Genomic DNA, 57671 nt, shown 5'->3' on the forward strand with positions numbered 1-57671 from the left:
TGAGCCGTATGAGTTGAAAGGCTCACGTACGGTTCTTAGGGGAGTCAGGGGCAGTGATGCCCCTCGCTTACCCGACTAAACTGATTTTGTATATTCTATTCACTTTTCATATTAGCATTCATTAGTAAAAAATAAGAAAGAACAACATAGCATTTTCTTCCTGTGATAGCATCAATTTAAGTAAATTCATAAATAAATTAGGGAGAGATCAGAATGACAGTTCGTTTAGTGAAAGGATCAGATTATTATGTAATATCTCCGTTAATCAACGACTGGTGGAATGGAAGGCAAATGTCTGACTTGTTGCCAAAGCTTTTTTTTGATCATTTTAAAAATACTAGCTTTATTGTTGAAGAAGAAGGTGAAATCATAGGCTTTTTAATTGGATTCTTATCTCAATCTTATTCGAATGAAGCATACATTCATTTTGTTGGAATCCATCCGGAGTACAGGGGAAAAGGTATTGGGAGACAACTATATAATCAATTTTTCGATGTAATTAAACAAAGTGGCCGCAATATTGTTCGCTGTGTGACTTCTCCTGTGAATAAAGCTTCAATTGCTTATCATACTAAAATGGGTTTTGAAATTGAACAGGGGAATAAAGACAATCAAGATAAGGTTCTATTTGTAAAGTACTTGAATTAATTCAAGTACTTTTCCTACCAATAAAAAACATTACGTTAACTAACTTCGTATATGGTATACACATTTCCCCCTCTTATTGTTAGAATAGTTAGACTACTAGGAAAGAAGTGTGATGATGATGAAAATAGGCGTTCTTCCAACTGATTCCTTTATTGATCCAAACGGCAAAAATGTTAAGGAAGTCAAGATACTTATTGATGCAGTAATAAATTTGGTAGTTGATTATGCAAGCAATTCAGGAGATCATCCCCCTCTTTCTCCTGAATGTAAGAAAAAACTCTTTAATGAATTTTCTTCAGATGGTATTTCCACAGAAGAGCTTCTTTTACAGTTAGAGACCATATTAAAGCACTCTATGAATCCTTTAACCCCAAGGTATATGGGACATATGGACTCCATTCCTACGTTAATTTCTTGTTTGAGTGAGTTTGTAACGACTACCCTTAATAACAATATGCTAAGCCTTGAAATGTCTCCTGTCTTTTCTAAAATGGAGGTTCAAGTACTTCAACAGCTTACTCAAATGTTTGGTTTAGGACCAAATGCTGGCGGAGTTATAACAAGTGGGGGTAGCCTTGCTAATCTTCAGGCTCTGGCAGTTGCAAGGAATTCTATCCTCCAAGTAAAAGAGAACGGACTAACTTCTTTAACAAAGCAACCTGTCATTTTGGTTTCAGAAGCAAGCCATACTTCTTTACATAAGGCTGCCATGCTACTAGGGCTAGGCACATCTAGTGTCATTCCTGTAAAAAGTAATCCTAATTCCCAAATGGATACGAAAGACTTAGAAACAAAGATTACTACTCTCATTCAAGAAGGAAAGCAACCTTTTGCGGTTGTAGCTACGGCAGGAACAACTGTTACAGGTAGTATTGATCCTCTACTGACTATCTCAGAAATAACAACGAAATACGGAATTTGGTTTCATGTAGATGCAGCCTATGGTGGAGCCCTTGTCTTTTCAAAAAAACATAGGGAACTTCTATCGGGGATTGAACAAGCAGATTCGATTACATTCAATCCACAAAAATGGATGTATGTCGCCAAAACATGCGCAATGGTTTTATTTAAAAACCATCATTTGTTGGAAACTGATTTTCGTATTTCAGCACCTTACATGAATGAAACGGACTTTACTAATTTGGGAGAAATAAGCGTTCAAGGTACTCGACATGCCGATATTCTGAAATTATATCTATCTCTTCAGCATATTGGTTTAAAAGGATATGAGGATTTAATAAATCAAGGTTTTACACTTATTGAAGAATTTACAAGAGAAGTAAAGAAACGATCTTATTTGGAGCTATCAGGTGAATCAGTTACCAATATATGTTGTTTTAGACTACTTTTAAACGAGTATGGTCAAAAACATCAAGATCAATTAAACCTTAAGTTGCAACAATATTTGTTAAAAGGTCAGCAGGTGTTTCTATCCTTACCTGCTTATAGAGGAAAACGTTGGTTGAGGGCAGTTTTATTAAATCCCTTTATTTCGTCTTCAACTATTCAACAAGTGTTTAAAAAGATTGATGACTTTTATATTGAGCATTGCAAGGAACACCCACTCTTAAAGTAGAAATTTTTTTAAAAATTACTGAGGAATTAATTAAACATAATTGGTACCTAGAATTGGTATTATGTTAACTACCTTTGTATATCTTATACAGCTTAAAAAGAGAAAAAGCTACTGAACAGGGATCAGTAGCTCTTTCTGTCCTCGTAAGGATTGAAGGATCATTCTATGATACCTCACGGCGTCTTGGGTAGTTTGCTCTTTATAAATAAATTTATTCATTGATTCACGAAAAATATTTTTTGGTTAAGAAGAGTTAGGTATGTACTGCTTTGAATGATTATCTTTTTATTTTTCATAGTTCACATAGTAAAAAATCGTATGATTAGCAAAGTGAGCTTAACTAATCATACGATTTTTAAGATTTATATTTGATGAACAGATTAGTTTTCTCTTTACAAAGTACATTATAAAAAAGAAAAGTGAAAATATGATGAAAGTATAATGAGTGAGATAGTTAATATAGCTTTCAATGAAATATACAGTCTAAAAAGAGAAAAAACTCCTGTGCCTATTCAGAAGTTTTTTCAAAGGTTATGCTAGGTGAGATGATGATATCCATCATCTAGAGTAGTTTGCTCAAAGTACTAAAAACTTATGTATAGAAAAAAATCCTACTACTTATTGACGTTAAACCAGCCTTTTCGTTTAAACCAAAGAATCATGCCAATTGTCATTAAAGCCATAATTCCTAAAACAATATAATATCCGTAGTGCCAGTGAAGTTCAGGCATATGATCAAAGTTCATCCCATATAACCCTACAACAAAGGTGAGAGGGATAAAAATAGACGAGATAATTGTTAATGTCATCATAATAGAGTTCATTCGGTTGGCGTTGAGTGAAAGGTAATTATCTCTCATATCTGATGTCATATCTCGATTGGCTTCCACCATGCTTGTTAATTTTATTAAATGATCGTAGATGTCATTAAAATAGGCTTTCTGCTCTGAAGGTATATGTAAACGCTCTGAATTAATAATTCGATATAGCAGATCACGCATAGGAAGAACGGTTTTTCTGAGCTTTAATAAATCACTTCGGATATCAAAAACATCATTCATTAGTAAAGCAATTGACTTTTTGGCATCTTTGCTTTCAATTTCATTTAATTTATCCTCAATTTCATACACAATTGGGAAGTAATCATCCACTAATTGGTCCAGAACCGCATAGGCAATATAGGACACTCCTTTATTAAATCCACTAGGATGTTGTAAAAGACGTTGTTGTACGGTTTCAATACTAAGTAATGGTTTAAAGTGAAAGGTCACTAAATAATTGTCTCCGATAAATACGTCTACTTCTTCAACATCTAATGTGTGGCTATTTAGATAATGAAGAACTAAAAAGCTGTATCCCTCATAATAATCAAGTTTAGGACGTTGTAATAAATGAAGACAATCTTCTATAGCTAAAGGGTGAAAGTGGAAAAACGTCTCTAAGACTTTTGCTTCCTCTTCAGATGGAGAGGCAAGATCTACCCAAAACCACTTAATTGAAGGGTCAGATAAGTGAGCAAGGGATACATCTTCTTTGACATGTAGGTCTTGTGTAATAGCTATTGTTCGAATCATGCTGCTGCTCCTCCATGTGATTAACGATTCTATACATTATAGTATGTTACATAAAATAAACGATTAATCCAACTGCTAACAAGGCAATGAAATCTTTCTGATACTTTCTTCTCTTTTCTTCACTTGTATCTTTATTTTTTCCAAAATATTTATCTATAAAAATAATAAAACAAAGCAGGAGGAAGCTAAGAATGATATCTAGTATTAAGAAATGAAAGAAATTATCTGTAGTAGTCAATGACATAGTAATTCTCCTTATTTCTCACGTTTAAGTGTGAGACTACTAAATAAGTCTCTCTTCATATTTTAATCAGGGACAAAAAGTTCTAAAATCAATGTAGCTATATAATAACGAATAGCATAAAAAAGAAAGGATTTGCTTTTTATTGTTTTCCTTATCCTAATGTTTATAATTAAAACATACAAAACAACTTATTATATACCAAAACATTCTATATGTCCTAACTTTTTGGAAGAAAGAGGATTATTAATCTTAAAAACAGGAACGTCTAAGAAGTGTATAAGTTAATAAGGTGAGACGGAGAGGAAAGAATAAAACGTAACGATATATAATAAAAGAGATAGTAGTGGGAGATTTTTATGAAATATGCATAAGTTTTTATTGATAATCGAATTCGAAATGCAACGTTGATTGTATTGCTTATTTGTATGAGTATAGCTTGGCTTTTTGATAGCGATTACTGGTACAATATAGCCGTTCTTATGGTTTCAGTATCTTTTCTCTTACATGGTATAAATGATTATATCGTCGGAAAGAACAAAGCACGAGGAACTGTTATTATACTATTGAGTGTTCTTTTTACTCTATATAATCTACTAAGAATTTTTGTTTTATGATAAAAATAAGATTCTTACACTTGCAAGGAACGAGGAGTTTTTATGTTTAAGAAAATAGTAAAATGTTATGATTACAAATTTATTGCAGCCTTAATTGTTCTAAGCCTCATCGGTTTAGTCATGGTTTACAGTGCTAGTATGGTTACGGCGGTTAGTCGTTACGGTGTTGAAGGGGATTATTTTTATCAAAAGCAAAAACTTGCTCTTATAGCAGGATTCTTCTTTTTCTGTGTTTCTGCCTTTATTCCCTATAAAATTTATCGAGAGAAAAAAGTATTAAAAATCTTATTAATAACAGTGATTACACTTCTTGCATTGGTCCTTATTTTTGGACATACCGCGGGAAATGCACAAAGTTGGCTTATACTGGGTCCGATTAGAATACAACCACTAGAATTTACGAAACTAACGATCATCGTATATTTATCGGCTGTTTTTGCGAATAAACAAGAGTATATCAATGATCTAAAGCGCGCTATTATTCCACCTATTCTTATCGTATTTTTTATTTGTTTCTTAATTGCTTTACAACCCGATTACGGTGGAATTCTCCTTATTTTAGGTACAGTTGCAGCTATTGTCTTATGTTCAGGTATCTCTAGGAAATCCATGCTAAAGATTGCTTTATTGGGAGTAATAGGTGTAATTATTATGCTAATCGTGTTATTAGTAACAGGACAGATGGCTACCGTTTTTTCTCCTGTTCGTTTAGCTCGTTTTACTGGTTTTCTCCATCCTTTTGCAAATCAGCAAGGAGACGGCTACCAATTGGTTAACTCCTACCTAGCTATAGGTACTGGGGGACTATCAGGCCAAGGATTAGGACAAGGCATTCAAAAGGCTGGTTATCTACCTGAGTCTCATACAGACTTTATTATGGCGGTTATTGCTGAGGAATTAGGTTTTTGGGGAGTACTGCTTGTGTTAGGATTGCTATTTTTTATTATTTTACAAGGCTTAAAAATAGCAAAAAGATGCAACGATCCTTTTGGTGCCTTATTAGCTATCGGTATTTCGGTTATGATTGGCATTCAAGCATTTGTTAACTTAGGAGCAGTAACGGGCCTTCTTCCTATCACAGGTGTAACGTTACCTTTTGTAAGTTATGGTGGCTCTTCTCTTACATTGCTTCTGTTTGCTGTAGGAGTACTAGCGAATATATCCATGTTTAATAAATTTGAAAAGAAATACAAAAACAAAGTAACAGATCCAAGGGAACTGAAAAGGGTCTAATGATTTATATAAACGACATTTCTATAAAATTTATTAAGCATAAAATAAAATTATAAACAAAAGACACTGGTTAAGAGCCAGTGTCTTTTGTTTATAGAAGGAGGTTAAGTTTGTAGTATTGTTAAAGGAATTCAAAGGTCTATTAGAAATTCTCTTATGTACTATTCATATACTTGCCTAAAAATCTTATTTAGAAGATAAAAATTATTTTCTTCGAAAAAACTGTAAGGCGCTATAAACGATCCATAGAAAACAGGCCACCATAACTTGTTTTTCTAAGCAGAGAATAATTGTCCATAGTATCACTAAAGTTAAAATAGGAATAGATAACTTTCTTATCATTCACACCTTCCCTTTCTTTATTATTCTCCTATCTATATTCATGAAAACGTAGTGAATTGCCTTTTTTGTGCAAAAAAAGACGCCTATTAGGGCGCCTATATCCAACGAAATAGTTTGGAAAAAGGAAAAGTGTTCACTTTAAGAATTAGCATGATCTTATTTGGTTCTCACCCTTTTCAAAAAGAAAATAACATACATTATAGGTAAAACAAATAAGCTACTTAGATTCTCTATTCCATTTATTGATCCTCTGGATCTACCTCGAGACTTTCAACTTCATCATTCTTCTTTACTTCTAATCGCACAACTTTATTTTTACTATCTCCAGGCATATTGTCGTCATCTTGCTCAAAGTCTTTAGATTTTTTATAAGTCTTTTTTCCACTAGACACTTCTATTGTTACATCATTATCGGTTTCATTGATTAATTTTCCAATTATACTGTAATCTCCATCAGCGTCTTTTTCGTATATACCATTTGAATCTGCTTTTGCCTGAGGAGTTAACTCTAAACTTTCTGCATTTTGATTTTTAGCATTAATCTCTATATTTACTTGTTTTCCATCAATATTCTTAGGTGTACCTTTTTCCTTTTTAAACACATTACTCTTAGGTACCTTTACCTTTTTATCATCAATAACAAGTGTTAACTCATCGTTCGTTTCTTTTTCTAAAGTTCCCACTAGATCAAAATCTTCATCTTGTTTACTATCAGCGTCTTTGGAATACCGTTGTAAATTTAATTTATTTTCTGCAGAGTTACTTTCTTTTTGTGGTGTGTTTGAGGATGAATCATTTTGATTAGAACAACCTGTAAGAGATCCTGTAGTTAAAGCTCCAGCTAATGAAATACAGAGTATTATCATTTTTTTATTCATATGGATTATTCCTCCTTCTTGTTCCTTGTTTGTATTGCCTATTTTTTACAGAACTAAACGAAATAACCATCTTAACGAGGAAGAAGTTTCAATATATGTTTACAGTATAGTAGTTCCTAGAATGCTGATTATGGTAATCAAAGATGTATTGACTATAGCTAAAAATAAAAAAACTACTGCTCCTGAACAGTAGTCCTTTCTACTTGCATGTAACTTTATACGGAGTGATGATTTACACCACCTGTAGTATGGCTCTATTGACTATATAGTATTCACAGAGAATGTTTGTCTAACACTCCAATCTCTTACGGTCATCTGCCTGAGGAGGTTTTTCCATCCACTGATTATCAATCATATCTTTTCCAATACGATTATATATCCATAAACTATTCAGGGCTGCCTTTTCACAATGTGCTGCAATATCAGCTCTCATACTCGCGATGAGGGCTGCATTGTAATAAGTTACGGCTACACCAAAAAAGAAACCTGTTTGAAGAAGCATGAGTCGATCTGAAAAGGGAGAAACAGTAGAATCTGTAACTTCTGTTTCGCACGATTTAGGTAAATGAAGGTTCTCTTTTGTTAATAGAGATGAAAATGTTTTAATATGTTTGTTTTTTACTTGTAGACTTTTTTCTAATAGCACTCGTACGTTTTGATTTTTTGAAACTTGCGAAAAGCCAAGAATTATCGCTTTCGCAATGAACGTTTTGTTTAAATTAAAATAAGTATGCCCACCTTCTATGGCATTCATCGGTCTCTTTTCACCAAAAACATCTGTTACATAGTGGTATTCTTCAATCATTTCCACCTTATTAGGTGTTATATAAGTAGGTGGTTGCTGATAAAGTTGTTTTGAAATAAGCAGGTCCTTCGATTTCTTATAAATCTCCATCGCATCAAGGTTGCATTGATAATAAAAATCTACAATATCTTCACGTATTGAAGTCGTAAAAGAAAGGCTCATTTCATTATGGCCATGTGTACTCATCATATAAAGGGATTGGAGACACAAAATGTCTGTAAATAGAGGCGGAGCTTCTAAGTTAAGATCCTCTTCTGTAAATCCGTTAGGAATAGGAAACTTCTCTTTTTCAAATAAGGCTTTTAAGGTATTTATATGATTAAGTGAATATTGAATGGCTGTCTGAAAAAGGCTATGTATTTCAGAATCTTGGATCGTATGAAGCATATATTTATTTACACATACAGATAATGTTTCACGGGTATAATGCGCCCATAGATTTGCAATTTCAGGAGATGTTAATTGATTCTTTTTTTGCAATGTTCTGTTCCTCCGTATAAAAATTAATTTTTCTTAGTTTCCCCTCTTTTTAAGCTTTCATACAAGTTAGCTTTTCTTCCAATATTTCCGATAAACGACATTATGGGAACTAAGGTTATATATGATACACATAGTGAAATAAGGTTAATTATTTGATAAAATGGAAATATATTGATTTAAAAAATAGGATAATGAATAGAGAGGAACATATCAATGCTTGGGGATACTTTTACACTTTTTAGACCGGTTTATTATTTAATAACTCTTCTTTTAGTATGTAACTTCGTGTATGTAGTTTTTTAAAATAATAAAATTAAAGAAACTAGCTATATATTATTCAATTCTTTATTCTTTGTAATAATTGCAGCAGTTTTATTGTTTCAAGAAGGTATAATTGTCGATGAAACAAACCTAGCAGGAGATCCATTAACTTTTGATTTAACGATATTTTTTGGGGTTTTACTTATAGCTAGCTTCATTTTTAGAAATAGAAAGAAGAGGAAAGCTTAAAATTTCCTCTTCTTTGTGTTATTACCAATAATACCGGTTATGTTAACTAAAGATATATATCATATACACCTAAAAAACAGAAAAAACTACCGGCTCATCAGGGACCAGTAGTTTTTTCTGTGACATAATTAGAAGTTAGTTTTGATGCTTTTGCACATCGTGAGTAGTTTGCTCAAATGATAAAAACATATTCAATTTTGAAAGCAAAAAAACCACTGGACCTAAACAGTGGTTTTTTGTTCGTTCAATGCAGAAAATGAACAAAACATATTGCATATACAATGTTTTGTCGTTATTCGATAGTATACCATGAGAATTAGCTTCTATAACAGTTGATACATTTATGTATAGAAAATGAAACATCTTGTAGCATTGTTGAAACATTGTTTATTAAAAAATAGGAGCAATTTTGTTTTAAGTTAAGGTTGTTACTTCTGATAAATGTTGATTATGTTAACTAACGTTGTATACGATATACAGGTTGAAAATATGCATTTTGCTGGCGGTACCCCTATCAGGATTAGACGTGGAGTTACAAGAGAAAGTACGCATGACCTTAGTAAAAATTGACTTCATGAATGGCGATGTGATGCACTTTCTAAACCAGTGTGCAACTGGCTATATCGAAGTAGTGTATCAATAAACGTAAACATAACGCGTATAGGGGTTTTTTACCAAGAAAATTATTTTAGGAATAAAAAGTTACATTACGAGCTTTACTTTTATCATTTGGAAATAAACGGGTTCGTACGTCACTTAGATGTGATACATTATTAAGCGTGTAAAAAATATATAAGACTAACTTCTCGAATTCAAAATAGAAAAAGTCGAGATATTCAAAAAAATTAGGGGGAACTACATCATGACAAAAATGAAAAAGGCAAAAAAACCATTCTACAAAAGAATTTGGGTATGGGCATTAGCAATTATCATCGTTGCGGCAATTGCAAGCGGTGGCGAGGAAGACACAGCAACCGAATCAACAGCAACCGAATCAACAGCAACCGAAGAAAAAGCCGTTACAGAAACGGCAGATACAAAAACAGAAGCAACGAAAGAAGAAGCACCGAAGGTAGAAGAAACGAAGGCAGAAGCAACGGAAGAAGAAGCACCAAAGGAAGAACCTAAACAAGAAGAAGCAGTGCGAGAAGAACCAGTACAAGAAGAACCAGTACAAGAAGAACCGGCTAAACCTGAAGTAAGTCTTTCACAGCAAAACGCAATTTCAAAAGCTGAACAATATCTTGACTATACAGCATTTTCTCATTCAGGACTTATCGAACAATTAACGTTTGACGGATTCAGTAATGAAGAAGCTACATTCGCAGTTGATAATATTACGGTTGATTGGAAAGAACAAGCAGTTAAAAAAGGTCAAGACTATCTTGACTACACATCATTTTCAAGAAGTGGATTAATTGAACAATTAACGTTTGACGGATTCAGTCGTGAAGAAGCTACACACGCAGTTGATACACTTGGATTGTAATAAATAAAGAGGGGGTTTTTCCCCTCCATTTTTATAGGAGGACTTAAAAATGAGTAAAGAAGCATATATGGTCTTATCTATTTTATTTGTACCAGTCATCATTGCGGCCTTCATTATTAAAGGAGTATCTTTCAAAAAATAAGCATACATATCCAATTTAACAAGGGAGCTTCGGCTCTCTTTAAAAATGGTTTGTATAAAGTACGTACGTCCATATTAGAATAGATAGGAGGTAATATAGATGGGAGTTGTTCGTGATATGGCAGAACCTAAAGTCCGAATCTTGGCTGATGTAGCAGTGGAGACTAGAGATAAATTACAAGAAGTAGTACAGGCATTAGATATTACGAAAAAAGAATTTTTTGATTTAGTGATAGAAGAATACCATAAAAAATATGTGCGTAACGAAAATTAATCGTTACGCCTTTTTTATAGGAGGACAACATGGTTTTTTTAATGGATTTAGAGCGTTCTATTTATTCGGGAATGGTTACCTATTGGAAAGCGAATCAAAATGGCTATACGACAAATAGACACTTTTTCTTCAAAATAAATAGTAGTTAAAAGGTTTTATCATTCAATTAATGATATAGATTCTCCATATGTTCTTCTTTTTGTTATCTATAAAATTACTCCATCTTTCTCCTTGGCTAATATAATCATTAAACGTAGCATTCTTCATTACAATATGACCTCCACATTCATCTGCCAATTGTTTAGCAGACTCTTCATCAATGGGAAATGCTAACGATTCATCATTAGTAAATTCGTAACTGGATACCTCTTTCTTTTTTACGTTCTTATACGAATGATATACGTAATATAATGTACCTAACTTTATAAAATAGTATGGATACTCTCTGTTAGGCAATTTACCTCCCTCCATTTCTGCATCCTTCAATTGCTTTATAAGTCACGATTATTATCTTACTTGGACTCAAAAAGGTAAAATCCTTCTACGCCAAAGATTTTCCTTTTTCATGTGTTCTGGAAAGCCGTTTTATGTTAATTAAACGTTTATAAGATATAAAGTTATAAAACAGAAAAAACCTATCTCTTCCCAGTCAAAAGAGGTAAGCTTTTTCTGTTAAAGAATTTAGTTGTATGTGTCAATGTTGGGCGACATCTTATGTAATTTGCTCATCATATTTAGTATTATTTGTAATAGAAAAGTTATATATAGTAAAAAATAGACAGAATATTTTATTAATTACTTTACTTTGTAAACGCTTTCAATTATACTGAGTGTAGGTTGGATGGCATGAGTGGCTGTATTTAGCGTAGGTGGGGCTGATACGAGGGAACAGGGCATAAAAGAAATGTCCTTTTTTGCTTAGAAAATATTATGGAATTCTTTCAAAGTTTTTATTTTTTCACTTAGCTGATTAATTAGAGAGGTGTTTTATATGAATGAAAATGAAGGTACTAACGTTTTTTTATTAATGTTTTCGGTGATCTCCATTTGTGGAGGATTGTTCTTAACAAATGTTTTTATTTATTCTCCTATTATTGGTTGGCTTGTAGCAGTATTTTGTTTAATAATGAATTTTATTTATAAAGAGGAACAATTGAAATATAGAAAAAGAGAAGATTAAGAATAGGATCTTCTCTTTTTTATGGATTCTTATAATACTTGTTATGTAAACTTTAAAATGGATTATTACTCAGTGACTTCTTTTTCCACAATACCTATTATTCTATACAAAGCTAAAGATGTAGTCTCCTCATCAGGAAAATGTTCAATATGGCCCGTTTCAATATTCTTTACTTGAAAATTCTTTAGTTTTTTAGAATAACTGAGAGAAAAGGTATGATTTTCACTACAAAAGGTATGAGTGATATCACTATTTTCATATCGTAATAACGTTTCTAACATTTCCTTAATTTTTATTATTGTCATGTATCAGCAAACCCCTTTCTCACTATTTTAAAAAATTTTACAAATTAAAGTTTAATACATTTTAACATAGGGTATATTCATAGGTTATTACCTTCAATAATTGAAATGAAGATTTTAAAATTGAAATAAATTTGTAAAAAAACAAAAAAATGTAATGTTACATTGGGATTAGGAGATATATGACAAATTCAACATAGTTGGGAATTACAGATAGATATGGTATAAAAGATGTAAATAAAATATATGTTTTAGGGGTGAAGATAAAAAGAATCTCATTTGAAAATGAGATTTTTGAGGAGGTAGGAGGTATCTGAAGTTGAGTAGTGCATCTAGATTCAAAATGCAAATATACAGTCCTCTGTTAGGGTATAAGGACCTTTATCATTTTAAAAAAACAAAAGATGGTTGGAAGTTTGAAAACTATAGATGCAAGGGTGAAGTAGATAAAGGCGGTAATCCTTTATTTTATAAAGCCCTTATTACTGAATCCATTTCCTGTCCTGATCATCTAGAGATTTATATTTCTAGTGCATGGGAGAATGCTGACACGTTAAATAAAGAACAAGTTCAGAAAATTTTTGATGAATTATCTGAATGGATAGCAGCCAATGGAAATAACCTCCATTGATCCTTTACCATGTTGAAAAAAGTGGGCACGACCATGGGTATATCCAGGCTTAAAGATTCATTATAAAAGTCTTATTGTTCTTTTATTTAAAACATATTTAGTGGAAGTAGTACAAGGCATGAAAATAAATAATAACTCATTTGGAGATATTGATTAATTAAGGATAACAATAATCAGTAAACAAATAAGGGGCGTATTCAAAATGGAGAATATTTATAATCAGAGAGAGAAAATGACCGACTTTATTAAAGATAACAAACAGAACTTCCAGGATAAACTCTTATCAGAGGCAGTTAACGTAGCCTCCAAGATTAATGACATTTTAGAAACGGGAAATATTGATCTTTTAAAAAATGCTCAAAAGTTATCTCTATATGTCGTGGAGCAAAAAGAAGAACAACTCATTGCTTTCGCTCAGCAAGAAGGGATAGCCTGGGCAGAGCACTCCTTAACTCTTGCCTTCAAGCTAGAATGGGTACAGGCCATTAGGCGAACATTATGGCATTTTCTCTATCAATATGATCGAATAAATGACTATTTTAATGGCCGTGAAGAATTTTTTGCCTTAGAGAAACGAACTAATGATAGGATTGATCAATTTCTTAACACTTTTCTCATTAGTTATTCCAAGTATAAAGATGAATTAATTGCCTCCCAAAGGGACTTAGTTGAAAATCTATCGGTGCCCATTATACCACTTAGCCAATCCGTAGCTGTACTGCCGTTGATCGGAATGATTGACCTCAATCGTATCCAAACAATTGAGGAGAAAGTATTGATGGGTATCTCAGATTTAAAGATTCAAACATTAATTATAGACTTGTCTGGAATTGCTAACATGGAAATGTATGTTATTGACCATTTTCAGAAAGTGTTAACTGGAATTTCAATGATGGGAAGTAAAGCTATTCTTACAGGCTTACGTGCTGACTTGGTGCGAACAATGATTCACTCAGGAATCTCCTTTGAAGATAGGGCAGAAGCCAAAGGAACGTTACAGCAAACTTTAAAAGAGTATTTAGAACTGAACCGATTGTAGGAGGAATAAGTAAAGGGTTTTTCTCTAACCATAAACATACGGACAAGTTTAGAAAATTAGAATCGTATTTAAAAAAGTACATAAAGAGGATTATATCTGAGTAATCGTTACTAAGATAACCCTAGAGTTATAACTCTAGGGTTGCTTTACTATATTACCAATAATTTTGGTTATGTAAACTATATATGTATATCATATACAGTTTACATAACAGAAGAAGCTACTGGGCTTAACAGTAGCTTCTTCTGTTTCTCGAAAGGTTGTCGTATAGTGATGATCCAATCCATCTTGAGTAGTTTGTTCTAAAAATATAAGATTATTCTTTTTTCTTAGTTAATTGTTCTTTGTCTTGTGTTTCAGGTGGTTGTTCAAGCCATTTATGATGGATCATAATATCAGCTCCATCTTTCGCATATTGACCGATCTCAAGTGATAGCCTTTCATAATTGATAACGAGATCACTTCGTTGACTTGCAGCTGCTGCAGTTGCATAGTTACCTGTTCCTGCTGCGCTCAAAAAACTCATCTGAAACATCGCTAGTCGATCAGAGAAGACAGGTGTCGTTAAGTCACTAATCGCAATATCATGTGGAACCGGTGGCTGAATATGATTTTCTAACAGTGCTTTGCCAAAAATCTGCACATGTTTTTCCGAGATTTCAGCCCCTCTTAACATCCATTTTTGAATTTTTTCGCGTTGAGATGTTTGGGCAAAGCTAAGAGCTAGCTTACTGCCGATGATATTGGTTTGGATGTTCATATATAAATGAGATATTTCAATGGCATTCAAAGGACGCTCTTTGCTAAAAAACGAAAAGCCACTAAGATAACTTTTGCTGTCTACAGTATCCGGTTGAGTAGGGTAAGCAATATAAGGAGCTCGAACAAATAAGCCTTTCGAAAGGGCGATATCTGAACTTTCATCATATAAATTGGAGGCCTCTTGAAGCCCCTCTTTAAAATATAATCGTATATCTTTTCGAGCACTCATGGATAGAAACCCACTAAATGCTAGCATCCCTACTTTTGCCATGTGATTAATGTATGTAAGAATAAAGGTGTCGGTGTACAAACGACCCGTATCCTTATTCACATCATGTTCGTTTGCAAATCCTATAGGAAGAGGGATTCCTTCCTTTTGAAATAAAGCACGAAGTTTTTCTACATGAACAGCTGAAAGGTCATAAGCCATTTGAACAATCGATTTAATTTCTTTATCTTCGATATGTTTTAAGAAATAACCAAGTATACATTTGGACATACTATCATTCATATAGCCAGTCCATGTGCAGGCTATTTCAGCTGACGTAAGCTTTGTGTTATGTTCAGTCATGAGCAGTTTCCTCCAATTGATATTTTAGGTTGTCACTATATCATTTGCAGAAAACTGCTATTTTTATGCCTTTTATGAGTATATATAATCTGATTCAAGTTACTTGTCATTGGTCCAGTATATTGAAACAAATATGTTTTTTCACTTCTATAGCTTTCCATAAGATGTTTTATGTAAACTACATACTATTACTTTTAATATGGTTCACTGTTGCCATTATAAATAATTAATGCTTGTTTTCTAAAATTTAGTCAGTTATAATGATTATATATTTTACTGATAATATAAAGAGGTGAATAAATAATTGAACAAATGGAATCAATCTTATGGTTTTTTACTTGGGAAGGCTCTTCAACAAATGGAAAATAAATTTTCTAAAGGATTGCTCCCCTTCAACATCAATTCCAGACAATATGGGGTTCTTTTATTTATTGAGGAAAAGCCCTATTCATCACAAAAAGATATTTCTGAAAACCTACAAATTGATCGAACAACTATGGTCAGTCATATTGATCATTTGGAAACGTTAGGATTGGTGGAAAGAACCAAGAACCCTAATGATAGAAGATCCTACAGTCTGTTGATTACGGAAAAAGGTAAAGAAGTATTGAATTCACGTTGGGAGTTTCTAACCCATATCGAATCAGAGGTATTAGCCCCTCTAGAACAGCAAGAAAGACAATTATTAAAAGATTTTTTGATTAGAATTTGGAAGTCACTGTAGAAAACAGGAGGTTATACAAGGTGAATGCACTTGATTATTTTAATGCACGTCTTCAAGCAACAATAAGCCCTATGGATTATATGAAATTGAAGAAAATGAATCCAGATACATACTTTTTACTCGATGTTAGAAATGGTCCTATGCAGGTAAAAAGTGTAACCATTAAGGATGCCTATATCATACCTGAACAAGAAGTAGTCAATCGTTTAGATGAGATTCCAAAAGACAAGGAGATTATCGTTTATTGTTGGGATGTTTGGTGCAATACGGCTGCTAAAGTAGCCAAGTTTTTATTGGAACAAGGATATCAAGTAAAAGAGTTAACGGGAGGAATTGCGGCATGGCAGGAGATGAACTTTCCTGTTTCAACATTAACTCTAGATAATCATTTATCCGATCATTGTGAGTGTTGACGTACATGCAAACAACATAAGGTATTGAATTGGAGTGGCTTCTTGAGATCATGTGATGAAGAGTGTTGATGGTGAGTTTGCTTAACTGTGCCATGGCAAGGAAGCTCCTTTAAAAAAGATGAAGAAAGGCGATTGGATCATTTATTATTCTCCAAAGATATGGTTTAAGCAAAAGCAAAGTGCTCCTCATCAAAAATTTACAGCCTTAGGACGAGTGGTTGATGATTATATTTTTCAATTTGATATGGAAGATGGTTTTATCCCCTTTCGAAGAAACATAGAGTTTATGAATTGTACAGAAACATCCATTCATCCTTTAATTCCGCAGCTCTCTTTCATTAAAAATAAAAGGTATTGGGGTTATTCTTTTCGATTGGGTCATTTAGAGATAAGTGAAAACGATTTTAAGATCATCCGAAATGAAATGATAAGTTAGAATATGTACCAAATGAGTAAAAAGGCTATAGAAAAATCTAAAGCCTTTTTTTATTGCCGATAACGCACATTATGGTGACTACAAATGTATAATATATGAATCTTCAAAAGTAAATTTTTCATTTATTTTTGTATTTTTTTATAACTGTGGCTATAACTGCCATCAACAGAACAATTGTGCTATTTATAAGTAAATAGTATCCAACTTGTAAACCATAAAATATTGCAAAAGCGTCTCTAATAATCAACAGTGCTAATATACCGCCTATTCCACCAAATAAAGCTGCCAGTATTAATATTATAAAAGCAACATAGTATAGACTTTTCTTTTTTTTGTAGGAAATAAATCCAACGATATTTGCAATGATAATAAAGAAGCTGATAAGTATTAAGAAAAAATTAGCCATTTTCTTCAATTCTCCTCTAGGGACTATTAATTGGTTAAAATTTCTAATATTTAATATCACTTTAACATAAAATTCTATGTGAAAGTTTTGCTTCTTATAACGTGTTTTATGGTAACTAGAAAACCGAAAAGCCTATCTCTTCCCAGTCAAAAGAGGCAGGTTTTTCTGTTGCGTAATTGGGTTTCATGAGTGATGCCTCATTGCATCTTGAGTAGTTTGCTCAATTTACTGTTTATGATTCGGTCTATAATTATCAAAAAAAAGAAACATTCTTTAAAAAAGAGTGTTTCTTGAAAATTCAATCCAGCTTAATAATATCCCCTTATCATAGAAATCAAAACACATTTTATAAACAATATGTTTTGGAACTTATAATGAACTTTTCTGGCTTTAAAGATCTATTTGAAATACACCTTTAAAGCCAAAAAAGTTCATGTGAGGAAAAAATAATTAGTGTTTTTTTAGGCTTACTATTTTAGCAACTTTATTTAAATGTTTTTCTGATTCCTCTAACCGTTTTTGAGTGTTGACTAAAGAGTTTTGAATAGATAAAGGTGCAAGAACTTTACTACTTTTCACTTCTGTACATACTAGGTGACCTATACCATCTTTCCATTGGATCGTACATTTAAAATTCCCAAATAACTTGTTACTTGTCTGTAAAATAAGCTGTTTTGTTATAGGATGAGAATTAGGACTCTTTGAAAACATTACTATGGCTTTATTTCGGTCTTCTTTATAAATGATCGTCCATATATTCGATGTAGGAGGAAAATATGAATGGGTTATGTGTAAAACATTTAGAATTGTACCTTCCTCATTGATTTGAAAATAAGGAACAGGAAGCCATTTAGTTCTACTAGTATCCATGTTCTAACTCCTTTACATTCATTAATGGATCTTTATACTTACGATATCATATCTAAGTGATTTTTGCATGTGTTTAGAATCGTGATTATGTTAACTAAAAACAGAAAAGCTTCTGATACCTAATCAGGAGCTTTTCTGTCTACAACAAAAATTTTATGGTATTGGATAGACGGATCATAGAGGTAAAACAATATACTTGAGCAAGATTAAATGAACTGTTTTTTCTTTTTTATATAATTTAATACAACCTCACGTTCATCTTCAAATAACATGTTCAAATGATTAATTTTAGATATCGGTTGCCAGCAATATGAGTCTACGATCTGAACTTTCTTCTCTCCAGCTAATACCTTAACTTCAAAATAGGTCATGTGAACTTCAACATTATAGGTAGTTGCCCTATTCTCTTGTATCTTTTTTACTATCTCTACTTGATAACCTGTTTGATTCCACATTTCTCGAACACAACAATCTTCAAGCCTTTCATAGTCTTCAATAGCACCAGAAGGAACAGACCAACGCTTTGGTGTGTTGGGTTTCTCTTGGGAGACCATTAATAATTCATCTTTATTATTTAAGCAAATTATTGCAAAACCACTACACTTACTCACTGAGATCTCCCCTTAGAAAAACATTGTAGGCATACAGGTGTTTCTAATAAATAGAACTTAATCAAACTGGATTTTAATCTTAAGCAAGTTCTTTAAAAAATGTTATAGCGTGAGCTTAAACATAGGTAATCACTTTATTTGGTAAGTGTAAATTTAAATACCACTTCTGTGTTATCTGTTACTTCAACGCCTTGATAAAATGTACTATGCGAAACACTATGAGTTATAAATCTTTCACTCGTTTCAGGGATCACAACAGTATAATGAGTATTCTCAAAAAAGGTATCATATAATTGATAATCTTGTTTACCCAAAACAGAAAATGAAAACTTAATTTGATCTCTTCCCTTAGTCATTTTTCCATTATTAATAATTCTTTTTTCAAGTCCCACTTCTTCTTTGCTGGCTGTAGACGTAGTAAGGTATTTTACATCAAATACAACATCATTAATGACTAATTCTTTCACTATTAAGTCCTCCTTCTCTATTTGTTTCCTCTCCTTAATTCGCCAAAGATTAACAGGTCACCTCTTTTCTACTGTATAACATATATCTTTCCGGAACCCCTCTAAAAAAGCAACCTGAAAGGATGCTTAAAAGTTAGCCTGTAAATCTTCAATTTTTTTCTTGAGTTTTTGCCTTTCTTCCTCTAACTCGATGATTCTATCTTGGAGTTCTTTATTATCCCAGTTACTTTCCAACTCTTCAGATAACTTCACTCGCTTTTTATGGATTTCAATTCGTTGTTTAGCCATCTCTTCTACTTCTTTATTTAATAGTATCAATTCCTAATGGCTTGTTATTAAATGTAAGAGGCTAATTAATTCCGATTAGGAAAGTTGGAGGAATCGTGAGTGCTAAGAAAAGAAGATAGTAGGCTTGATCAGGACTGGATAAGTCTTATGAAAGAAGCTTATCATTAGGTCTCTCAATTGTAGAAGTAAAAGAATTTATATACTCAAATCAAAAAGGACCCGTTTCTAAATGACTCAGGCCTTTTTTTGCGCTTATAAAGTACTCTATGTTAACTAAGTTTGTAGACTTTATACAGCTTAAAAAGGGAAAAAACCACCATCGGGAAAGAGGTAGTTTTTTCTAGTCGTTAAAATATAGATGTTCAGTTGATGCTCTATTGCATCTTGATTAGTTTGCTGAATAGATTCGTTTGTATTCATTTCTTTATCATTTTTCTTTTGCAATTTCTTTTCTATTAGGAGCAAGTGGTGGCTGTTCTAACCATTTATTCTTCACCATAATATCAAACCATTTTTTGGTGACCATTAAATTTTTTAGAATAATGCTTTCATAAGTAGCTACAAGATCCGTTCTCATGGCTGACGCTAAACCTGTTCCATGATACGCTTGTGCAGCTTGGAATAAGAAACCAATATGATACATCATTAATTTATCAGAAAAAGGAGAATCTGTGGAAGTTGTTACTTCTGTCTCCCACGATTTAGGAACGGGTAAATTATCTGCGTGCATTATTTTTGAAAAGGATTGTATTTGCTCATCAGCTGTTTTCTCCGAATCCTCTAAAAATTTTCTTGCTTCTTTTGATTGAGAGACCTGACTAAATCCAATAGAAAGGGTTTTAGCCATAATGCTTTTTTTAAGGTTGAAAGAAATACTTATGATTTCTAATGCTGTTAAGCGTCTGCTTTTTCCGAAAAAACCATCCAAAAAATCTTGGCTAGAAATATATTCAGGATTCTTAGTAGGATAAAAATAAGGGTCCCTCTGAAACTCCCCTTTTTCAAGTAATAGTTCAATCGTTTGATGGTACATTTTTTTTGCATCATTATCACATGAATCGTAGAAATGGCGTAAGTCTTCTCTGACAGAAACACCCAATGAGGTTGTATGTCCTAGCAAGCCGTGTAACGTCATGATATGTAAATAATTCAAGCAGAATATATCAGTGAATAATCTTTGGGTGCCTTTATTGAGATCAGACTCAGTAAATCCAATTGGTACTGGAAACCCTTCGTTTTCTATAAAAGCTATAATTTGTTTCTTTTGTCTTGCAGAGGTCTTGATAGCATCTTCAAAAACAGCCTTTATTGACTCATCCTCGATAATAGAGAACATATATCGATTTACTACATCTGTCATTGTTCCGTTTACATACTCTCCCCATAGCGTGCCTATTTCGGAAGATGTGAGTTTTAATTTATTCTTATCCATATGATCACCTCATGGATAATATTTACTAATTCATTAATGGATATGAATTTTTTCTTACCAAAAAAGATTTTTAGCATGTGATTTGGTACAACGTCGATTATGTTGATTAAAGATTTGAATCATATACAGCTTAAAATAATAAAAAGCCACTGACACATATCAGAGGCTTTTTATGATCTATTCTTATAAAGAACAGATTACGTTGACTTTAGTAGTTTGCTCAATTTGCTATTTATCATTCGTTTTATACTCTTAAATAAAAAAAGGAAACAGATCTAAAAAGACTGTTTCTTGTAAAATTCCAATCCATCACGATACTTTACCCCTTTGATCGAAAATGAAACATAAAATGTGATTATTTTTTATAAAACTTATTTTGTTTCTGATAACTCACATTATGATAACTAAAAATATATACTTTTATGGATAAGACATTTAAATCTATTAAAAGATGCTAAAGTAATTATTATCTTTAACAAAAGAAAAAGCTACCTCGGCAGTGGAAGCGAGATAGCTTTTTCACAGGGTTCGAACGCATAAAAAGTAACGGAAAGATAGCTGCAAATAAATATTATCACAATTTTCCGATAAATACTACTTTTTCCGTACAAGCATATGTATAAAACGTAGATTTTTTATGCATTCTCCTTCCACCTGGATCTTGGGAAGAACCAGTAATATCAAGGATGTATAAAGAGCTGCATAAAGAAGAAAACAACATTTTAATTAAAAGACAAGGTATGAAAGTCGAAAAGAGTCTACTCTCATTCTTCATATTTGAGTTATAACTTTACTTCTAACTCTCTAAGCAATTGCTTTACTCCCTCACGGCTTAGAATTATTTTTCCTTTTGCTAAGATTAGGTTATCTTCAGAAACTTCACCTGTCACTTTACAAGCTAAATTAGGTGAATATTTTTTCAACACAATGTTCTCATTATCTACAAGAATTTCAACAGGTTCGTCCTTTTTAATATTTAATGTTCTTCTTAGTTCGATGGGTAAGACCACTCTTCCCAGGTTGTCTAGTTTCCTAACGATGCCAGTAGCTTTCAATTTAAAACCTCCATAAAATATTATTTACATACCCATCAAGTGTACAATATGCTTTTTATTGTTTTCATTAGTAATATATTACATTTTAAGTAAGGGAAGATATTTCAATATGATAAGGTTAGAAATAAAGATTGCATGAAAGAATTATAATGGAAATTGTTAAATCAATCAGCATTTTTAGTTTAACCTGATGTAGTAATTAGAAATATAACTTATTCAAGTTATTTAAAACCTCTTTAAAATTAACTTTAGTATATAAGTAAATCGTAAAACATCTTATAAAAATTATTAGTTTCATTATTTACACTTAATGACGACAAATAGAACCCTTTTCACCATAATCATTTACAAATAAAAACCAAGTTAATCTACGATTTTGACATACAGAGAAACGCTTTCTGAGGAAATTAACTTTTGTTTTACATATAAATGATTATCCAATATAAAATTAAGGCCGTATAAACTCTAATTAGATAAGTATGATTTTATATTCTAAGAAAGACCAGTAATGAAAGATTTAGTTTTTATAAAATTATATTTTAAACACGAAATTTATTAATAAAAGCTAAAAGACAAGATGTCATTTAACATCTTGTCTCTTTTATAGTTATTAGCTAAAGTAAAAAGTAATTATAATCCCAATAGTTCTTTCTTTTTCATATCAAATTCTTCTTGAGTAATTGCTTCCATATCGAGAAGCTCTTTATACTTTTTAATTTCATCAGCAGCAGATGTGGTATGAACAACTTGAGGCTGCGGAGCCATATCTACAACTTTTACACCATCTAATACTTTATGTATATGGCTGTTTATAGAAGCAGCAGAACCTCTATCTAGTGCTACGTTAAAGATTTCGCTTAAAGTATCAATTGTTACAATACCGTAAACCATACCCTTTTTAAAGCCTACATCGTTAAGTTTATCATAGTTTACCGCCTTAAAGTTTTCACCAGTAATAGTTTTCTGGGCAAACATTATGCGTTTATTTGTAATGGCGTAGCCATAAAAATTATCGTGTTTAGTAGTAGATATATAGTTATGCAAACCAATAAAAGTCATGAACACTTTTTCGCCTTGCATTAAATTATTTTCTATTACTCCAAAATGTTTAAGCGCCCATTTCTCGTTAAACCCTGACCCAAAGTTATTATCTTTACAGTACTTATACATTCCTTCTGCTGTGGACATAGGATCTCCACTTAATCTTTCAGCCTGAGCTGCTCTCTTTTCACTAATTATCTCCTTAATTTCCTCAACAGTAGATTTGCGTACATTTATTACTGTTAAGCCACCGGCCTCTTTTAAACACTTAGGGCAAATCCAGGCATCTGACTTTTTTAACTTATATCTATTTAAACCAACTTCTTCGTCACATACTCCACAAATTACTTTTCTGTCAAAAAACCCCATTAAAATAACCTCCGTCTTAGAGAACTCTTTAAAAAGAATCCCTCTTCCGGCTAATATGTATAAACTATTTATATAGATATTAGCTTTTTTCTTTTTTTCAGTTATTAATTATAGACATAAATAGTTTTCATATCTACATAATCAAGAGAACTTATCAAATTAATGGATTGAATGAAACAACGAGAACTGTGATTGTAGGATATGAAGATACTTTTGTTTCCTCGCTTGAAGTGAATGAGCATTTAGTTCAAACGCAAGTAACAATTATACATGTAGAAGAAGTTAATTTGAAAAATCCTATTTCGTTATGTATAAGAGAAAAAGACGAACTTTCCAACATTGCATTTAACTTTATCGATTTTATAAAAAGTGACATAAATTAGCAGACTGAATGTTTAAGTGCCTAGAACATCCATTATGTTAACTAAAAATGAATAGCGTATACAACTTAAAAACAGAAAAGACCTACCTCTTCCCAGTCAAAAGAGGTAGGTCTTTTCTGTTACGTAATTGGGTTTCATGAGTGATGCCTCGCGGCGTCTTGAGTAGTTTGCTCAAAACTTTTCTGTATTATTGCCCAGCATTTTGATTTTTCTTAGCTTCTGCTTGAGCATTCTGTTGTTTTACTGCTTGTACATCTGTTTCACTAGCAAATTCTGTTCCAAATTTGTTAGATGCAGCATTTTGATTTTGTTGTTTTACTTTTGCAGCATTTGTTCCTGCAGAAGTTTTGTTTGATTGTTTGTTGTTATTCATTACGATCACCTCCATAAGAATTAACGTTCCCAAAGGGTTCCTAACTATTCATTCTAAAAGCTTTTAAGGAATATATGATTGCCGATAATTGTGATTATGTAAAATGAATTTGTATATCCTATGCATATGAATATAAAGATTGAAGAACAACTTCTCTAAAGCCTTTTTCAACTGTTATCCTTCAACTTTTAGAACCTTGACCTCATTTTTTACCGAAAATGTGATGATCACAGGGCTTTCAGGTGGATTATGCGGACCTGTAAATGTGTCGTATTTTACCTTCACCACGAAATCATAGTTTGAAAACCCACCAGATACACGCTTCACACTCAAAATATCTGCATTCCACAAACTGTAACTACGATCAGGGTATTTCGTTCGAATCGTTTTCTCCGCATAGGGATTCAGCAGCATCAAAAAGGCATCATAGAAATCTGTATGCTTCTGCTTAATGGACGGTTGGGGAGCAGCTTCTGTATAATTGGCCCTTCCGCCTGCTAACCATAGGAAAAGAATTGTAGCGACCATTAACCGTTTCACCCGTTACCCTCCTCTCAGTACTTGTTTCAACTAGTTTCCCCTTGAAGATATGGACGATACGAAACTTTTAAAAAAGAAGACGACCATTTATATAGTCGCCTTCTTTTTTTGTACTGATAATTTGTTTTATGTTAACTAAAAGTGAACATATATGTTCACTTTTGGAGAACATGATATTAATTAGAATGAACATCATGTTTTTTCTCAAGGTTGTATGAATAAAAGAAAAAAGCAGGTTTAATCCTGCTTTTATAGCCTTCTCTTGGAGGTATGTAGAGTTATACCTTTATTTATAATATTTCTTTCAACACTTTATACTTATCTAGTAAATGTATCAATTGCTAAAAAGGTTCTATTCTTAGGATTTTATAACATACACTATATTAGATTTTGATTCGAATAAGGAGGTAGACATGACATATCCTCAATTTCCAACCTATAGTTATATGAGAGTTGATCCCGTTTTAATTAATGATATTGAAAAAGCTATTAATGGGGAGTATAACGCTATTATCTGTTACGAGCAACTAGCTAAGATTGCACCCACAAAAAAAGAGCGTGAACGTATTCTAGAGATAAGAAAAGACGAAATTAAGCATTATCAAACATTCTCTACAATTTATGCAAACCTAACAGGTAAACAGTTTGAAGCCAGCGTTTCAGAGAAGTGTCCAAATACTTATAAAGAAGGGCTGCAAGTTGCTATTGAAGATGAACAAGAAACGGTAGACTTCTATCTAGATATTTCAGATAAAGCACAAGATGTGTATACTAAAGAAGCCTTTCGACGGGCTGCAGCAGACGAACAAAATCATGCTGTATGGTTTTTATATTTTTACACGAACCTTTAAATTGTGTACGTAAAGAGATCAACAGTGAGTTGATCTCTTTGTTATTTACTTCTATAAGAGAATAATGAATGTATGACTACTTGTAATTACTGTTATGATGCTTATTTAAAGGAAGAAAATGTTGGCATGATGGTGGAGTATATCCGTCTTGATTAAGAATGTGCAGGTGAGTTTAAAAAATTAGTTGCATAGGTTAAACGATATAACATACAAAAAGGAGCAAACAAATAGTTTGCTCCTTTTTATATGTTTGTTACAATACCGATGCTTCTCTCTCATCTAAAAATTACAATAATTACTCAATCATTATTTAGCAGAAAGTTCGCTTTCTGTTACCCATTTATGATTTTTTACTTTTTTGCCGCCAGTAGTTGGCGTGTAATCAACCATATACACAGTTGTTTTTTCAGCTGAATCAATAGTGGCTTTGGCACCTTTCATACCCTTCATATGGTCTGCTTCTAGATTCTGTTAAGCTAGATTAGTCAAAGTAATAATGGAGAAAAAGCTTAGCTGAAGTAACATCCTTGTGGTGCAAGGGGTTCTTTTTGGCGTGTGTTCCGAAAAGAGGCTCTATGTTAACTAAACAAGTATAAAATATACAGCTATAAAACAGAATAACCTACTGCTCCTGTACAGTAGGTTGTCCTGTTGGGAATACGAATATGATTTTAGTGGTAGATACCTCACGGCGTCTTGGGTAGTTTGCTCAATTTAATGCACTTTATTCCTACACAGCATATCCATTGCTTTTTTTAAAAGTAAAATGTCTTCTTTCATCATTACTTTCATATCGTCCATATCAAGTTGAATATATTCTTCTTTTAAACGTTCTAATTCCCTGACGAACAGGGATCCAGTATAGTACCCGTAATTTATCACCAATGTATATCTCCTTTATGTGCTATTAATATACTTAATTCCCTTTTATCTAGATTAACAACCAATAAAAGGAATATTCCAAAAAATAATCCTTTGCTGATATAGGCAAAGGATTTTCAAATTTATTGGAATAGGGGGAATATGTTATTAGTCTGGCCAGATTTGTAGATTCATATACATATATCTTTAAAAATAAATGTTATAATCAACTCTATTTTTACAAAATAACCTCATTTAAGTTCTATTATTAGGGGAGTAAATAGTAAAATACTTTATTTATTATAAAGGTTTCATTATTTACACTTAGTAACGACAAATATGATCTTTTTCTACAAAGCATGTAATAAGTAATGCTTTTTTTAATAAAAAATTTTAAATATTACTCTTATTAATAAAAGTAAATGACAACGTTTTATCAATAAGAGTAATTTAATCCTGTTACAGGATATATAGTATTTTTTATTGCATTAATTTTAATTAATACTTGATCTATGTTTATTCTTATAATAGATAGATACATCACGGATATGACCTTCTGCTTTTTCGCTTAGCTCTTATTTGGACTGATCTCCTCATGTTCTCCTGAAAATTAATAATTACTTTTCCTTTTGGTCGTCCACTTGCAACTAGTTCTAGCGCTTCATTTATGTTGTCTATGGGAAATAGTGTTGGATGAATTGTTGGAACAATATTGTGTTCCTCAATGATTTTGGTGATTTTTTTAAGTTGTGCGCCGTCAGAACGAACAAACATAAAATGATATTCCACGTCGTGTTTCTTGGCTTTGTGGTCATACTTCGCACCAGCAACGGAAAACAGCTTTTGTTTCCAAAATGGAAAATTTCCTTTTTTTCCGAAACGCTTATTTGGACCTGTACGGAGAGAGAGCAATCTTCCACCAGGTTTGATGATACTCAATTCGTTGTCAAATTCTTTAGGGCCCAGTGTATCAATTACATAATCCACATTCGACAACACGTCAACATAGCTTTCTGTTTTATAAATTAAATATTGGTCTGCACCCATTTCCAACGTGCGTTTGCGCGCTTCTGAGTTGCCACTAACAATGACATTTAGACCCATTTCCTTTGCGATTGGGACAGCCATTTGACCAAAGCTACCCGATCCACCTGGAATAAAAACAGATTTACCCGGCTGTGCCTCAAGTTCTTCGTGTAGACCTTGATAAGCTGTTAGTCCAGCTAGTGATGCAGCAGCAGCTTCCACATAAGATAAGCTTTTTGGCATTAGTGCAATTGCGGTAGCATCAATTGCGGCATATTCCGCAAAAGCACCAATTTTTTTTAATGGGAGACGTGTATAGATGTCATCTCCTACCTGAAATTCTGTCACGTTTTTTCCAACCTTTTCTATAACTCCTGTCAATTCATTACCAAGCGTTAAGGGGAATTCATAGTCCTGAATCAGTTTTACACTACCTGTGATAATCAACATTTCGAGTGGATTGACCGCCGCAGCTTTAACTTTTACTAAGACTTCGTTGTCATTGATTTCTGGGATTGGAATATCATTGACTTGGGCCTGAATATCTTTTGAATACTTGGTGATCTGAGCTGCTCTCATGAGTGTTTTCATTCTTTTTTTTAGCACCCTTCCATTGAGTTGCTTTTATTAGTTTTTTATCTTATTTTTGTTATTTTCACTGTCTACTTCATTTTTTCTCGTCAATATAATTCTTTTTATAAAAAACTTATATTATTCCAATCGTTTAGGTGGAGGAAACCTTATTTTAGGATCAACCCACCACCTAAACCTTAAACACTTACAAAATTACCTTTTATCCATTTGATACTGTTGTTTTATTTTAGAACGTTCATTCTTAAATGGTTAAATTTTTTGAATTGATACTGTAAAGAAACTATGTTTATCACCCTAACGAGTTATGTTCGTTTTTCAGATATATATAGAGATTTAAAACCTTTGTTGATACATTAAACGCCTAGTATTGGATAGATTTGATCTCTTAAATTGAAATTGTAGCTTTCATCTACAATACCTACGACTTTATCGTTGTCATAAAGTTCCATCATAAAACCAGCCATTTGCTTAGCTGTGTGATACATCGGCATAAAGTTTTTGTAATCAAATTCTTCTACATCCTGTGCAGTTTTCTCAAATTCTGTTTCCGTCACTGCTGGTGCTAAAACTTTTGCCTTCATTTTTGCACTTTTAAGCTCTAGTTCTTTTGCAAGCCCTTCTGTAAATGCACTAACAAAATATTTAGATGCAGAATAGGTAATACCACCAATATAAGTTGCATATCCAAGTGCGGAGGATACGTTAATTAATTGTGTTCCCTCTACATGAGAATAGTCTCGCACAAATAGTGTAGAAAGGATTGCCAATGACTCTATATTAAGACGTAACATGGATTCTACTTTTTCTAAATTTTGATCCGTCACAGAAGAAGATTCACCAAGACCAGCATTATTAATCCACGTCTCAATTTGATACTTCTTTAAACTGTTATACAGTGTGTATGCCTGATCTGTTATCGATAGGTCACTTGTATGAATAATAACATCTAAATCAGGATTTATATTATGAATGACTGATTTAAGCCCTTCTAATTTCTCTAATCTTCTAGCTACAATAATTAAGTTTTTTCCACGAGCAGCAAATTCTAATGCTGTTTCATATCCTATACCTGAACTTGCTCCTGTAATAACTGTGTACTTCATATTCTTTCTCTCCTTAAAAATATATTTAGATTAGTGTTAATTCATTTATTTAAACAACAAGATACAATTCATCCCAGTGCTGACAAATTCATATCAATAATGGTTTCTAATTCTTTTTTATCATTTGTTGTTTTTGCTAATACTCGTATTCCTACAAGGGAATTATGAATAAATTTAGAGAGCCCTTTGATATCATAGTGCTCAGGAATCTCGCCTTGTTCTTGACCATGTTTCAGTAAATCAAATAATAAGGTTTCGGTCTTTATAAACGTCTCTGTAATTTTTTCAGCTACTTCTTGATCAAGTAACGATAATTCAACTGCTGTGTTGACTGTTAAACAACCTTTTGGCTGTTTATCAGTTGGATAAATAACCATTTCAAATACTTTTCGTATAGCCTGCTTAACCGTTAATTCTGGTGTTATGTTACTTTTAATTTTTACATCCATTACTTCTACATAGTGACTTAGGGCCCGAATAAATAAAGTATGTTTGTCACCGAATGTATCATAGATACTTCTACGGTGAACACCCATATAGTTCACCAAATCTTGCATGGATGTTTTTTCATATCCCTGTCGCCAGAAAAGCTCCATTGCTTTCCTTAATGCTTCTTTTTCATCAAATTCTTTATTTCTAGCCATGTACTCCCACCTTAGAACGTAGTATCTCGTATTTCTTAGAAAGGATTTAGAATTAGTTGACGGACTTAGAGTGCAACAATTTTATACTATTCATTCCCCCTCAATAAATTCTTTAGGTAATTTAAGAATGATCATTCTTATTTGGATAAAAAAACTGTTAGATCCAACTTGTTTTGAGTATATCAATTTAAGAACGTTCAGTAAAGAATTTTTAACCGAAAGTTAAAAACCATTATTTTCCTAACTATTCAGAACTCATTCGTCTCCTTTCTCCTTTAAGTTTAAAGTTAAAAATATAAAGTTTTTCTACAATGCGTTATACTTCTAATTTACAGAATATCAATTAGTATAAGGGTAGTTTACATAGCTTCATTTTTGATTTAATTTTGCAAATTCTTCAATAGAAAAACGTCATAAAAACTAAAATAGAACACGGTGAAGGCGTAGATGTAATCTTAAAAAGCAATGTGAAACTTGGAAGAGAGAAAGTTGAAATTACAAATGGAGTCTAAGCAAAATGGCAAGCTAATTGCACAAGTATGCATACTACAATTAAGAAATGCGTAATAAAAAATCACTTCCACATGTTAGACTATGTCCAACATGTGGAAGTGATTTTCAATATAATTCTCTTTTTTTTTGTGACATACTGATTTATAAACTTATATCACTTACATGCAACAGCAGGTTATTCTTCAGGAAGTAATAAAATTTTTCCTACCTTTCCTTTATTTTTAAAATATACTTGGGCTTCTTTTGCTTTTTCTAAGGGAAAAATTTTATCGATAACTGGTTTAATTTTCCCCTCAGAAATTGCCTTAAGCATATCTTTAAACTCTTCTTTCGTTCCCAGTACAGATCCATACATTGTAATATGTTTTAAATACAATGTTCTAAAATCAAGATTTGTATGCTGACCACCAGCAGAACCTGAAATACAAAATTTCCCTCCGTTTTTTAGAACTTGAAGAGATACGGAAAACAAAGCATCTCCTACAACATCTAGAATAGAGTCAACCGGACCTCCATTCAGTTCTAAAATATCTTCTGCAAGAGTATCAGATTTATATGATAATACATGTGTGGCTCCCAATTCCTTAATTCTTTCTTGATTCTCTAAGTCCCCCAGGATTGCAATAACTTTAGCATCAAAGACTTTAGAGGCAATCTGTACATTTAATGATCCCACCCCACCATTTGCTCCAGTTACTATAACCGTCTCACCCGGTTGAGTTTGAATTTGTTTGACCATGTGCCAAGCAGTTAACCCACTTACCGAAAAAACAGCACTTTCTGAATAGCTTGAGAGGGGCATGTCAAAGCAGAGTTCAGCAGGCCAAACTACATATTCAGCATAACCACCATCGTATTCTGAACCTATAAAAGACATATCCTCAGCAATATGTTCGGATCCTTCTTCTCCACTAGATATAAAAGGGAATAAAACAACATCTTTTCCCACTATAGATTCCTCTACTAACTTTCCTGCTTTTACTACTTTTCCTGTTATATCAGATCCTGGTGTACGCGGAAACTCGACTCCTTCCGGTCGCCATCCAGATTTTGAATCAGTACCGTAAGCTCCCTCTCTCATCCAAATTTCTGTATTGTTAATAGCACAGGCCTTTACTTTTATAAGAACTTCATTTTCTTTGGGTTCAGGTATAGGGATTTCTACTAGGCTTAATTTACTTACGTCTCCATACCCTGTTACTTGTACAGCTTTCATAGAACAGTCACCTTCTTTCTTTACGAATATAATTTTTAATATATTTCATACGGCTGCTTATAGTTTAGAAAAAAACATACATATTTCATTATCCCTCTCCTCTCTCTTATCATCAAGTTTGAAGTCAGTATACTTTTAAGCACTTAACGAATATGAAAAGCCTACTTGTATAAGAACAAGTAGGCTTTTCTGCTAGGTTAAAGTCGATAAATTCACGTATTATTCCCAAGATAATTATGATATTTTCTACCTACATATCAAAAAAATCATGTGCTTTTAAATTGGGATCTATTTTTCTTAAAGCCTTGAGTATTTTAGTCATAGTTCGCTGTGTAGGTGCATGTTCTACATTTCGCTTACAGAGATCACTAACAGTAGATCTACTAACCTTTGAATTGCTCGCTAACCATTGTTGCGAAATTCCTCTTTGATCTAACCATTTTCCTAATTTGCTACGTTGCTTTCCTAACCCAAACATATACAATCACCTTTTTAACATCAGTCTTGTCCAAAAATTCGAAGTTTCATACACTTTTGAAGAAAATATCGGAATAGTGGACAAGCTATCGTTCATATCATTTAGTAAGACGTCACCTCAAGACGTCAGTATAACCCCCCAGGAATGGAGCGAATCAGATGACAAAAGAATTAGCAATCTCGTTATTAAGTCGAAAAGACGTCTATTTAACGGTAAAAGGCAAACAGATGTTAGAGGTCATTTTAAAAGAGAAAAGCGTGTATGAAGAAAAATAAGAAGTCTAAAAATCAAGTAGACACCTATCGACCAACTGTGCGGTATCATTCTATTTATCGTACATATGTAGATAGCCTTTTTCAGGCTACCGAGTTAGACCGAAATCAAATTATAAGGTGTGCGCTCTTTACAGCAGCGCACAACCCTGTTTTCTTAGCATTGATGAATCAGTATAAAATGAGTGACGTCCCTCTCCCCTCCTCACCATGGCAACCTTCTTCCCACCCGTTATGGATGGAACAAGAGCCAAACACCGAAGAGAAAGGAGGAGGCAACCATGATGACCTTGAGCGAAAAGGAACGTCTACAAGCACTTTTACGTTACTTGGAACATCAACAGATGGCCAATCAATGTCAGGAGCAACTATTCAAACCAACCAACAGTCCTCTAACCATGAAAAGGCAGCACGCATTACGAGACGTCAGCAACCGATTGAGAGACGAACAAGGGAGATTCCTACCTTACAATTATCAAACAATGGAGGAATTAGACTTGATTTTAGATAAAGAAGCCGAAATACAACGAAAACTTAAAATAGAGCCGATTGAAGGTTCTTATAATAGCTATGCGGTGCATCAAAAGGAAAAGAGGGATTGGAGTGGTAATTTCTATTTAGCTTGTGTGGCAGCGATATTAGCCATTGCCTTTTTTACCTGACGTCTTTTTAGAATAGTGTCGATATTTTGGGCATAAACATATAGCATGAATACAGTTAAGACCGCCTCATACACTGATACATAATGGGCGGTCTTTGTTGTAGATATTCTTCCAAATTGAACTTTCCATAGAAACGCCCTTTTCGCTTGAAAAAAGGTTTTCTATTTATAAACTATTGGATGATAAAAAGATCAGCTATTTAAGAGATGGTATATATTTTTTCTGTTGTTAATGCAGTTCGTACAGTCTTCATTGTAAATATGCTTTTATATGCAGCTATTTAATTACTCCATGGATTAAATATTTACCCCATTCCCTCATAGCAATGGTTTCTCCAGCTTCAGCTGCTTTCTGTAACCACTTTTCACCTTCCATCACGTTCTGTTTCAACTCGTGTTTTCCAGTTAATAATCGATATCCTAATATTCTCATAGCTATTGGTTCATGTACGTCAGCTGCTTTTCGAAGCCAATACTCGCCTTCTTCTACATTCTTTTCTATATCCAATCCTTCAAGTAATCTGTATCCTAATACTCTCATAGCCATTGGATATTCCAACTCCGCAGATCTTCGAATCCACTTTTCACCTTCAGCTTGATTTTTATCTATATCTTCCCCGACGAGCAAACGGTAACCTAACTCCATCATGGCCCATCGATCTCCAGTATCAGCAGACTTTCTGAGCCATTTTTCGCCTTCTTCAGCCTCTTGTTTCACTGACTTGCCGGTTAATAACTGGAATGCTAATTCATTCATTGCCCCATTATCTCCAGCTAAGGCAGCTTGCCTTAACCATTTGATTCCCTCTTCTACATGGATATTACTTTTTTCTTTCTTTTCATTGAAATCGATAATATCAGCCATATGTTCACTCGTTGGGTTTTCTTCTTCATTTTGAGTCAAGACGTTCTCCCCCCTAAGCACTTATACTGTCACTTTACTTACTTTTGATATTCATAAATAACAGGAACTTTGTCCATTTTGACAGTTTTGGCCACGACATAACGACGGTATCCGTCTTTTAAGATATTGGACCCTTTTTCAATTGTCAACGGCTCATCTAAGTGTCCTGTGCGATTCACAAAATCAATGACCTTTTGTGTTTTTTCAGGGTTTGGACGTGTCTTTAAGAACTCTTCAGGTACGATAATTTCATCAAAGCGTAAAAGATCCTGTGTCCCTTTTGGCTGATTTGTTATCTGTTTCTTTTGTGGCTCCACCTTTTTCTCTTGAACAGGTGTCTCCTTTACTTCTGTCTGTACTGTTTCAGCTTTCTTCTCTTGTTTTGCTACAGGTTGAGAAGTAGTTACCGGTTTTTCTTCCTGCTTAGTAGCAGCAACTTCTTGTTGCGCTGCAGAAGCTTCTTGTTTGGCCTCTTTTTTATCGTTTGAATCATTGCCTTCTTTGTCTTTCTTATTCGGGAGAACAGTAATCTGGAAGCAGATTACGCCTACTTCACCAGGGCATTCATCAATAGGAATGTCTAATGTGGGTTCTCCTTGAATTAAGATTTTTTCTTGCATAATGCTTTTTTTCGTGAGACCTGTTTTGTTAAAAGCTTTCTTTGCAACAAATACCGTGTACGTAATAAACGTACTCTTCTTCAAGCCTTTAGGCGCAGATGGTGACCCTTTTTCACGCATATCAAAGGCAACATAGCGATCGTATTCTCGTAGTGGTCCTGTGGCTGATCCAGTTAACGTAATTTTATGTGGCATAATGTTCTCCTCCTGCGTAGATATAGATTTATTTATTATTTAGAACACTGTTCTAAATAAACATATCCTAATAATAATTAAGCTTATAAGGGATTTCTTTACTTTTTACATTTTCTCCTATCATACATATAAACAGAGACGATGCGTATACTTTGAGTATGGACTTGTAGCTCAATAGCAGAGCAGCCAGTCGTATTACACTATACAACTTTGGCGTCTTGCGGGTTCAAATCCTGCCAAGTCCTCCCTTAAAACACTGAATACGTTAAAAATGGTGAAAGTCCTTGCTGTACTTTAGCTATTTTTAAAAATTAAGAAGCTGGTTCCTTTAATTTAGCATGTTGATGCAATAATTCTTGCTCCTCAGGTGTTAATGCTTGTCCTAAATCTTGTTTCAGTTCCGCCATTTCTAATGAACTGTACGTAGAGCAGTGTTCTTGCAGCAAGCATTCCTCTTCTGGTGTAAGTTCTTGCCCTAGGTCTTGCTTTAACTGAATCATTTCAAGCTGTTGTTCTAAAGATATTTCTAGTTTCTTTGTACCCTTCTCTTGATCCTGCTTAGCCTTTAACCAATCAGGAACCATTTCCTTACGGATAATACGTTTTGGTATGAGCAATTTTGTTGATGACTCGTTTTTATGTATAACTTCCTCATGAGTTGGATATACTGATGAATAATCCTGGTCTTTAGGATTAACCAACTGATAGAATTGGTTTTTCGCAATTTTATAGAGTAATTGGCACATATTATCTAAGGACAAAGAATTTCCTTTATGGTTAGCCTCATGTACATATTTGTCTAATCCAACAATAGATGTATACGCAATTTCATGTACTTGCCCCTTGGTAATATTAATCTCTGTATCTCGTTTGACTGTTTTTGCAGCATTTTGAATGCGAGCATAAAAGTTTTTTAATTGATGACCATACTTACCTGAGTAGACTTGATTAACTTTTTTAGGAACACCTTTGATATAAGTAAATGACTGTGAAGCAGACATTAAATGATTATTTATATGATTTACAGGTAAATCAAGGTTAATAAAGGCACCAGGTAATTTATCGGCCTTTAGGCTTGGTGTATCAACGTTTTCAGCACTTTCTGGATACATCACAGGAAACGTCACAGGAGTTGTCATTTCTTCTTGTTGGACTGTTTGTATACCTGTTGTATCATGGGCAAAAAAGATTTCTTCGCAAATGTGATTAAAGTTCTTATGACTTTTAAGAATAAATACATAGCTATCAGGATGAGTACCTGTTGCATCTTCTTTAATGTAACGTGCTACAAGTATAAAAGGTGTCGCTTTTAACGAACGTACAAAACGAGAAACCGTACTTTTAGAAACTTTAAATTTCTTCATGAGTGTTTCAGAACGAATGGCTTGGATGCCTGTAGCCACTAGGTTATAGATGACATGATCAAGCATTTCCATTCTTTTTTTAGGAAATTCTTTATGTATAGCTGATTGGTTCTGTTTATAATGAGTACGGATAATTTCTAAAAACTCTTCTTTCTTTTTCCGAAGTGTGGATTTGTTCTTCCACAACCACTTAAACCGTCCGTTGAAGGTGTCTACATCTTTTAAATAGCAGGTCAATATTTTTGTCATTTGTTCATTATCTCCTTTAAGGAACAAAAAAAGACACTGTTTCCCTGGAAAAAGGAAAACAATGTCGTGATTTTGATGAACTAAGCCCTTGAAATAGACAGCTATTTCATATAAAATAAAACCATAAGTTTTATTTTATAGAAAAACTAACTCTATTAACAAGAGACTTCGACAAGTGTTTTCCCTACTGTAACTAGGGGGAACGGTTTAAGAGTGCTACCAACACGTCTTAAACAGTTGAAGTCTTTTTTCTATTCCGGTCATTTTTGTTAGTTTTATTATAGCGTTAATTAATCTCATAATTCAATAAGAATTAGTAATATATCTCAAAAGATTTAGTTTTGCACCTTTTATGAGGTGCAAATCCTATCTATATTCAAATGAATTTATTGTTGAAGGTATTAAGAGAACTTTCTCTGACAACTGCTACAAAAATAATAAAACAGCTTCTAATTACTGAGCAGTAATTAGAAGCTGTTTTATTATTTTGTGAACATTCTTTTCCATATGCTTTTTCCTTGTTCTTTTTGAATTTCAGTCATAGCTGAATGGATAGAATCTAGTTTTTTTAGTAATTGATCATTCACTTCTTTTAAACGCTGATTGTCTTGTTCAAGTTTATTCATCTGTTCTTTTATTTCTATAACATCTTTTTTTTCTGCCAAATTTTCAGATGGAAGCGTTAGTTGTTCTTTCTTTTCCATTTTTTTATCCATTTCTTCTATTTTTTTAGCAAGCAATAAAAATGCTTCTTTAAAGGAGTTTTCGTTTATATCTTCTTCCTCTAAATCCTTGTTAATAATTTTTGTTTGTTCTTCGCTCATTAAATTTGCTTTAATTAATTCTTCACGAATCATTTCATTTGGTGCATGTTTTCCGAACTTTTCCTTTAGTTCAATAATCTTCTCGATTTTTTTATCTTCATCAGTAAATATGTATCTTATTCTTCCAATTCTTTTATGTCGTACTAACCCGACTTCGCACCAGTCCCGTAACTGATGATTTTCTATATTAAATTTTCTAGCAACTTCTGAAATAACCATTGTTTCTTCGCTCATAATTGTACCTCCCTCATAAACGAATTAATCTAACTTAGTTAGTATCTTATTATATTAAATATTTTTAATAACTCAATTAAGTCTAACTTAATTGGTCCTGACTAATTAAATTAGACTTATTTTAAAGCTTGTCTTTATTATTCTAGCAGATTTCACACTTAACTGAATTAAATTTATTATATTTTACGTTATGTAGTTCAATTAAATTTGAACTGAGTCCTTCAAAAAACTACAAATCCATTATAGTTTTTTAAAATATTACAATAAGTTTAATTAAAATGCAATTAAGTTCAACTAAGTGCAACTTAATTGCATTTTAATTAAACTTTTATTTATTTATATTTAATTTAGTGCAACTTATTTCATTTTAAGTTCAACTAAATTAGTTTTTTATGCAACGAGGTTATTTTAAGTTAATCTTAAGTTGAACTATCAAGTTTGGATTGATAATTTAGAACAAAAAAGTTATGTGTTAAGTTGTTTTTCTCATTTAATCCTCAATAGATTGAGGATTTTCATAGCTGAGACTACTGTCGATTCTGTTTAGATAATACACTTCTTCTGTAATATGGTGTGAAACATATCTATGTAGGCATTATCATAAAAGCAGTCTTTTTGGCTGAAAAGATGCTTTATCTCTTATTTGTGGACATGCTTAGTAAACTCATGTCTTATTTATTGTGAATCGAAATCGTTACGAATAGGTAAACCTTTTTAGGGCTTTTGGACAGTGTAAGCTTTTTGAAGTGCTTCAATGATTAATTCTGATGTGATTAAACGAGAAAAAATAGTACACAATTTCTTTAATGTGAATTTAATGAAGATGCTAAACAAAACCAACCGCCTCGTATCATAGAGACATACTTAATTTCATGCACTCATTGTCTAGAGAGATTTGATAAATTTTTGAAGCGCTAAAATGTGTTTTGCTTTTTCTTCAATATGACCATAGCCTCTTTTTTGAAGAATCTTAGCTAATTCTCTAGGTATTAGAGATCTTTCCTCTGCATTAAAAGATGTTAATACATTCAAGCAGTTATAAATTGTTACTTTTGATCACTATATTCGCTGCTTAATTATTTAACCAAGTTTTCAGCATGGTATAAATACATAATCTATTTTTTAAGTCATCATTTTATTTTCTCCCACTTATGTTCATTTCTTGATTTTATCCAGTAGTCATAACTAATCCAGACTCAATTGAGTCTGGATTAGTTATCTTATTTGAATGAAAATTAATTAGGTAGAGTTACCTTTTATTGGTACATTTAGTCTGTGTATACCTAATTGAAATTAATTTAAATCAATTAATTACTAATTGGGTATAAAAAAATATAGATTCGACAGCTTTTAATTAGAAAAGTTGATATGCTCTATTTTAATTAAATTAAACTTCTTTTTTGTTGAGTTAATTTTAATTCAATTGATTCTAAATTAGTGATAATTAACTCGTTTTTTAAAAAAATTAGAGTTAGATTCTTGCAGAAGAAAAAAGAAAATCTAATTGTTTAGTTATATATTAGGTTGATAATAAAATCTTAAAAAGTTATTTAGTGAATTAATGAAAAAATGAATGAAAAGCAACAATATTTAGCCATAAAATGTAAAAACATAGGGGGACGCAAAGGGGACATGGCTCCAAAATAGGGGGACATAAAGGGGACATTAGGATTTTAAAAGGAGACTCAAAAGGGACGTACACCAAAAAAAGGGGACGCAAAGGGGACATTAAGCGACTTTCTTTGTACCCACGGTTTTGCTAGGCTCTGCCTAGCCCCACACCTATGGTGGGGGCAAAAACCCCTTATGCTCTTCTCTCTTTTGTAGTGGGGAACCACAATTTACAGGGTAGGAACGAATGTCATGGATATGCTTTTACGAGATATTGATCCAATTGCAGTAAAAAAAATAGATGAAATTGCGAAAGAAAAGAACATTTCTTCTTGAGAATTTTTAAAAGTAAGCTTAAAAAGGAGGGATGTACTAAGAGAGATAAAGGATTATGACAAAGGGAGAAAAGAAAAATTATAAAATGGATTCACGAAATTTTTTGCACGGAATATTGGAGCACATTCTAGGGAAAAAGGAATGCAGCACAAGAAATGGAACGTAAAAAAAGCAAAAGTTTGAAGGCGAAAGAATTTTCTTTTTTCATACTCGGAAGATAGAAGGAGGAAAGAAGCAGCAGGAAAACCAGGTAATCAAAATTTGATTATTATCAATAAGTACTACAACAAGCTTGCGTATTTTCATAATGGTTATATTGAAATCGTTGATCCAGTAGCAACGGGAAAAACGTGGGATAAAACACCTGTTGGCTTTTTTAAAGTGGTAAACAAAATTAAAAACCGCCCTTACTATACAGGACATATTCCTGGGGGCGATTCTCGCAACCCATTAGGAAAACGTTGGTTAGGATTAAATGCTAACGGTACGTATGGTGATACATACGGTATTCACGGTAATAACAATGAAAGCAGCATTGGAAAATACGTGAGCCAAGGCTGAGTGAGAATGCATAATGCAGATATTGAAAAGCTTTATGATAAGGTCCAATTGGGTACACCGGTTGCGATTACGTATTCCTATAAGAGCTTCGTGGACCTTACGAGTGTATACGGGTATAAATTTAAAGGCTATAAGATGAAAAACAATTAATTTTTGAGCAGCATTCCATGTTTTTTTATCATGGAATGCTGTTTTCTTATTTTGCTTTCTTTCTTGCTAAAATCTTATTTTCCAGCTTGCATATCCACTTATAATATCCTAATACGATAAGTAGTAGTATAGGGTCAACGATAGCCAAGTACCATAAACCACCATCCATAACTAAAGTAGCCCCAAGGTTCAGGAAGTAATGCAATGGCTTCGTAAATAACGATTACTATGACCCAAAAGATGATATAAAGAACTTGTTTAATCATTTTGCCTTTAAGGGGATACCAATTTAAGAACATCATAATAACAGGGGGAATAAGTGCAGTGTGAGGAAGGATATCTATCCAATCCACTTTTTTATTAAAATACCAGTATCCCCAGTATTTAAATTCAATAATTAGGTCAAATATCAAATGAAAAGCAATTGTAAATATCCAGCTGTGAACGATTTGATTAGGTGTTAATCTTTTAGTTGTTTTGAAAGCGATAAAATTAAATAAAACAATGGCAATAATAAGTCCTATCAAATATTCTCCTTTTTAAAAGAAAGGCTATATTATTAAAAATGAAATTCTTATTTTTATCTCTTTATATTCTCTCTAAACACTTTTAGAAAAAAACTTTTAAATTGTTATTTGAAAAACAATTTAAAAACCCAATATAAAACAGCTATCCACAATAAGATAATGACAGCTGCAGCAGTCCAGTTTTTCTTTTTAACATTCTCCGATTCTCTTACTTTTTCGCGACATTCATCAAGTACATCTTTAGGAATTAATTTTAATACAAATTTAATTGCAAAAGGAATAAGGATGATATCATCTAGGTATCCCAGTATAGGTACAAAATCAGGAATTAGATCTACTGGGCTAAATGCATAGGCTATGATTAATATGGATAGCAATTTTACGTAAAATGGAACTTTAGGGTGTTTGTTTGCTTCTACTAACACAAAAATTTCTTGCTTTAACTTCCTTGCCTGTTCTTTTAATTTAGTTAGTGCTTCTCCCATATATATTTCCCCCTATTATATGCACATTTTGTTATTTAATAAATTGTATCTTCTGTTATTATATAATGCAACAAGTGTTACATTTTTATTTTTGTGTTAAAATGAATAAAAATAGTATGAGGAGCCCGAAATATGTCTACAATCAATTGGATTATTTTCACTTATAAAATTCCTTCGGAACCCTCTTCAGCAAGGGTTAGAGTTTGGAGGAATCTCAAAACACTAGGAGTTCATTATCTCCAACAATCTGTTTGTATCTTACCTTCCAAGGAAGAAATCATAAAAAAGTTAAAAAAACTTGAATTATTCATCCATGAAAGTGGAGGGGAAACCTCTATGCTTGAAATTGAAAGGCTTTCGATTTCTTCGGAGCAAATGATAACGTCCAAATTCAATCAGGAACGAGCCTTGGAATATAATGAATTTATTGAGGAATCACATAAATTCTTACAAGAAATAGAAGATGAGACTGCTAAAGAAAACTTTTCATTTAGAGAAATAGAAGAAAATGAGGCTGAATTAAGAAGGTTAAAAAAATGGTTGGTAAAAATAAAGAAAAGAGATTATTTTTTATGTGAGACTAATAAAGAGGCATCGGATCTCTTTGAAAAGTGCAATAAAGTGCTTGAAGAATTTACAGAGAAGGTATATCTATGTGAAGGACTTGTCCAAGAAAAGAATGTGTAATAAGCATTTAATTTATTTAAATAACAGACAAAGAGGAATAACATCATGACTAAGAGTTCCATAAGAAAGAAAGTAATTGGAAAGTTTTTTATTCTTTTATTATGCACTTTTTTGTTAACTAGTTGTTCAGCAGGAAACTATGTACAAGAGGTCATATCAGATCAAGTAAATGTGGCTGGCATTCAGGATCTTTCGCCAACTCAAGACAAGAAAGTTGCTACGTTGAAGGAATTACCAGGTTATCTTAAAATGGCTTTTGTTATAACTGAAGATAAACGCTTCTATGAACATAAAGGTGTTGATCCGAAAGGTATCCTTCGAGCTTTATATAGAGACGTCTTGGAAGGAAGTAAAAGTGAAGGGGCCAGTACGATTACACAGCAACTTGCCCGAAACGTATTTCTTTCAAATGAGAAAACACTTACCAGAAAAACGAAGGAAATTGCGTATGCTTTAGAATTAGAGAGAAAATACTCGAAGGACCAAATTTTAGAGATGTATTTAAACGACATTTATTTCGGAAGTGGCGCCTACGGAATTCAGGCAGCTGCACAAGAATACTTCGGGAAAGATGCAAAAGATTTAACGATTGCAGAGTCTGCTTTATTAGCTGGTTTACCTAAAGCACCTAGTAAATATTCTCCTCGGAATAATATAGATTTAGCAAAAGCACGACGCTCTACCGTTCTTTCATTAATGGAAGAAAATCATATAATTACTAAACAAGAAGAAGAAAAAGCAAATAAGCAAGAAATTCTTTTGACGAAGAAAGATGTTAGGCAATAAATTGTTATAGCTTTATCTAATAAGTGTTCTCTGTCTCAATCATATACGGAGGTATTTCTCGTCTATTATTTTTATGGGGATTTTTTTAAAACAATAAAACTCCTTAACACTATTAGGGAGTTTTATTCAAATTGATTTTATTTAATTTCTTTAAGTAAATAGTACAATACTTTCGTTATAAACGATTTATCATTTACACACCTTGTAGAAAAACGTTGTATTTGTCGTCACTTAGAGTAAATGTTGAAACTATGTTTTTTATAAGTTAGTTTATACATTTACTTCAATAAGTGAATTTAAATATTTTTTTATTATGTATAGTTATTGCTTTAAATGCATCTTATTTTAAATAAATAGTTTTTCACATTCTTATTAGAGTTTATATCTATGTTAAAGATTATGCATGAAAGGGTACTATGTATATGTGTATTGGAAGATAATCTATGTTTCATTATATCTATCAATCTAGTATTAAAAAGATGAAAAAAGGGAATACTTTCACATATACATATAAAAAAGAGGAGGAGTAAACGTTTATGGAAAATCATGTGTCGGGTGATATTCAACAACCAGAAGTAGAGGTGTCAGATTCAACTAAAGCACAATTGATACTAAGTAAATCTCTTCGTGATTTTAAAAAGAAACAAATTCTTGAGAAAATTGATCAGTCATTACAAAATCGAGATAAAGAAGCTTTTTTACGTTTAACAGAGAAACTTAAATCTGTATCTTGATAAAAGCAATATATAATAGAAGAAACTCGTGAAAAAAGGGGCTTTGCTTAATAAGAGCAAAACTCCTTTTTAAATTGAAAGTGCTTTTTAAATCTTAATTCGAGTAGGGACCTTTCACTTCTTTAAGCATTTGTACTAGAACTGAGAATTCAAATTATTTTTGTAAAGAAAGTACTACCTTAAGAACATCTTGGTTTAAACTATCTTTAAAAGCTTGATTTGCTTGTGAAGCTGGGTATAGAGTGATAATACGATTTAGTGGCTCTTCATATTTTTTTAATATTTTAAAAGCATCAAGGTAGTCCTCAGGTCCACATCCATAACTTGTAATAAGAGGCCATTCATTTCTAACAAATTGTGTTAAAAATAAGTTGATTTCTTGCTCGTATAATGCTACAAATATTGATCTTCCGCCTTTTTTTAAGCTTTTAAAACCAGTTTTAACGGCAGCATTTGATCCTGAACATTCAAATAAAACATCAACTTTTTCAGTTAAACTTTCTTTGTCAGCAATAAGGGGAATCATACCGAATTCAGAGCATTTTGATAATCGATTTTCATAATCCTTTTCGAGCCCGGATAATATTACTTTCGCACCTTTTTGCACACATACTAGTCCAACGAAAAAACCAATAATACCGGGTCCTTGCACATGCACAATATGTTTATTATTAATCTCTCCAGCTCTATTAACAGCGTGAACAGCAATTGAAAGAGGTTCACTTAAAGCTGCAGTACTAACGGACAAATCTTCAGGAATTTCTCTTACATATATCGATTTTGTTTTGACAAATTGGGCCATTCCTCCGTCATAATGTAGCCCTATGACTTTATTGTGTTCGCATATTGAATGGCGACCATTTTTGCAGTTTTCACATTCCCCACAATAATTCATGGATTCAACAATTACTTTTTTTCCTATTAAATGACTGGTTGACTTATCATAACTTTCAACAACTTCACCTGATATCTCATGGCCAAGAATAATAGGTTTTTCAACAAACTCATATCCTTTAGAGTGGCTATAGGCATGTAGGTCGCTTCCACACACACCACAATAGTCGACCTTAATTAGAACTTCATTTTTATCTAAAAGAGGCTTTTCTTGATTTTGTACCTTAAGCTCTCTTACTTTTTCTGTTTTAACAACTGTTAACATTTAATTATCACATCCTAAAGATACTTTTTTCCTATTAGAAGAATTTCATATTTTCACAAAAACTTTGAATTATGTTGCTTATCTAGCTGATTAAAAATTTGAGTTGTGCTGACCTTATATATCAAAACACCTAAGAAAACGCATTCATTTATATCTTCTTTTTAACTATCTTATAAATAACAAATGAAAGCCATATCAATTTGGAGGTTTAGTAAAATCCTTTCCGATTTCGGTCTTCCCTGAGATTTTATTGTAATTTAGAAATAAGATTGATTAACCATTTTAAGATGCTACCCATCCGCCATCAACATAAATGGTTTGCCCAGTTATATAATTAGAAGCATCTGAAGCTAAGTAAACAGCAGTTCCTGCAAGGTCTGATTCAACACCAAGTCTACCTTGAGGTATTCGACTCAGAATAACCTTGCTACGCTCTGGATCTTTGAAGAGAGGCGCAGTTAACTCTGTGTGAAAATATCCAGGAGCAATGGCATTAACCTGTATATGAGAAGCCCACTCAATCGCCATTGCTTTAGTAATTTGATCAACGCCACCTTTAGAGGCAACATATGGTCCCATATTAGGCGAGCCAATCTGGCTGCTTAATGAACATATATTAATGATCTTCCCACTTTTTTGATTCATCATGATTCGGGCTACTGCCTGTGATACAAAGTATGTCCCTCGAAGATTAATATTGATGACTTTTTCCCAGTCTTCAAGAGTCGTTTCCAAGATGGGGCCACGAATGTTAATACCTGCTGCATTTACGAGGATATCTATTTTTCCAAACTTATTTTTGAGGGTTTTCGTAAGAGTTAGAACTTCTTCATAATTAGACACATCAAGATTCATGACTGAAGATCTTAAACCTTTATTTTCAAACTCTTGTTGGATAATAGATAACTTTTCTATATTTTCAATTCCAGAAATCACAACTTCAGCGCCTGCTTCTGCTAAGGCTAAAGTTATACCTTTTCCCAAGCTTCCGGTCCCCCCAGTTATGAAAGCCGTCTTTCCAGATAAATCAAACAGATTTTTTGCTGTCATTCTTCGCACACTTCCTTTATTTTTAAAAGTGAATTTCTTTGATTAACAATTTCAATTTGTCCTATTTCTAACAAGCAATTGATAGATCACAATAATTTAACCCGTTTCCTCTTCTCCCTCACTGCGTATTTATCATCACTTTAATAACATGCAATTTCCATACCAACTTATATTTTTGGACTATACGAACGGGAACTAAAAATTCTATATGACATAATAAAAAATATCTATGTTACCTTTCTAATTTGTAAGTTTATTCAAGATGAAGGCTCTAAATTAGAAATGAAAAATCAATGGTATAATAAAAATTATATTTAACAATGTTTTTATGTTAATAAGGGGTGGGAAAATGAATCAATTATTAGACAACAAACTCGAAAAAAAATTAATAAAGATGACTAAGCTAGATACATTTATAGATATAATGGAACACGCGACTATGTTATTTCATGAAAATGGATCTTTGTTGCATTATAATGACCCAGCGAAAAAACTCTTTAATTTTAAAAAGGGCTTTTCTTTTCATGATTCTTCACTATTTTTTTTAAGTCAACAATTAGTAGATAATAATATAGATCAAATGGATAGTGAGTTTTCTATAAATGAAATCAATTATTATCGATCTGTACGGAAAATTAGCTTTAATGACGTTATATTTCTATTAGAAACTTTAGAGCCTTTGTATGTCTATCAAAGTAGAATGGAGAAATCTCAAACTGAAATTAATGAAATGGATATGATAATCGACTCTGTCCATGATGGCATATATATCACAGATGAAAAGGGGTTTACTCTTCGAATCAATAATAAATATTCCCAAATGACTGGAATACACAAGGAAGAGGTCATTGGACGTCATGTATCCGAATTAGTCTATAGAGGATATTTTGACAATTCCATTACATTAAAAGTACTTTAAAATAAAAAGACAGTTTCTATGTTACAAAAAATTAAAGATGGAGATCAACTATGGTTAGTAACTGGAAATCCAATTTTTAATCAAGATGGGGATTTAGTAAAAATGTTCAACACAGTCTATGATATGACTGAACTGAATCGATTAAGGGAATCTTTAAAAGCTCAAGAAATTATGAACAATAACCAAAAGGTAGAATTACAAGTTCTTCGTTCTCAAATCGTTGAGGTGCCAGGATTAATTGGCAATAGTCATACCATTCGTACCGTTAAAACAAAGATCAATAAAATTGCAGGCGTTGATTCTACAGTTCTACTTTTAGGCGAAACTGGATGCGGAAAAAATGTAGTAGCTAAAGCGATCCATCAATTAAGCAGTCGGTCATCCAAGCCTTTTATAGAAGTTAACTGTGGCGCTCTTCCGGAACAGTTGATTGAATCCGAATTATTTGGCTATGCAAATGGAGCATTTACAGGTGCTGTACGAGGCGGGAAAGCAGGGTTACTAGAGATTGCTCATGAAGGAACAATATTTCTTGATGAAATTGGGGAATTACCGTTACATTTACAGGTTAAGCTTTTAACTTTTTTACAAGATAAAAAAGTTAGACGAGTCGGGGGAAATAATTCAAATGAAGTAGATGTTAGAGTTATTGCAGCAACACACCAGAATCTCAAACAACTAATTACCGAAAAAAAGTTTAGAGAGGATCTTTACTATCGTTTATCAGTAGTGCCCATTAAACTTCCATCTCTACGAGATTATAAAGAGGATATTTATGTATTAACGAATTATTTTCTTAATAAGTATAATGATCAATATAAAAGTTCAGTTCATTTATCGAAGGGAGTTTACTTAGCGTTAGAGAATTATGAATGGCCAGGGAATGTAAGAGAATTGCAGTATTTAATAGAGCAGTTAGTGGTTCTTTGTGATGGTAATATGATTGACGTACATGATTTGCCTGACTATGTACATGATTCGAAAAACTCAACTATATCTAAAAATATCAAAAAACTCAAAAAACTTGATGACATCGTTAAAGATATTGAATTTCAAGTTATTAAAGCAACGTGGGAAGACCTTGGAGATGTTAGTCTTGTAGCTGATCGATTGGGTATGCATCGAACAACCTTAGTTCGCAAAGCAAAAAAAATAGGGCTCAATCTTATTAAGTAAATAAATACTTTTACTAACCCATTAGTAGCTTTAATGATGTATAGTGTGTACGAAAATGCAAATTTGTGCATGATTGCAAAGATTAAATACCTTAGCAATTTAAGTCAACGAAATATAAACATCATTATATATCCATTAGTTAATAAGGTAGTAAAGAGTGTTTCTATATTGTTATTTTCGATGATAATCTACAAATAATCAGTCAATCAAAAAAATTTCGGGTGTAATAATTCCAATTGTAAAAGAGGTTCTAGTGTGAATTCGCACCAGAACCTCTTAAGTTTCGATTATAAAATTATATCTCTCTAAAAAAATATTTTTTATTTACATTGTCTGTTTTATATCATGATTATCATCTTTCGCTTGTCCTGCTCCTTTAAATTGTGAAACAGAAACAATAGCAATAATACAACAGAGAATGATGTACAGGCTGATCGGTGTTGTGCTTCCGAATTCATGGAAGAGAAAAAGGGAAATCATAGGAGCAATCCCTCCTCCAATAATAGAAGCCAATTGATAAGCTAATGATGATCCACTATAACGAAGGTGAAGTGGAAAATTCTCTGCAATCATGGCAGCTTGTGGACCATATACCATGCCAGGACCTATACCTGAAATCGCAATAGCTAGAATGATTAAGGAAGATACCCCAGTATTCAAAAGATAAAAGTAAGGAAATGCAAATAAGAGCGTGATTGAACTTCCAATAAAGTACATTTTTTTGCGGCCGAATTTATCTGATAAATAAGCAGAAAGAGGGACAACAAAAAGATATGCAACTGAAACAAGTAAAACGGTATTCGTAAGAAATTGTTTATCTAAATTAATTTGTTCCGTCCCATAAGAAATAACGAAAGTTGTAAAGAGATAGAAAGGTACTTGTTCTGATAAACGAGAAAAGGCAGCGAGCATAATAGTTTTTGGATGTTCTTTAATAACTTCCAGAACAGGTCGTTTAGCTACAAGATTTTCTTCTTTCATTTTTGAGAATTGTGGGGATTCTTTAATACCTAGACGGATAAAGAGACCAACACCTACAAGTAAAATACTTATTAGAAAAGGAATTCTCCATCCCCATGACTCAAAGCTATCACCAGTAAAAAATATACAAATTGAAACAACACATGTTGATACTAAAAGTCCAATCGGAACACCTAATTGAGTCATACTTCCCATTAATCCACGGTGTTTTTTAGAACTCCACTCTATAGAAAGGACAACTGATCCTCCCCATTCACCCCCAACACCAATTCCTTGAATGAATCTTAATAATACGAGGAAAACAGACGCCCAAATGCCAATATTTTCGTAAGTAGGCAACAGGCCTATTAGTGTACTACTAATACCCATCAACAGAAGTGTGATAACTAGGGTTGCTTTTCGTCCAATTCGGTCTCCGTAATTACCAAATATCATAGCTCCAATAGGCCTGGCAAGGAACCCAATAAAAAGAGTTGTAAATGCCTGCAATACGCCGATATAAGAATCAGATTCTGGAAAAAATAGCTTTGGAAAAACTAACGCTGCCATAGTTCCATATAGAAAAAAGTCATACCATTCAATAGAGGTTCCTACAATACTTGCAATCGCTGCTTTTTTTACGAAGAGCTTCATCCTTTTTCTCTTGAAAATCCATTTTATACCCCCAAAAAAATTAATTAAGAAAGCGTTTCCAAACAATAATGCAGATATGTTAGCCTATTTTTATTATTAAAATTATGTTGTACAGGATGTTTGATTTCTAGCTCATTCAAATAAAATGAATGAGCTAGAAATTATTTAAACAACAATATTATTTCAGAAGAGATCATAATTAAAAAGTTAAATCTTTCACAGGAATATTATGTTCTTCACAGTAGTCGAAGTATTTTTTCATTCTATAGAAAATATCATCCTGTAATGTGACATTTCCATCTTTATCGAAATATTCAATGACCCCTCCTAAATTGAAAAGGGTAATCATATCTTCTCCTTCATCCACTACTAAGGTATGGATATCACCTGGCGGTTCATAAACAAAAGTACCTGGCTTGGCTATCCAGTCTCTTTCTAAATATCTCCAGGTTCCTTGAAGTGTATAGGCCAACACAGTCCCCCCCGTATGTCGGTGTCGCGCGTTGCCTTTACCTGCTTTAAATTTTGAAATATGAATCCAGTTACCTGTTGTTAAATCAAATCGGACCGGCTTAAACCAGACACCATCTGCTTCCGTAAAAGTTGGTACCCAAGGAATCTCATTAACATCAATGGCTTGATCCGGTAAATTATATTTCTCCGTAAACGCATTTAAATCTAATGTTGTTGACACATTTATTCCTCCTAATTAATCACATTTTGACAATATGTTTTGTCATTTATTAAGAATGCAATATTCGTGCCAACATATAATTTTATTGAAATTAAGTTATTTAAAAAGACAAACAGCAATTTTTAAAACTTTTTCATGTAAAAACCGTGCACATTCGCACGTTATGTGCAAATATGCACGGTTTGTGTCTGGTATAAAGACTGATTATTCACTAAAAACATAAAGAGGGAGTTTCTCTAAAGTTGTTAGCTTATGAAGCCAATCCAAATGGCTTATGGATGAATTATTTTTGATTTTGAATAGACATCACCCTTTGACGAATTTGTTTCTTTTTAAGTATATGTATGGCTTCTGTACCACACAGTATGTAAATAGCTGTACGAAGTAACTTCAATCCCAGCATAGAACGAATTAAACAGTGATCTTGCTCTACCTTATAATTGAGCTCTACTTAACTTGCCTGAATTTCTCCATGGTAGGGAAGAGGTCTTATCTGCTGTTATGACACATGAAACTGAAACATCAAAAAGCTACAAAGCTTCTTTGAAGAAGCGCTTTGCAGCTTTTTTGTCTCTTATTCTACTAAGATAAAAATCAAGGTGTTTTCTTCGTAATCGGCTATACGATATAGGTATATCTATTGCCCTTTACCTTAATATATATTTCATCGATTTTTCAAGAGCCATTTGTTACTTTAAGGTAATGCCTTACTCTTTTCAGCTAATTCTAAACGTATAATTTTTATATTTGGAATGGATATTCCCTGTGTCTCCATTATTTCAGCCAAAATACCCAAAACTCAAATTAACCCGTAGGCAACATTCTAACGTCGGCAAAATAATGTCAGCAGGTTATGTTTAATAGATTTCTTATACCAGAATCGTTTATTCCGACAACCATCGAGCAACATCTTTAGCATGATAAGTAATGATTAAATCACTACCTGCTCGTTTCATAGAGATTAGTACTTCTAACACTGTTTGTTTTTCATCAATCCAACCATTTATTGCTGCAGCTTTAACCATAGCGTATTCACCACCCACATTATATGTCACTATTGGTAGCTTAAATCTGTTTTTTACATCACGAATAATGTCTAAATAAGATAAAGCAGGCTTTACGATGATAAAATCTGCTCCTTCTGATACATCAGATTCAGCTTCACGCAATGCTTCTAAACGGTTTGCCGGATCCATTTGATAGGTTTTTCGGTCGCCGAACTCTGGACTTGATTCCGCAGCTTCACGGAAAGGTTGATAAAAAGCAGATGAATATTTTACTGCATAAGACATAATCGGTATATTTTCAAATCCAGCACTGTCTAAGCCCAATCGAATAGCTTTAACAAATCCATCCATCATATTAGAAGGTGCAATAATATCTGCTCCTGCCTGAGCTTGACTAATCGCGGTTTTAGCTAATAAATCTAAGGAAGGGTCATTTAAGACTTTTTCTCCTTGAACAACGCCACAATGTCCATGACTTGTAAATTCGCACATACAAGTATCAGCAATAACAATCAACTCAGGAAATTTTTCTTTAATTTGGCGAATAGCGTTTTGGACAATCCCATGATCATGATAAGCTCCAGAACCAATCTCATCTTTTTCTAATGGGATACCAAAAACAATGACAGCTTTAATACCTAATTCTACAATTTCACTCATTTCATCATTCAATAGATCTAAAGGAATTTGTTCTATACCAGGCATAGATTTAATCGGTTTTCTCTCTTCTCCGCCTTCAACTACGAAAAAAGGATAGATTAAATCTTCTCTGTATAAATGAGTCTCTCGAACAATCGTGCGCATGTTTTCTGAGGAACGTAGGTGACGGTGACGTCTAAAACTTAAAGTATTCATTTTTATTCCTTCTTTCTTTATAGATTAATTCAAGATTCTTTCACTCAATAATTTTTTATTACAGCATTAACTATAGAGTCTTCTTTTTCTTTAAACATTTGCCGTTATTGCTGTTTGTTGTAATTATAATTTTATGATTCTAGATAATGAAGAGTAGCTGTTACTTTCCCATGGTCTTGGACTATCTTCGCATGAAGGTTTTCACCAGTTAAAAATCTTAATTTGCGCGCTTTTTAAACTTAGATGAAGTTACATAATTTAATTTCCCAGTTCTAAATGGCAATTGTCTCCTTTAGCTAGTTGAATTTTAATTATACCTTTTGCGCCTTAATGTCCTTAAGGTGTCTCATCATATACATTAAGACAAGGGCGACAATTAACAGGGAGGAAAGGCTGTACATCCCTCTGTAACCTGTTAAACTGGCAACACCACCAAGAATTGGAGAACCAAGGGCCATTCCTAAATCCATAGAACTAAGGGACATGGCATTGGCCGTCCCTTTTTTATCAGCAAATACCTTGCTTACAGCCCATGCTTGAAATGAGGGTTGCATGACACTGTAAGCAATACCGTAAAGTACGGCTGCAATGAAAAATGTCGTAAAGCCATGTGCAAATGCAATTAAGATCAAACCAATGATACTGCAGATACTTGCCGGATAAATTAAGTACTTATGCCCCATTTGATCATAAATTTTTCCTGAAAAGGGTCTAACTAATACGATGACAACGGCAATAATTAAAAAGAAGAGAGAAACTTTGCTACCTAAATGCTCTTCTTCCCCTAGACTATTAATAAAATTCACAATACCGGAATAAGTGCAATAAAAAAGCATGACTAAAAAGCATGGAAGCATAGCTCGTTTATCAAAAACAAAATCCATTAATGCTTCTTTTTGGGTCGGCGGTTCAGCAAATGACTGCGATTGTTTGATTTTGATAAAAAATGAAAAAACAAATGAGATTACTATTAGAAACATGGTTACAAAAAGAAGAAATTTAAAAGAGAATGAATGTAAAATTGATAGGGCAATCATCGGACCGAGAGTTGCTCCTAGACTTGTCGCCATTCCAAAGTAGCCAATCCCTTCACCCATTCGTTCTTCGGGAATCAAATTTGTTGCAAGTGTAGCTAATAGAGTTGTTGTAACTCCGAAGCCTATACCTTCTAAAATTCGTAGTGATATTAATAAAGGAATAACTTGTTGACCGTAACTAATCATGATACAAACAAGTACAAAAAGGAGCATAACGCATAGCCCCTTTTTGATATTTATTTTATGCATTAAAATTCCTGTTACTGGACGAGTTATAATCGCGGCCAACATAAAAGCTGTCGTCATAACGCCTCCTAAGGTTGGGTTGTGACTAAGTTTTGTAACAAAAATTGAAAATCCCCCTGTAAGCATCTGTAGACACAGGTAAAATGACATAGTTATTAAAATAATAAGGAAAAACTGCCACGTCCATAATTTCGATATTGGTGAATTCAACCTAAGAACCCTCTTTCTGCGTGATTAAAACTTATTAATTCTTTATTGATGACTCTAAATAATGTAACTGTATATGAAGAATTCTTCGTTTCTACTTTACAAGACGCGAATAAACATGTCTAATATATATATTATAAGTAATTAATACATTAAAAGTATTAAAAACAATAAGAGAGGGATTACAGTGGAATTACGTCATTTGAAATATTTCAAAACAGTAGCTGAAGAACTACATTTTGGCAAAGCTGCAGCCCGTTTAAACATGGCACAGCCGCCATTAAGCCTTCAGATCCGTAAGTTAGAAGAAGAATTGGGAGTCTCACTTTTCTATCGGACGAAAAGACATGTGGAGTTAACCAAAGAAGGGCAAGTGTTTTTAGAAAAAGTTTATCTGCTTTTCAAAAGTTTAGATGAATCAATCGAAACAGTTAGAATGGTAAGTCGAGGAGAGCTTGGAGAAATCATTATTGGTTTTTTAGCTTCATCAGCTTATGATGTTCTTCCAACCATCATAAAACAGTACAGAAAACAATATCCTTCTATTCATGTAGTTTTAAAACAACTTACGTCTGCAGAACAATTAAAAGCCTTACAAGAGGGAACTATTCAAATTGGGATAATTAGTGAACCCATTGAAGATGAAACACTTAATTTTGAAATAATTAGACGAGAATCTATGGTTGTAGCCTTACCAAAAGAACACCCTTTAGCTTTCAAAACATCCTTAATTGATCTTATTGAGTTAGCCAATGATCCATTTATTTTAATTGGAAGAAAATCAAACCAACATCATTATGATGGGGTGATTAACAGCTGTTATGAAGCAGGGTTTAGTCCAAACATTGTACAAGAAACAGCAGAAATGTCTACGGTTATATCTTTAGTTTCTGCAGGAATTGGTGTAGCTATCGTTCCTGCTTCCATCCAATTATTATTACAAAATGAAGTTATATATCGGGACATTAGGAATAACAAATTTAATACTGTAACGGCCCTTGTATGGGAAAGTAAAAATCAATCGTCAATAGTCAAAGCTTTTGTTGAATTAGTAAAAGAATCTGTCATTCCGATTTTTATTAAGTAGGATTGTTTTTGATATTATTTGAGTTCAAGCACAGTTTCTAACGAATTTATACTTGCACTTAAACTAGTCATTAGTTTAAGTACAAGTATATAAAATGAAAATGGTATATCCTACGTATGCCTAGTTACCATAATCGCCATTCCCGGCACTAAAAAAGACCTGAAACTTCAAGGTCTCTTATTGTTAGTTACTAATTTTCTTGAAAAATACGATTTCTATGTCCTCATCATCTAAATTATCAATACATCCACTTCTAACATAATTCAGTGAATTAAAGACTTTTTGCATTTTTTCATTTGATTTATTCGTTGATGAAAAAATTTTATTTGTGGGACAAACATTTTCTACATATTTCATAAGTGTTTTTGCAATACCTTGTCGTTGTAGTGTCGGGCGTACAATCACTAATTCTATGAACAAATGACCAAAGAAATGTTTATGATACACTAGAAAACCGGCAATCTGATCTTCTATTTGTCCTAAAAAACATCTATTCTGTTTAATGAACTCCCTTAGGTCTGCTTCTCTTTCTCTGTTACCGATAACTTCAGAATCAATACATACCAGTTTCTCTAAATCATTAAGTGTTGCCATTCTTACCTGCACCATTTTATCTTCTCCACTCTTATTAGTATGCTTAACTCTTATTATAGGTACCTCACTTCCACACTGCCAAGATAGCTTTTTATTTTGTTAACGATAATAATTACTTTAACATCTTATAATAGAATTAAATATTTCGTCCGTAAAAGTATACCTATTTAGAAACACGAAAGTCGGAGTAAAAGAAATAACTGTTAAATAATAATTGATATTCTGTGATTTAGAAGTATATACGTTGTAGAAAAATAGCGTATTTGTCGTCACTAAGTGTAAGTGATAAAACAATTATTTTTAGAAGATAGTTTATTCATTTACTGTTCTATATAAAAAAAGTATTATTTTTATTTTTGATTGAATTTTCCTTATTAAAAACACATCAACATTAAATAATTGTGAATTTTATGTTTATTTATCGCGAATACAAAAAATTCTCCAAAGGAAAGTAGAAGAGAGAGTGGTATATGATAAGAAGTAAAAACTTTATATCTATATAAGGAGTGATAAGTAACATAATTTCAAATAAATAATAGACAAAACTAAGTATAATTGTATATATAAACTAACTTTGTATTATGATACAGATATAAACTGTAATATATTGGTTATCGTTTTTTAGTTGACGATATATTTTAAGTGTGTTAAATTTTCCTTACACCTTTCAAGCGCAATATAAAACCTATTTTGCATTACAATATCGGGAAAAAGAGATTAACTAACTTTCATTTACAATAATGTTAATTATATTCACGTGGATACAATTGAAATATCCAAAATATATTTTTTTACACCAGTTAATCGGTTTTTGGCGATTAACCAATGTGTTTTATTTAAAGCTTGAAAGGATAGAGGTACCTTTTTAATTTTAGTGATATAGAATGGAATTAAAAAACATATAGGAATAAACCATATAAAAATTTTTAAATGTTAATATCGGTAAAAACCGATTAATACTCTGTATTGTGCTTGAAAGGTTCTATATTTGAGTAGTTAATGTTTGTAATAAATAGGTGTAGTTTTAACTGAATAAATGAAGTTAATCTTCATAATTTTAAGGAGTGTTATATATGAGTAACTATAAAGATATTCAAAAAGCAAATAATTTCTTCAAAGATAATATACCTGACTTCACTATTCCGGTTGAAGAATTACGTGTGCAAGCTGAGAAAATGTATGGGAAATTACCAGTTGCTGATGATGTAGCAACAGAAAAAGTAGATATTAACGGAATGGAAGGCGAGTGGCAAATCGTTCCTGAATCTAAGGATGATCGTGTACTTCTTTACCTACACGGTGGAGGTTTCTTATTTGGAAGTATTGCATCTCATCGCGGAGAAACGAGTGAATTAGGAAGAGCAGCGAAAGCACGTACACTTGCAATTAACTACCGATTAGCTCCTGAGCATTCATTTCCTGCACCAATTGAAGATGCACTAAAAGCTTATACATGGTTATTAGATCAAGGTTATGATGCTAAAAATATTATTATTGCTGGTGAATCAGCAGGAGGAAGCATGACTGCTGGATTATTAATGAGCATTCGTGATACAAAGTTACCTCTTCCAGCTGGTGGTGTAATGATTTCACCTTGGATTGATTTGGCTCAAACTGGTGAAACTTATATAACAAAAGAAGGAATTGACCCAATGAATTCAACTGCAGGTGTTAAATATCTAGCAGAAACGTATTTAAATGGTACTTCACCAGAGGCTCCTTTAGCATCACCAATTTATGGTGATTTAAGAGGGTTACCACCAATCTATGTAATGGTGGGAGAAGTTGAAGTAATGTTAAGTGAGGCTTTAACATTTGTTAACAATGCTGCATTAGCAGGAATCGACATTAGATTTAGGTCCTTCCCTGGTATGGTTCATAACTGGCCAGCATTTCATTCTTTCCTAGAAGAAGGCAAGGAAGCTATTCTAAGTGCTGGAGATTTCATGAACGAAATCTTTTCAAAACAAACTAAATAAAAAAAGAGGAAAAAATGCCTGGATATATCTCCGGGCTTTTTCTACAGGAAGGTTAAATGTTAAATATGATAAACTATAAATACTATGTTTAAACGGTGACAAAAATATATTATATATTCGTTTATTCGATTTTATTTTTAGAAAGGTAGATAGCATATGGATACTTTAACTTTACCTGTGTTAAAAGCATTGTCTAATGAAACCCGATATAACATTTTAGAATGGCTAAAAGATCCGGATGAAAACTTTGAACCTCAAATTAATTTACCGAAAAACTCCGACTTTAAAGGGGTCTGTGTAAGTTCTATTAAAAAGAAAACTGGGATGTCCCAATCAGTCATTTCCGATCATTTAGTTCAGCTGCAAAAGGTAGGCTTAGTGGAATCGAAACATATTAGCCAATGGACTTATTATCGAAGAAATGAGGAAAATATTAAACGGTTCAAAGAAAAGATTCAAGTCGATCTATAGAAAAGAGCCATTCCTCAATCATTTCGCAGGAGTGTGCATAAAATGTCCAATTTATTTAGTCCATATAAAATTAAAAACTTAGAATTAAAAAATAGAATTGTCATGTCTCCCATGAGTATGTATGCTTGTAAAGACGGTTCTGGTCTTGTACAAGATTGGCACCGTATCCATTATCCTGCAAGAGCTGTTGGCGGAGTGGGACTTATCATAATTGAATCAACAGCAGTTACTAAACAAGGAAGAATGGGACCAACCGACCTCGGTATTTGGGAAGATGGGCAAGTAGAAGGTTTAAGGGACCTAGTCAATTTAATTAAAGGTCAAGGTGCGGCGGTAGGAATGCAATTAAATCATGCAGGCCGTAAAGCTAAAATCGATGATCCTATTGC

61 protein-coding genes and 3 pseudogenes (1 of these 64 running past the window's edge) are annotated in these 57671 nt (G+C 32.8%); 26 read left to right on the plus strand and 38 right to left on the minus strand.

The features are described from left to right. The first annotated feature begins 213 nt into the window (after positions 1-213). Together ACFX4E_RS24795 and ACFX4E_RS24800 are read left to right on the plus strand one after the other, a co-directional pair. Complete coding sequence (locus ACFX4E_RS24795) at positions 214-648, plus strand: GNAT family N-acetyltransferase (protein WP_047933891.1); 435 nt, start codon at positions 214-216, stop codon at positions 646-648. A gap of 112 nt (positions 649-760) precedes the next feature. Further along, positions 761-2224 (plus strand): pyridoxal phosphate-dependent decarboxylase family protein, encoded by a 1464-nt coding sequence (locus ACFX4E_RS24800; RefSeq protein ID WP_377239027.1) that lies wholly within the window; start codon positions 761-763, stop codon positions 2222-2224. Positions 2225-2838: 614 nt separating this feature from the next. On the opposite strand, the gene corA is transcribed toward ACFX4E_RS24800, so the two are convergent. Together corA and ACFX4E_RS24810 are read right to left on the minus strand one after the other, a co-directional pair. Continuing rightward, complete coding sequence (corA, locus tag ACFX4E_RS24805; RefSeq protein WP_377239026.1) at positions 2839-3798, minus strand: magnesium/cobalt transporter CorA; 960 nt, start codon at positions 3796-3798, stop codon at positions 2839-2841. A gap of 46 nt (positions 3799-3844) precedes the next feature. After that, positions 3845-4042 carry a hypothetical protein gene (locus ACFX4E_RS24810; RefSeq protein WP_098325101.1) on the minus strand — a complete coding sequence of 66 codons (198 nt, stop codon included), beginning with the start codon at positions 4040-4042 and terminating at the stop codon, positions 3845-3847. Positions 4043-4698: 656 nt separating this feature from the next. Here ACFX4E_RS24810 and ftsW point away from each other — a divergent pair. Then, positions 4699-5889: a putative lipid II flippase FtsW gene (ftsW, locus tag ACFX4E_RS24815; protein ID WP_377259249.1), complete on the plus strand. Its 1191-nt coding sequence runs from the start codon at positions 4699-4701 to the stop codon at positions 5887-5889. 581 nt (positions 5890-6470) lie between these two features. Here ftsW and ACFX4E_RS24820 read toward each other — a convergent pair. After that, positions 6471-7109: a hypothetical protein gene (locus ACFX4E_RS24820; protein ID WP_263036088.1), complete on the minus strand. Its 639-nt coding sequence runs from the start codon at positions 7107-7109 to the stop codon at positions 6471-6473. Between the two features lie 289 nt (positions 7110-7398). After that, on the minus strand, positions 7399-8394 hold the full coding sequence (locus tag ACFX4E_RS24825) for a DUF3231 family protein (protein WP_377239024.1): 996 nt from the start codon (positions 8392-8394) through the stop codon (positions 7399-7401). A 1372-nt stretch (positions 8395-9766) separates the two neighbouring features. On the opposite strand from ACFX4E_RS24825, the gene ACFX4E_RS24830 reads away from it, so the two are divergent. After that, complete coding sequence (locus ACFX4E_RS24830) at positions 9767-10393, plus strand: Ltp family lipoprotein (protein WP_377259252.1); 627 nt, start codon at positions 9767-9769, stop codon at positions 10391-10393. A 241-nt stretch (positions 10394-10634) separates the two neighbouring features. Next, positions 10635-10808: a hypothetical protein gene (locus ACFX4E_RS24835; protein WP_263034716.1), complete on the plus strand. Its 174-nt coding sequence runs from the start codon at positions 10635-10637 to the stop codon at positions 10806-10808. A 162-nt stretch (positions 10809-10970) separates the two neighbouring features. Here ACFX4E_RS24835 and ACFX4E_RS24840 read toward each other — a convergent pair whose 3' ends face one another. Further along, on the minus strand, positions 10971-11264 hold the full coding sequence (locus ACFX4E_RS24840; RefSeq protein WP_377259255.1) for a hypothetical protein: 294 nt from the start codon (positions 11262-11264) through the stop codon (positions 10971-10973). A 535-nt stretch (positions 11265-11799) separates the two neighbouring features. Between ACFX4E_RS24840 and ACFX4E_RS24845 the strand changes: the two genes are divergently transcribed. Next, positions 11800-11988: a hypothetical protein gene (locus tag ACFX4E_RS24845; RefSeq protein ID WP_047933632.1), complete on the plus strand. Its 189-nt coding sequence runs from the start codon at positions 11800-11802 to the stop codon at positions 11986-11988. A 65-nt stretch (positions 11989-12053) separates the two neighbouring features. Here the strand turns inward: ACFX4E_RS24845 and ACFX4E_RS24850 are convergent, their stop codons facing one another. Further along, positions 12054-12293 carry a hypothetical protein gene (locus ACFX4E_RS24850; protein ID WP_263034718.1) on the minus strand — a complete coding sequence of 80 codons (240 nt, stop codon included), beginning with the start codon at positions 12291-12293 and terminating at the stop codon, positions 12054-12056. Positions 12294-12609: 316 nt separating this feature from the next. On the opposite strand from ACFX4E_RS24850, the gene ACFX4E_RS24855 reads away from it, so the two are divergent. Both ACFX4E_RS24855 and ACFX4E_RS24860 read left to right on the plus strand, forming a co-directional pair. After that, positions 12610-12921: a hypothetical protein gene (locus ACFX4E_RS24855; protein WP_377259259.1), complete on the plus strand. Its 312-nt coding sequence runs from the start codon at positions 12610-12612 to the stop codon at positions 12919-12921. Positions 12922-13123: 202 nt separating this feature from the next. Continuing rightward, positions 13124-13960, plus strand: a complete 837-nt coding sequence (locus tag ACFX4E_RS24860) for an STAS domain-containing protein (protein ID WP_377259262.1) — start codon at positions 13124-13126, stop codon at positions 13958-13960. A 316-nt stretch (positions 13961-14276) separates the two neighbouring features. Here the strand turns inward: ACFX4E_RS24860 and ACFX4E_RS24865 are convergent, their stop codons facing one another. Next, positions 14277-15293, minus strand: coding sequence for a DUF3231 family protein (locus ACFX4E_RS24865; protein WP_263034721.1), 1017 nt, complete (start codon positions 15291-15293; stop codon positions 14277-14279). 304 nt (positions 15294-15597) lie between these two features. Here ACFX4E_RS24865 and ACFX4E_RS24870 point away from each other — a divergent pair, with 304 nt between their 5' ends. From ACFX4E_RS24870 to ACFX4E_RS24880, 3 genes are all read left to right on the plus strand, one after another. Continuing rightward, positions 15598-16017 carry a MarR family winged helix-turn-helix transcriptional regulator gene (locus ACFX4E_RS24870; RefSeq protein WP_377259265.1) on the plus strand — a complete coding sequence of 140 codons (420 nt, stop codon included), beginning with the start codon at positions 15598-15600 and terminating at the stop codon, positions 16015-16017. Between the two features lie 20 nt (positions 16018-16037). Then, the gene (locus ACFX4E_RS24875) at positions 16038-16430 is read left to right on the plus strand and encodes a rhodanese-like domain-containing protein (protein ID WP_263034723.1); all 393 of its coding nucleotides are present in this window, start codon (positions 16038-16040) and stop codon (positions 16428-16430) included. A gap of 85 nt (positions 16431-16515) precedes the next feature. Further along, the gene (locus tag ACFX4E_RS24880) at positions 16516-16866 is read left to right on the plus strand and encodes an EVE domain-containing protein (protein WP_377259316.1); all 351 of its coding nucleotides are present in this window, start codon (positions 16516-16518) and stop codon (positions 16864-16866) included. Positions 16867-16984: 118 nt separating this feature from the next. On the opposite strand, the gene ACFX4E_RS24885 is transcribed toward ACFX4E_RS24880, so the two are convergent. The 10 genes from ACFX4E_RS24885 to ACFX4E_RS24930 form a co-directional block, all read right to left on the minus strand. Beyond that, a complete protein-coding gene (locus ACFX4E_RS24885) occupies positions 16985-17272 on the minus strand; it encodes a 3-isopropylmalate dehydrogenase (RefSeq protein WP_377259268.1) in 288 nt (95 codons plus the stop codon). 450 nt (positions 17273-17722) lie between these two features. Beyond that, complete coding sequence (locus ACFX4E_RS24890) at positions 17723-18142, minus strand: hypothetical protein (RefSeq protein WP_263034726.1); 420 nt, start codon at positions 18140-18142, stop codon at positions 17723-17725. A 206-nt stretch (positions 18143-18348) separates the two neighbouring features. Continuing rightward, on the minus strand, positions 18349-18753 hold the full coding sequence (locus tag ACFX4E_RS24895; protein ID WP_377239100.1) for an NUDIX hydrolase: 405 nt from the start codon (positions 18751-18753) through the stop codon (positions 18349-18351). A 134-nt stretch (positions 18754-18887) separates the two neighbouring features. Then, entirely contained in the window at positions 18888-19220 is a 333-nt protein-coding gene (locus tag ACFX4E_RS24900; protein WP_377239099.1) for a hypothetical protein, read from the minus strand. A gap of 126 nt (positions 19221-19346) precedes the next feature. Beyond that, positions 19347-19508 (minus strand): hypothetical protein, encoded by a 162-nt coding sequence (locus ACFX4E_RS24905; RefSeq protein WP_263034728.1) that lies wholly within the window; start codon positions 19506-19508, stop codon positions 19347-19349. Between the two features lie 427 nt (positions 19509-19935). Then, positions 19936-20940, minus strand: coding sequence for a DUF3231 family protein (locus ACFX4E_RS24910; protein ID WP_377239098.1), 1005 nt, complete (start codon positions 20938-20940; stop codon positions 19936-19938). 782 nt (positions 20941-21722) lie between these two features. Further along, positions 21723-21995 carry an AbrB/MazE/SpoVT family DNA-binding domain-containing protein gene (locus ACFX4E_RS24915; protein WP_263034730.1) on the minus strand — a complete coding sequence of 91 codons (273 nt, stop codon included), beginning with the start codon at positions 21993-21995 and terminating at the stop codon, positions 21723-21725. Positions 21996-22625: 630 nt separating this feature from the next. After that, positions 22626-23405, minus strand: a complete 780-nt coding sequence (locus ACFX4E_RS24920; protein WP_263034731.1) for a PH domain-containing protein — start codon at positions 23403-23405, stop codon at positions 22626-22628. Between the two features lie 570 nt (positions 23406-23975). After that, complete coding sequence (locus ACFX4E_RS24925) at positions 23976-24161, minus strand: gamma-type small acid-soluble spore protein (protein WP_043978810.1); 186 nt, start codon at positions 24159-24161, stop codon at positions 23976-23978. Positions 24162-24335: 174 nt separating this feature from the next. Then, the gene (locus ACFX4E_RS24930; RefSeq protein WP_377259271.1) at positions 24336-24701 is read right to left on the minus strand and encodes a DUF3888 domain-containing protein; all 366 of its coding nucleotides are present in this window, start codon (positions 24699-24701) and stop codon (positions 24336-24338) included. Positions 24702-25114: 413 nt separating this feature from the next. Here ACFX4E_RS24930 and ACFX4E_RS24935 point away from each other — a divergent pair, with 413 nt between their 5' ends. Both ACFX4E_RS24935 and ACFX4E_RS28260 read left to right on the plus strand, forming a co-directional pair. Further along, positions 25115-25552 (plus strand): ferritin-like domain-containing protein, encoded by a 438-nt coding sequence (locus ACFX4E_RS24935; RefSeq protein ID WP_043978945.1) that lies wholly within the window; start codon positions 25115-25117, stop codon positions 25550-25552. Between the two features lie 72 nt (positions 25553-25624). Beyond that, the gene (locus ACFX4E_RS28260; RefSeq protein WP_471876883.1) at positions 25625-25708 is read left to right on the plus strand and encodes a hypothetical protein; all 84 of its coding nucleotides are present in this window, start codon (positions 25625-25627) and stop codon (positions 25706-25708) included. 150 nt (positions 25709-25858) lie between these two features. Here the strand turns inward: ACFX4E_RS28260 and ACFX4E_RS24940 are convergent. The 7 genes and pseudogenes from ACFX4E_RS24940 to ACFX4E_RS24970 form a co-directional block, all read right to left on the minus strand. Then, positions 25859-26017 (minus strand): annotated as a pseudogene (locus tag ACFX4E_RS24940) (YdhK family protein); the annotation flags it as partial. A gap of 249 nt (positions 26018-26266) precedes the next feature. Continuing rightward, positions 26267-26434 carry a hypothetical protein gene (locus tag ACFX4E_RS24945; protein WP_176521215.1) on the minus strand — a complete coding sequence of 56 codons (168 nt, stop codon included), beginning with the start codon at positions 26432-26434 and terminating at the stop codon, positions 26267-26269. Between the two features lie 519 nt (positions 26435-26953). After that, positions 26954-28030: an NADP-dependent oxidoreductase gene (locus ACFX4E_RS24950; RefSeq protein ID WP_377239096.1), complete on the minus strand. Its 1077-nt coding sequence runs from the start codon at positions 28028-28030 to the stop codon at positions 26954-26956. Between the two features lie 356 nt (positions 28031-28386). Continuing rightward, positions 28387-29136 (minus strand): SDR family NAD(P)-dependent oxidoreductase, encoded by a 750-nt coding sequence (locus ACFX4E_RS24955; protein ID WP_098434013.1) that lies wholly within the window; start codon positions 29134-29136, stop codon positions 28387-28389. Positions 29137-29204: 68 nt separating this feature from the next. Beyond that, a complete protein-coding gene (locus ACFX4E_RS24960; RefSeq protein ID WP_377239095.1) occupies positions 29205-29780 on the minus strand; it encodes a TetR/AcrR family transcriptional regulator in 576 nt (191 codons plus the stop codon). Positions 29781-30468: 688 nt separating this feature from the next. After that, entirely contained in the window at positions 30469-31509 is a 1041-nt protein-coding gene (locus ACFX4E_RS24965) for a zinc-binding dehydrogenase (protein WP_377259274.1), read from the minus strand. Between the two features lie 250 nt (positions 31510-31759). Then, positions 31760-31987: a helix-turn-helix domain-containing protein gene (locus ACFX4E_RS24970; RefSeq protein WP_098334966.1), complete on the minus strand. Its 228-nt coding sequence runs from the start codon at positions 31985-31987 to the stop codon at positions 31760-31762. 261 nt (positions 31988-32248) lie between these two features. On the opposite strand from ACFX4E_RS24970, the gene ACFX4E_RS24975 reads away from it, so the two are divergent. Further along, the gene (locus ACFX4E_RS24975) at positions 32249-32770 is read left to right on the plus strand and encodes a hypothetical protein (protein WP_377239093.1); all 522 of its coding nucleotides are present in this window, start codon (positions 32249-32251) and stop codon (positions 32768-32770) included. Continuing rightward, entirely contained in the window at positions 32757-32921 is a 165-nt protein-coding gene (locus ACFX4E_RS24980) for a hypothetical protein (protein WP_328174040.1), read from the plus strand. Before ACFX4E_RS24975 ends, ACFX4E_RS24980 begins: the two co-directional genes overlap by 14 nt. Before the next feature lie 276 nt (positions 32922-33197). On the opposite strand, the gene ACFX4E_RS24985 is transcribed toward ACFX4E_RS24980, so the two are convergent. After that, positions 33198-33824: a tetratricopeptide repeat protein gene (locus tag ACFX4E_RS24985; protein ID WP_377239092.1), complete on the minus strand. Its 627-nt coding sequence runs from the start codon at positions 33822-33824 to the stop codon at positions 33198-33200. A gap of 38 nt (positions 33825-33862) precedes the next feature. Then, positions 33863-34639, minus strand: coding sequence for a ParB N-terminal domain-containing protein (locus ACFX4E_RS24990; protein ID WP_377259277.1), 777 nt, complete (start codon positions 34637-34639; stop codon positions 33863-33865). A 160-nt stretch (positions 34640-34799) separates the two neighbouring features. On the opposite strand from ACFX4E_RS24990, the pseudogene ACFX4E_RS24995 reads away from it, so the two are divergent. Further along, positions 34800-34884, plus strand: a pseudogene (locus tag ACFX4E_RS24995). A gap of 66 nt (positions 34885-34950) precedes the next feature. Here ACFX4E_RS24995 and ACFX4E_RS25000 read toward each other — a convergent pair. Both ACFX4E_RS25000 and ACFX4E_RS25005 read right to left on the minus strand, forming a co-directional pair. Continuing rightward, positions 34951-36252, minus strand: coding sequence for a replication protein (locus tag ACFX4E_RS25000; protein WP_377259280.1), 1302 nt, complete (start codon positions 36250-36252; stop codon positions 34951-34953). Positions 36253-36734: 482 nt separating this feature from the next. Further along, complete coding sequence (locus ACFX4E_RS25005; protein WP_034655621.1) at positions 36735-37310, minus strand: MerR family transcriptional regulator; 576 nt, start codon at positions 37308-37310, stop codon at positions 36735-36737. A gap of 2208 nt (positions 37311-39518) precedes the next feature. On the opposite strand from ACFX4E_RS25005, the gene ACFX4E_RS25010 reads away from it, so the two are divergent. Next, the gene (locus ACFX4E_RS25010) at positions 39519-39818 is read left to right on the plus strand and encodes a L,D-transpeptidase (protein WP_377259283.1); all 300 of its coding nucleotides are present in this window, start codon (positions 39519-39521) and stop codon (positions 39816-39818) included. 284 nt (positions 39819-40102) lie between these two features. On the opposite strand, the gene ACFX4E_RS25015 is transcribed toward ACFX4E_RS25010, so the two are convergent. Then, entirely contained in the window at positions 40103-40495 is a 393-nt protein-coding gene (locus tag ACFX4E_RS25015; protein WP_377259286.1) for a hypothetical protein, read from the minus strand. A gap of 104 nt (positions 40496-40599) precedes the next feature. Beyond that, a complete protein-coding gene (locus ACFX4E_RS25020; RefSeq protein ID WP_377259289.1) occupies positions 40600-40980 on the minus strand; it encodes a YkvA family protein in 381 nt (126 codons plus the stop codon). A 132-nt stretch (positions 40981-41112) separates the two neighbouring features. Between ACFX4E_RS25020 and ACFX4E_RS25025 the strand changes: the two genes are divergently transcribed. The 3 genes from ACFX4E_RS25025 (at position 41113) to ACFX4E_RS25035 (ending at position 43187) form a co-directional block, all read left to right on the plus strand. Further along, positions 41113-41667 carry a Chromate resistance protein ChrB gene (locus tag ACFX4E_RS25025; RefSeq protein WP_377259292.1) on the plus strand — a complete coding sequence of 185 codons (555 nt, stop codon included), beginning with the start codon at positions 41113-41115 and terminating at the stop codon, positions 41665-41667. A gap of 45 nt (positions 41668-41712) precedes the next feature. Continuing rightward, a complete protein-coding gene (locus tag ACFX4E_RS25030; protein WP_377259295.1) occupies positions 41713-42453 on the plus strand; it encodes a transglycosylase domain-containing protein in 741 nt (246 codons plus the stop codon). A 536-nt stretch (positions 42454-42989) separates the two neighbouring features. Further along, on the plus strand, positions 42990-43187 hold the full coding sequence (locus ACFX4E_RS25035) for an IDEAL domain-containing protein (RefSeq protein WP_225049962.1): 198 nt from the start codon (positions 42990-42992) through the stop codon (positions 43185-43187). A 154-nt stretch (positions 43188-43341) separates the two neighbouring features. Here ACFX4E_RS25035 and ACFX4E_RS25040 read toward each other — a convergent pair whose 3' ends face one another. Both ACFX4E_RS25040 and ACFX4E_RS25045 read right to left on the minus strand, forming a co-directional pair. After that, on the minus strand, positions 43342-44346 hold the full coding sequence (locus tag ACFX4E_RS25040) for a zinc-dependent alcohol dehydrogenase (protein ID WP_377259298.1): 1005 nt from the start codon (positions 44344-44346) through the stop codon (positions 43342-43344). A gap of 282 nt (positions 44347-44628) precedes the next feature. Then, positions 44629-45396, minus strand: coding sequence for a glucose 1-dehydrogenase (locus ACFX4E_RS25045; RefSeq protein ID WP_377259301.1), 768 nt, complete (start codon positions 45394-45396; stop codon positions 44629-44631). A 349-nt stretch (positions 45397-45745) separates the two neighbouring features. On the opposite strand from ACFX4E_RS25045, the gene ACFX4E_RS25050 reads away from it, so the two are divergent. Together ACFX4E_RS25050 and ACFX4E_RS25055 are read left to right on the plus strand one after the other, a co-directional pair. Continuing rightward, complete coding sequence (locus ACFX4E_RS25050) at positions 45746-46315, plus strand: PAS domain S-box protein (protein WP_377259304.1); 570 nt, start codon at positions 45746-45748, stop codon at positions 46313-46315. Positions 46316-46333: 18 nt separating this feature from the next. Further along, complete coding sequence (locus ACFX4E_RS25055) at positions 46334-47491, plus strand: sigma-54 interaction domain-containing protein (RefSeq protein WP_377259307.1); 1158 nt, start codon at positions 46334-46336, stop codon at positions 47489-47491. A gap of 324 nt (positions 47492-47815) precedes the next feature. Here the strand turns inward: ACFX4E_RS25055 and ACFX4E_RS25060 are convergent, their stop codons facing one another. From ACFX4E_RS25060 to ACFX4E_RS25080, 5 genes and pseudogenes are all read right to left on the minus strand, one after another. Continuing rightward, positions 47816-49105, minus strand: a complete 1290-nt coding sequence (locus ACFX4E_RS25060; RefSeq protein WP_377259310.1) for an MFS transporter — start codon at positions 49103-49105, stop codon at positions 47816-47818. A gap of 199 nt (positions 49106-49304) precedes the next feature. Next, a complete protein-coding gene (locus ACFX4E_RS25065) occupies positions 49305-49799 on the minus strand; it encodes a 2,4'-dihydroxyacetophenone dioxygenase family protein (protein ID WP_162215350.1) in 495 nt (164 codons plus the stop codon). A 283-nt stretch (positions 49800-50082) separates the two neighbouring features. Then, positions 50083-50641, minus strand: a pseudogene (locus ACFX4E_RS25070) (DDE-type integrase/transposase/recombinase). Positions 50642-50683: 42 nt separating this feature from the next. Further along, the gene (gene hemB, locus ACFX4E_RS25075; protein WP_377256869.1) at positions 50684-51661 is read right to left on the minus strand and encodes a porphobilinogen synthase; all 978 of its coding nucleotides are present in this window, start codon (positions 51659-51661) and stop codon (positions 50684-50686) included. A 311-nt stretch (positions 51662-51972) separates the two neighbouring features. After that, positions 51973-53094, minus strand: a complete 1122-nt coding sequence (locus ACFX4E_RS25080; RefSeq protein ID WP_377259319.1) for an MFS transporter — start codon at positions 53092-53094, stop codon at positions 51973-51975. A 244-nt stretch (positions 53095-53338) separates the two neighbouring features. On the opposite strand from ACFX4E_RS25080, the gene ACFX4E_RS25085 reads away from it, so the two are divergent. Then, positions 53339-54238 (plus strand): LysR substrate-binding domain-containing protein, encoded by a 900-nt coding sequence (locus ACFX4E_RS25085; RefSeq protein ID WP_377256866.1) that lies wholly within the window; start codon positions 53339-53341, stop codon positions 54236-54238. Positions 54239-54421: 183 nt separating this feature from the next. On the opposite strand, the gene ACFX4E_RS25090 is transcribed toward ACFX4E_RS25085, so the two are convergent. After that, positions 54422-54847, minus strand: coding sequence for a GNAT family N-acetyltransferase (locus ACFX4E_RS25090; RefSeq protein WP_377256863.1), 426 nt, complete (start codon positions 54845-54847; stop codon positions 54422-54424). Between the two features lie 1058 nt (positions 54848-55905). On the opposite strand from ACFX4E_RS25090, the gene ACFX4E_RS25095 reads away from it, so the two are divergent. The 3 genes from ACFX4E_RS25095 to namA form a co-directional block, all read left to right on the plus strand. Next, the gene (locus ACFX4E_RS25095; protein ID WP_097825325.1) at positions 55906-56811 is read left to right on the plus strand and encodes an alpha/beta hydrolase; all 906 of its coding nucleotides are present in this window, start codon (positions 55906-55908) and stop codon (positions 56809-56811) included. Positions 56812-56967: 156 nt separating this feature from the next. Then, positions 56968-57282: an ArsR/SmtB family transcription factor gene (locus ACFX4E_RS25100; protein ID WP_097825324.1), complete on the plus strand. Its 315-nt coding sequence runs from the start codon at positions 56968-56970 to the stop codon at positions 57280-57282. A 42-nt stretch (positions 57283-57324) separates the two neighbouring features. Further along, positions 57325-57671, plus strand: partial view of an NADPH dehydrogenase NamA gene (gene namA / locus ACFX4E_RS25105; protein ID WP_377256857.1) — the start only. It continues 679 nt past the right edge of the window; the window shows 347 of its 1026 coding nt (coding positions 1-347); its start codon is at positions 57325-57327; the stop codon falls past the right edge of the window.

Origin of the sequence: Priestia sp. YIM B13491, from assembly GCF_042787605.1 — a bacterium.
In the GTDB taxonomy this organism is placed as follows: Bacteria; Bacillota; Bacilli; order Bacillales; family Bacillaceae_H; genus Priestia; species Priestia megaterium_E.

Coding starts and splice junctions, on each gene's coding strand:
- corA (WP_377239026.1), bottom strand. CDS start 3,798: ATGATTCGAACAATAGCTATTACACAAGACCTACATGTCAAAGAAGAT.
- ACFX4E_RS24820 (WP_263036088.1), bottom strand. CDS start 7,109: ATGAATAAAAAAATGATAATACTCTGTATTTCATTAGCTGGAGCTTTA.
- ACFX4E_RS28260 (WP_471876883.1), top strand. CDS start 25,625: ATGACTACTTGTAATTACTGTTATGATGCTTATTTAAAGGAAGAAAAT.
- ACFX4E_RS24960 (WP_377239095.1), bottom strand. CDS start 29,780: ATGGCTAGAAATAAAGAATTTGATGAAAAAGAAGCATTAAGGAAAGCA.
- ftsW (WP_377259249.1), top strand. CDS start 4,699: ATGTTTAAGAAAATAGTAAAATGTTATGATTACAAATTTATTGCAGCC.
- ACFX4E_RS24860 (WP_377259262.1), top strand. CDS start 13,124: ATGGAGAATATTTATAATCAGAGAGAGAAAATGACCGACTTTATTAAA.
- ACFX4E_RS24965 (WP_377259274.1), bottom strand. CDS start 31,509: ATGAAAGCTGTACAAGTAACAGGGTATGGAGACGTAAGTAAATTAAGC.
- ACFX4E_RS24905 (WP_263034728.1), bottom strand. CDS start 19,508: ATGGCTAAACAACGAATTGAAATCCATAAAAAGCGAGTGAAGTTATCT.
- ACFX4E_RS25100 (WP_097825324.1), top strand. CDS start 56,968: ATGGATACTTTAACTTTACCTGTGTTAAAAGCATTGTCTAATGAAACC.
- ACFX4E_RS25035 (WP_225049962.1), top strand. CDS start 42,990: ATGGAAAATCATGTGTCGGGTGATATTCAACAACCAGAAGTAGAGGTG.
- hemB (WP_377256869.1), bottom strand. CDS start 51,661: ATGAATACTTTAAGTTTTAGACGTCACCGTCACCTACGTTCCTCAGAA.
- ACFX4E_RS24835 (WP_263034716.1), top strand. CDS start 10,635: ATGGGAGTTGTTCGTGATATGGCAGAACCTAAAGTCCGAATCTTGGCT.
- ACFX4E_RS25040 (WP_377259298.1), bottom strand. CDS start 44,346: ATGTTAACAGTTGTTAAAACAGAAAAAGTAAGAGAGCTTAAGGTACAA.
- ACFX4E_RS24795 (WP_047933891.1), top strand. CDS start 214: ATGACAGTTCGTTTAGTGAAAGGATCAGATTATTATGTAATATCTCCG.
- ACFX4E_RS25080 (WP_377259319.1), bottom strand. CDS start 53,094: ATGTCATTTTACCTGTGTCTACAGATGCTTACAGGGGGATTTTCAATT.
- ACFX4E_RS25000 (WP_377259280.1), bottom strand. CDS start 36,252: ATGACAAAAATATTGACCTGCTATTTAAAAGATGTAGACACCTTCAAC.
- ACFX4E_RS24845 (WP_047933632.1), top strand. CDS start 11,800: ATGAATGAAAATGAAGGTACTAACGTTTTTTTATTAATGTTTTCGGTG.
- ACFX4E_RS24975 (WP_377239093.1), top strand. CDS start 32,249: ATGAAGAAAAATAAGAAGTCTAAAAATCAAGTAGACACCTATCGACCA.
- ACFX4E_RS24920 (WP_263034731.1), bottom strand. CDS start 23,405: ATGGGGTTTTTTGACAGAAAAGTAATTTGTGGAGTATGTGACGAAGAA.
- ACFX4E_RS25020 (WP_377259289.1), bottom strand. CDS start 40,980: ATGGGAGAAGCACTAACTAAATTAAAAGAACAGGCAAGGAAGTTAAAG.
- ACFX4E_RS25030 (WP_377259295.1), top strand. CDS start 41,713: ATGACTAAGAGTTCCATAAGAAAGAAAGTAATTGGAAAGTTTTTTATT.
- ACFX4E_RS24865 (WP_263034721.1), bottom strand. CDS start 15,293: ATGACTGAACATAACACAAAGCTTACGTCAGCTGAAATAGCCTGCACA.
- ACFX4E_RS24885 (WP_377259268.1), bottom strand. CDS start 17,272: ATGGCTAATTTTTTCTTAATACTTATCAGCTTCTTTATTATCATTGCA.
- ACFX4E_RS24890 (WP_263034726.1), bottom strand. CDS start 18,142: ATGGATACTAGTAGAACTAAATGGCTTCCTGTTCCTTATTTTCAAATC.
- ACFX4E_RS25060 (WP_377259310.1), bottom strand. CDS start 49,105: ATGAAGCTCTTCGTAAAAAAAGCAGCGATTGCAAGTATTGTAGGAACC.
- ACFX4E_RS24950 (WP_377239096.1), bottom strand. CDS start 28,030: ATGAAAACACTCATGAGAGCAGCTCAGATCACCAAGTATTCAAAAGAT.
- ACFX4E_RS24850 (WP_263034718.1), bottom strand. CDS start 12,293: ATGACAATAATAAAAATTAAGGAAATGTTAGAAACGTTATTACGATAT.
- ACFX4E_RS24810 (WP_098325101.1), bottom strand. CDS start 4,042: ATGTCATTGACTACTACAGATAATTTCTTTCATTTCTTAATACTAGAT.
- ACFX4E_RS25050 (WP_377259304.1), top strand. CDS start 45,746: ATGAATCAATTATTAGACAACAAACTCGAAAAAAAATTAATAAAGATG.
- ACFX4E_RS25025 (WP_377259292.1), top strand. CDS start 41,113: ATGTCTACAATCAATTGGATTATTTTCACTTATAAAATTCCTTCGGAA.
- ACFX4E_RS25090 (WP_377256863.1), bottom strand. CDS start 54,847: ATGGTGCAGGTAAGAATGGCAACACTTAATGATTTAGAGAAACTGGTA.
- ACFX4E_RS25045 (WP_377259301.1), bottom strand. CDS start 45,396: ATGACAGCAAAAAATCTGTTTGATTTATCTGGAAAGACGGCTTTCATA.
- ACFX4E_RS25095 (WP_097825325.1), top strand. CDS start 55,906: ATGAGTAACTATAAAGATATTCAAAAAGCAAATAATTTCTTCAAAGAT.
- ACFX4E_RS24925 (WP_043978810.1), bottom strand. CDS start 24,161: ATGAATAACAACAAACAATCAAACAAAACTTCTGCAGGAACAAATGCT.
- ACFX4E_RS24800 (WP_377239027.1), top strand. CDS start 761: ATGATGATGAAAATAGGCGTTCTTCCAACTGATTCCTTTATTGATCCA.
- ACFX4E_RS24910 (WP_377239098.1), bottom strand. CDS start 20,940: ATGGATAAGAATAAATTAAAACTCACATCTTCCGAAATAGGCACGCTA.
- ACFX4E_RS24830 (WP_377259252.1), top strand. CDS start 9,767: ATGACAAAAATGAAAAAGGCAAAAAAACCATTCTACAAAAGAATTTGG.
- ACFX4E_RS24970 (WP_098334966.1), bottom strand. CDS start 31,987: ATGTTTGGGTTAGGAAAGCAACGTAGCAAATTAGGAAAATGGTTAGAT.
- ACFX4E_RS24990 (WP_377259277.1), bottom strand. CDS start 34,639: ATGCCACATAAAATTACGTTAACTGGATCAGCCACAGGACCACTACGA.
- ACFX4E_RS24955 (WP_098434013.1), bottom strand. CDS start 29,136: ATGAAGTACACAGTTATTACAGGAGCAAGTTCAGGTATAGGATATGAA.
- ACFX4E_RS24935 (WP_043978945.1), top strand. CDS start 25,115: ATGACATATCCTCAATTTCCAACCTATAGTTATATGAGAGTTGATCCC.
- ACFX4E_RS25055 (WP_377259307.1), top strand. CDS start 46,334: ATGTTACAAAAAATTAAAGATGGAGATCAACTATGGTTAGTAACTGGA.
- ACFX4E_RS25005 (WP_034655621.1), bottom strand. CDS start 37,310: ATGAGCGAAGAAACAATGGTTATTTCAGAAGTTGCTAGAAAATTTAAT.